This window comes from Plantibacter sp. lyk4-40-MEA-4 (assembly GCF_030209415.1).
Lineage (GTDB): Bacteria > Actinomycetota > Actinomycetes > Actinomycetales > Microbacteriaceae > Plantibacter > Plantibacter flavus_A.
In genome coordinates this window covers 1-54,169 of the sequence record NZ_JARVSA010000001.1, presented here as the reverse complement: position 1 = coordinate 54,169, position 54,169 = coordinate 1, and the positions used below count along the sequence as shown (strand labels likewise).

At 70.2% G+C, this 54,169-nt stretch carries 61 protein-coding genes and 1 riboswitch (1 of these 62 cut by a window edge); of the genes, 36 read left to right on the top strand and 25 right to left on the bottom strand.

The genetic code is table 11. From position 1 onward, the window contains the following. Both QRN44_RS00305 and QRN44_RS00300 read left to right on the top strand, forming a co-directional pair. Nucleotides 1-413, top strand: partial view of a CDP-alcohol phosphatidyltransferase family protein gene (locus tag QRN44_RS00305; protein ID WP_285037985.1) — the 3' end only. 865 nt of this gene lie to the left of the window's left edge; the window shows 413 of its 1,278 coding nt (coding positions 866-1,278); its start codon lies off the left edge, out of view; the stop codon is at nt 411-413. Between the two features lie 80 nt (nt 414-493). Further along, nucleotides 494-1,177 carry an HAD family hydrolase gene (locus tag QRN44_RS00300; protein ID WP_071258626.1) on the top strand — a complete coding sequence of 228 codons (684 nt, stop codon included), beginning with the start codon at nt 494-496 and terminating at the stop codon, nt 1,175-1,177. Between the two features lie 10 nt (nt 1,178-1,187). Here the strand turns inward: QRN44_RS00300 and QRN44_RS00295 are convergent, their stop codons facing one another. Further along, nucleotides 1,188-1,709 carry a DUF1622 domain-containing protein gene (locus QRN44_RS00295; RefSeq protein ID WP_121292583.1) on the bottom strand — a complete coding sequence of 174 codons (522 nt, stop codon included), beginning with the start codon at nt 1,707-1,709 and terminating at the stop codon, nt 1,188-1,190. Nucleotides 1,710-1,769: 60 nt separating this feature from the next. Further along, nucleotides 1,770-1,870: riboswitch (TPP riboswitch) on the top strand. On the opposite strand from QRN44_RS00295, the gene thiM reads away from it, so the two are divergent. The 4 genes from thiM (at nt 1,862) to ppnP (ending at nt 5,329) form a co-directional block, all read left to right on the top strand. Further along, nucleotides 1,862-2,713: a hydroxyethylthiazole kinase gene (gene thiM / locus QRN44_RS00290; RefSeq protein WP_285037984.1), complete on the top strand. Its 852-nt coding sequence runs from the start codon at nt 1,862-1,864 to the stop codon at nt 2,711-2,713. Its footprint overlaps the riboswitch before it by 9 nt. Further along, nucleotides 2,710-3,420 (top strand): thiamine phosphate synthase, encoded by a 711-nt coding sequence (gene thiE, locus QRN44_RS00285; RefSeq protein ID WP_285037983.1) that lies wholly within the window; start codon nt 2,710-2,712, stop codon nt 3,418-3,420. Before thiM ends, thiE begins: the two co-directional genes overlap by 4 nt. Then, nucleotides 3,417-4,985 carry a bifunctional hydroxymethylpyrimidine kinase/phosphomethylpyrimidine kinase gene (locus QRN44_RS00280; protein ID WP_285037982.1) on the top strand — a complete coding sequence of 523 codons (1,569 nt, stop codon included), beginning with the start codon at nt 3,417-3,419 and terminating at the stop codon, nt 4,983-4,985. The genes thiE and QRN44_RS00280 overlap by 4 nt, the downstream gene beginning before the upstream one ends. A gap of 47 nt (nt 4,986-5,032) precedes the next feature. Then, a complete protein-coding gene (gene ppnP / locus QRN44_RS00275) occupies nt 5,033-5,329 on the top strand; it encodes a pyrimidine/purine nucleoside phosphorylase (protein WP_064296149.1) in 297 nt (98 codons plus the stop codon). 108 nt (nt 5,330-5,437) lie between these two features. Here the strand turns inward: ppnP and QRN44_RS00270 are convergent, their stop codons facing one another. From QRN44_RS00270 to QRN44_RS00260, 3 genes are all read right to left on the bottom strand, one after another. Continuing rightward, nucleotides 5,438-5,839 (bottom strand): hypothetical protein, encoded by a 402-nt coding sequence (locus QRN44_RS00270; RefSeq protein WP_285037981.1) that lies wholly within the window; start codon nt 5,837-5,839, stop codon nt 5,438-5,440. Between the two features lie 51 nt (nt 5,840-5,890). Continuing rightward, the gene (locus QRN44_RS00265; RefSeq protein ID WP_175117258.1) at nt 5,891-6,595 is read right to left on the bottom strand and encodes an ABC transporter ATP-binding protein; all 705 of its coding nucleotides are present in this window, start codon (nt 6,593-6,595) and stop codon (nt 5,891-5,893) included. 61 nt (nt 6,596-6,656) lie between these two features. Further along, nucleotides 6,657-7,742: an ABC transporter permease gene (locus QRN44_RS00260; protein ID WP_285037980.1), complete on the bottom strand. Its 1,086-nt coding sequence runs from the start codon at nt 7,740-7,742 to the stop codon at nt 6,657-6,659. A gap of 176 nt (nt 7,743-7,918) precedes the next feature. Between QRN44_RS00260 and QRN44_RS00255 the strand changes: the two genes are divergently transcribed. Both QRN44_RS00255 and QRN44_RS00250 read left to right on the top strand, forming a co-directional pair. Then, the gene (locus QRN44_RS00255; RefSeq protein ID WP_285037979.1) at nt 7,919-9,184 is read left to right on the top strand and encodes a sensor histidine kinase; all 1,266 of its coding nucleotides are present in this window, start codon (nt 7,919-7,921) and stop codon (nt 9,182-9,184) included. Further along, nucleotides 9,177-9,833, top strand: coding sequence for a response regulator transcription factor (locus tag QRN44_RS00250; RefSeq protein WP_285037978.1), 657 nt, complete (start codon nt 9,177-9,179; stop codon nt 9,831-9,833). The genes QRN44_RS00255 and QRN44_RS00250 overlap by 8 nt, the downstream gene beginning before the upstream one ends. Nucleotides 9,834-9,948: 115 nt before the next feature. Here the strand turns inward: QRN44_RS00250 and QRN44_RS00245 are convergent, their stop codons facing one another. From QRN44_RS00245 to QRN44_RS00215, 7 genes are all read right to left on the bottom strand, one after another. Next, nucleotides 9,949-11,319, bottom strand: a complete 1,371-nt coding sequence (locus QRN44_RS00245) for a cryptochrome/photolyase family protein (protein ID WP_285037977.1) — start codon at nt 11,317-11,319, stop codon at nt 9,949-9,951. Nucleotides 11,320-11,614: 295 nt separating this feature from the next. After that, nucleotides 11,615-12,175 (bottom strand): methylated-DNA--[protein]-cysteine S-methyltransferase, encoded by a 561-nt coding sequence (locus QRN44_RS00240; RefSeq protein WP_121292599.1) that lies wholly within the window; start codon nt 12,173-12,175, stop codon nt 11,615-11,617. Continuing rightward, nucleotides 12,172-13,674 (bottom strand): DNA-3-methyladenine glycosylase 2, encoded by a 1,503-nt coding sequence (locus tag QRN44_RS00235; RefSeq protein WP_285037976.1) that lies wholly within the window; start codon nt 13,672-13,674, stop codon nt 12,172-12,174. Before QRN44_RS00235 ends, QRN44_RS00240 begins: the two co-directional genes overlap by 4 nt. Nucleotides 13,675-13,763: 89 nt before the next feature. Further along, nucleotides 13,764-14,195, bottom strand: a complete 432-nt coding sequence (locus QRN44_RS00230; RefSeq protein ID WP_285037975.1) for a MarR family winged helix-turn-helix transcriptional regulator — start codon at nt 14,193-14,195, stop codon at nt 13,764-13,766. A 380-nt stretch (nt 14,196-14,575) separates the two neighbouring features. Continuing rightward, nucleotides 14,576-14,944, bottom strand: a complete 369-nt coding sequence (locus QRN44_RS00225; RefSeq protein WP_175117267.1) for a hypothetical protein — start codon at nt 14,942-14,944, stop codon at nt 14,576-14,578. Next, nucleotides 14,937-15,554, bottom strand: coding sequence for an Asp23/Gls24 family envelope stress response protein (locus QRN44_RS00220; RefSeq protein WP_285037974.1), 618 nt, complete (start codon nt 15,552-15,554; stop codon nt 14,937-14,939). Before QRN44_RS00220 ends, QRN44_RS00225 begins: the two co-directional genes overlap by 8 nt. After that, entirely contained in the window at nt 15,551-16,111 is a 561-nt protein-coding gene (locus QRN44_RS00215; protein ID WP_079003304.1) for an RNA polymerase sigma factor, read from the bottom strand. Before QRN44_RS00215 ends, QRN44_RS00220 begins: the two co-directional genes overlap by 4 nt. Before the next feature lie 183 nt (nt 16,112-16,294). On the opposite strand from QRN44_RS00215, the gene QRN44_RS00210 reads away from it, so the two are divergent. Further along, entirely contained in the window at nt 16,295-17,569 is a 1,275-nt protein-coding gene (locus QRN44_RS00210; RefSeq protein ID WP_064294622.1) for an AI-2E family transporter, read from the top strand. After that, nucleotides 17,569-18,576, top strand: coding sequence for a DMT family transporter (locus QRN44_RS00205; protein ID WP_285037973.1), 1,008 nt, complete (start codon nt 17,569-17,571; stop codon nt 18,574-18,576). Before QRN44_RS00210 ends, QRN44_RS00205 begins: the two co-directional genes overlap by 1 nt. A gap of 81 nt (nt 18,577-18,657) precedes the next feature. Here the strand turns inward: QRN44_RS00205 and QRN44_RS00200 are convergent, their stop codons facing one another. Beyond that, entirely contained in the window at nt 18,658-19,365 is a 708-nt protein-coding gene (locus QRN44_RS00200) for a winged helix-turn-helix domain-containing protein (RefSeq protein ID WP_079003301.1), read from the bottom strand. Between the two features lie 502 nt (nt 19,366-19,867). Further along, nucleotides 19,868-20,500, bottom strand: coding sequence for a uracil phosphoribosyltransferase (gene upp / locus QRN44_RS00195; protein WP_064294620.1), 633 nt, complete (start codon nt 20,498-20,500; stop codon nt 19,868-19,870). A gap of 51 nt (nt 20,501-20,551) precedes the next feature. Between upp and tadA the strand changes: the two genes are divergently transcribed. From tadA to proC, 3 genes are all read left to right on the top strand, one after another. After that, the gene (gene tadA / locus QRN44_RS00190; protein ID WP_121292611.1) at nt 20,552-21,028 is read left to right on the top strand and encodes a tRNA adenosine(34) deaminase TadA; all 477 of its coding nucleotides are present in this window, start codon (nt 20,552-20,554) and stop codon (nt 21,026-21,028) included. A gap of 111 nt (nt 21,029-21,139) precedes the next feature. Beyond that, nucleotides 21,140-22,327: a MarP family serine protease gene (locus QRN44_RS00185; protein ID WP_285037972.1), complete on the top strand. Its 1,188-nt coding sequence runs from the start codon at nt 21,140-21,142 to the stop codon at nt 22,325-22,327. Nucleotides 22,328-22,375: 48 nt separating this feature from the next. After that, complete coding sequence (gene proC / locus QRN44_RS00180; protein ID WP_285037971.1) at nt 22,376-23,218, top strand: pyrroline-5-carboxylate reductase; 843 nt, start codon at nt 22,376-22,378, stop codon at nt 23,216-23,218. Nucleotides 23,219-23,232: 14 nt separating this feature from the next. Here proC and QRN44_RS00175 read toward each other — a convergent pair whose 3' ends face one another. Next, on the bottom strand, nt 23,233-23,736 hold the full coding sequence (locus tag QRN44_RS00175) for a GNAT family N-acetyltransferase (protein ID WP_285037970.1): 504 nt from the start codon (nt 23,734-23,736) through the stop codon (nt 23,233-23,235). Then, nucleotides 23,733-24,332: a TetR/AcrR family transcriptional regulator gene (locus QRN44_RS00170; RefSeq protein WP_285037969.1), complete on the bottom strand. Its 600-nt coding sequence runs from the start codon at nt 24,330-24,332 to the stop codon at nt 23,733-23,735. The genes QRN44_RS00175 and QRN44_RS00170 overlap by 4 nt, the downstream gene beginning before the upstream one ends. Before the next feature lie 63 nt (nt 24,333-24,395). Here QRN44_RS00170 and QRN44_RS00165 point away from each other — a divergent pair, with 63 nt between their 5' ends. Further along, complete coding sequence (locus QRN44_RS00165; RefSeq protein ID WP_285037968.1) at nt 24,396-24,854, top strand: GNAT family N-acetyltransferase; 459 nt, start codon at nt 24,396-24,398, stop codon at nt 24,852-24,854. Nucleotides 24,855-24,861: 7 nt separating this feature from the next. Here QRN44_RS00165 and QRN44_RS00160 read toward each other — a convergent pair whose 3' ends face one another. Next, nucleotides 24,862-25,533: a potassium channel family protein gene (locus QRN44_RS00160; RefSeq protein WP_056013885.1), complete on the bottom strand. Its 672-nt coding sequence runs from the start codon at nt 25,531-25,533 to the stop codon at nt 24,862-24,864. Next, nucleotides 25,526-26,968, bottom strand: a complete 1,443-nt coding sequence (locus QRN44_RS00155; protein WP_064294614.1) for a TrkH family potassium uptake protein — start codon at nt 26,966-26,968, stop codon at nt 25,526-25,528. Before QRN44_RS00155 ends, QRN44_RS00160 begins: the two co-directional genes overlap by 8 nt. A 72-nt stretch (nt 26,969-27,040) precedes the next feature. On the opposite strand from QRN44_RS00155, the gene QRN44_RS00150 reads away from it, so the two are divergent. From QRN44_RS00150 to QRN44_RS00135, 4 genes are all read left to right on the top strand, one after another. Next, the gene (locus tag QRN44_RS00150; RefSeq protein WP_064294613.1) at nt 27,041-27,445 is read left to right on the top strand and encodes an ArsR/SmtB family transcription factor; all 405 of its coding nucleotides are present in this window, start codon (nt 27,041-27,043) and stop codon (nt 27,443-27,445) included. 127 nt (nt 27,446-27,572) lie between these two features. Continuing rightward, nucleotides 27,573-27,767: a helix-turn-helix domain-containing protein gene (locus QRN44_RS00145; protein WP_064294612.1), complete on the top strand. Its 195-nt coding sequence runs from the start codon at nt 27,573-27,575 to the stop codon at nt 27,765-27,767. A gap of 139 nt (nt 27,768-27,906) precedes the next feature. Then, a complete protein-coding gene (locus tag QRN44_RS00140; RefSeq protein WP_003792170.1) occupies nt 27,907-28,005 on the top strand; it encodes a 30S ribosomal protein bS22 in 99 nt (32 codons plus the stop codon). 244 nt (nt 28,006-28,249) lie between these two features. Next, the gene (locus QRN44_RS00135; RefSeq protein ID WP_064294611.1) at nt 28,250-28,558 is read left to right on the top strand and encodes a hypothetical protein; all 309 of its coding nucleotides are present in this window, start codon (nt 28,250-28,252) and stop codon (nt 28,556-28,558) included. 42 nt (nt 28,559-28,600) lie between these two features. Here QRN44_RS00135 and QRN44_RS00130 read toward each other — a convergent pair whose 3' ends face one another. After that, nucleotides 28,601-28,900 (bottom strand): helix-turn-helix domain-containing protein, encoded by a 300-nt coding sequence (locus QRN44_RS00130; RefSeq protein ID WP_064294610.1) that lies wholly within the window; start codon nt 28,898-28,900, stop codon nt 28,601-28,603. 192 nt (nt 28,901-29,092) lie between these two features. Between QRN44_RS00130 and QRN44_RS00125 the strand changes: the two genes are divergently transcribed. Next, the gene (locus QRN44_RS00125; RefSeq protein ID WP_064294609.1) at nt 29,093-29,353 is read left to right on the top strand and encodes a glutaredoxin family protein; all 261 of its coding nucleotides are present in this window, start codon (nt 29,093-29,095) and stop codon (nt 29,351-29,353) included. 40 nt (nt 29,354-29,393) lie between these two features. After that, complete coding sequence (locus tag QRN44_RS00120; protein ID WP_064294608.1) at nt 29,394-29,702, top strand: Dabb family protein; 309 nt, start codon at nt 29,394-29,396, stop codon at nt 29,700-29,702. Between the two features lie 18 nt (nt 29,703-29,720). On the opposite strand, the gene QRN44_RS00115 is transcribed toward QRN44_RS00120, so the two are convergent. The 3 genes from QRN44_RS00115 to aspS all read right to left on the bottom strand — a co-directional run bounded on the left by QRN44_RS00115 (nt 29,721) and on the right by aspS (nt 32,401). Then, nucleotides 29,721-30,497: a putative protein N(5)-glutamine methyltransferase gene (locus QRN44_RS00115; protein WP_285037967.1), complete on the bottom strand. Its 777-nt coding sequence runs from the start codon at nt 30,495-30,497 to the stop codon at nt 29,721-29,723. A 92-nt stretch (nt 30,498-30,589) separates the two neighbouring features. After that, nucleotides 30,590-31,042, bottom strand: a complete 453-nt coding sequence (locus tag QRN44_RS00110) for a flavodoxin domain-containing protein (RefSeq protein WP_079003292.1) — start codon at nt 31,040-31,042, stop codon at nt 30,590-30,592. 18 nt (nt 31,043-31,060) lie between these two features. Further along, nucleotides 31,061-32,401, bottom strand: a complete 1,341-nt coding sequence (aspS, locus tag QRN44_RS00105; protein WP_064294605.1) for an aspartate--tRNA(Asn) ligase — start codon at nt 32,399-32,401, stop codon at nt 31,061-31,063. Nucleotides 32,402-32,486: 85 nt separating this feature from the next. Between aspS and QRN44_RS00100 the strand changes: the two genes are divergently transcribed. The 5 genes from QRN44_RS00100 to ccsB are packed head-to-tail and all read left to right on the top strand — an operon-like array spanning nt 32,487 to nt 37,173. Continuing rightward, nucleotides 32,487-33,122 carry a histidine phosphatase family protein gene (locus QRN44_RS00100; RefSeq protein WP_285037966.1) on the top strand — a complete coding sequence of 212 codons (636 nt, stop codon included), beginning with the start codon at nt 32,487-32,489 and terminating at the stop codon, nt 33,120-33,122. Continuing rightward, nucleotides 33,122-33,730, top strand: a complete 609-nt coding sequence (locus QRN44_RS00095) for a TlpA family protein disulfide reductase (protein WP_121292629.1) — start codon at nt 33,122-33,124, stop codon at nt 33,728-33,730. Before QRN44_RS00100 ends, QRN44_RS00095 begins: the two co-directional genes overlap by 1 nt. Further along, on the top strand, nt 33,727-34,473 hold the full coding sequence (locus tag QRN44_RS00090; RefSeq protein ID WP_064294602.1) for a cytochrome c biogenesis CcdA family protein: 747 nt from the start codon (nt 33,727-33,729) through the stop codon (nt 34,471-34,473). Before QRN44_RS00095 ends, QRN44_RS00090 begins: the two co-directional genes overlap by 4 nt. Continuing rightward, nucleotides 34,457-36,121: a cytochrome c biogenesis protein ResB gene (resB, locus tag QRN44_RS00085; protein ID WP_285037965.1), complete on the top strand. Its 1,665-nt coding sequence runs from the start codon at nt 34,457-34,459 to the stop codon at nt 36,119-36,121. Before QRN44_RS00090 ends, resB begins: the two co-directional genes overlap by 17 nt. Continuing rightward, complete coding sequence (gene ccsB / locus QRN44_RS00080) at nt 36,118-37,173, top strand: c-type cytochrome biogenesis protein CcsB (RefSeq protein ID WP_285037964.1); 1,056 nt, start codon at nt 36,118-36,120, stop codon at nt 37,171-37,173. The genes resB and ccsB overlap by 4 nt, the downstream gene beginning before the upstream one ends. A gap of 36 nt (nt 37,174-37,209) precedes the next feature. Here ccsB and QRN44_RS00075 read toward each other — a convergent pair whose 3' ends face one another. Further along, on the bottom strand, nt 37,210-38,187 hold the full coding sequence (locus QRN44_RS00075; protein WP_285037963.1) for an o-succinylbenzoate synthase: 978 nt from the start codon (nt 38,185-38,187) through the stop codon (nt 37,210-37,212). Nucleotides 38,188-38,249: 62 nt separating this feature from the next. On the opposite strand from QRN44_RS00075, the gene QRN44_RS00070 reads away from it, so the two are divergent. The 5 genes from QRN44_RS00070 to QRN44_RS00050 all read left to right on the top strand — a co-directional run bounded on the left by QRN44_RS00070 (nt 38,250) and on the right by QRN44_RS00050 (nt 45,220). Beyond that, on the top strand, nt 38,250-39,737 hold the full coding sequence (locus tag QRN44_RS00070; protein ID WP_285037962.1) for a hypothetical protein: 1,488 nt from the start codon (nt 38,250-38,252) through the stop codon (nt 39,735-39,737). 16 nt (nt 39,738-39,753) lie between these two features. Beyond that, entirely contained in the window at nt 39,754-40,680 is a 927-nt protein-coding gene (locus QRN44_RS00065) for a 1,4-dihydroxy-2-naphthoyl-CoA synthase (RefSeq protein ID WP_285037961.1), read from the top strand. Nucleotides 40,681-40,737: 57 nt separating this feature from the next. Continuing rightward, the gene (locus QRN44_RS00060) at nt 40,738-41,898 is read left to right on the top strand and encodes an AMP-binding protein (protein ID WP_285037960.1); all 1,161 of its coding nucleotides are present in this window, start codon (nt 40,738-40,740) and stop codon (nt 41,896-41,898) included. Nucleotides 41,899-42,004: 106 nt separating this feature from the next. Then, nucleotides 42,005-44,146 carry an acyltransferase family protein gene (locus QRN44_RS00055; protein WP_285037959.1) on the top strand — a complete coding sequence of 714 codons (2,142 nt, stop codon included), beginning with the start codon at nt 42,005-42,007 and terminating at the stop codon, nt 44,144-44,146. Between the two features lie 39 nt (nt 44,147-44,185). Continuing rightward, nucleotides 44,186-45,220 carry a 1,4-dihydroxy-2-naphthoate polyprenyltransferase gene (locus QRN44_RS00050; protein WP_502928480.1) on the top strand — a complete coding sequence of 345 codons (1,035 nt, stop codon included), beginning with the start codon at nt 44,186-44,188 and terminating at the stop codon, nt 45,218-45,220. On the opposite strand, the gene QRN44_RS00045 is transcribed toward QRN44_RS00050, so the two are convergent. Beyond that, complete coding sequence (locus tag QRN44_RS00045; protein ID WP_064294643.1) at nt 45,161-45,505, bottom strand: DUF4229 domain-containing protein; 345 nt, start codon at nt 45,503-45,505, stop codon at nt 45,161-45,163. The genes QRN44_RS00050 and QRN44_RS00045 overlap by 60 nt on opposite strands. A gap of 71 nt (nt 45,506-45,576) precedes the next feature. On the opposite strand from QRN44_RS00045, the gene QRN44_RS00040 reads away from it, so the two are divergent. Genes QRN44_RS00040 through QRN44_RS00030 form a run of 3 tightly spaced genes read left to right on the top strand, consistent with a single transcriptional unit; the run spans nt 45,577 to nt 48,651 of the window. Then, nucleotides 45,577-45,999: a PLD nuclease N-terminal domain-containing protein gene (locus tag QRN44_RS00040; RefSeq protein WP_064294595.1), complete on the top strand. Its 423-nt coding sequence runs from the start codon at nt 45,577-45,579 to the stop codon at nt 45,997-45,999. Continuing rightward, nucleotides 45,996-47,732, top strand: coding sequence for a 2-succinyl-5-enolpyruvyl-6-hydroxy-3-cyclohexene-1-carboxylic-acid synthase (gene menD / locus QRN44_RS00035; protein WP_285037958.1), 1,737 nt, complete (start codon nt 45,996-45,998; stop codon nt 47,730-47,732). Before QRN44_RS00040 ends, menD begins: the two co-directional genes overlap by 4 nt. Nucleotides 47,733-47,787: 55 nt before the next feature. Continuing rightward, entirely contained in the window at nt 47,788-48,651 is an 864-nt protein-coding gene (locus QRN44_RS00030) for a polyphosphate kinase 2 family protein (protein ID WP_121292646.1), read from the top strand. Between the two features lie 17 nt (nt 48,652-48,668). Here QRN44_RS00030 and QRN44_RS00025 read toward each other — a convergent pair whose 3' ends face one another. Further along, nucleotides 48,669-49,907 (bottom strand): isochorismate synthase, encoded by a 1,239-nt coding sequence (locus QRN44_RS00025; RefSeq protein ID WP_285037957.1) that lies wholly within the window; start codon nt 49,905-49,907, stop codon nt 48,669-48,671. A gap of 88 nt (nt 49,908-49,995) precedes the next feature. Then, nucleotides 49,996-50,838: a helix-turn-helix transcriptional regulator gene (locus QRN44_RS00020; protein ID WP_285037956.1), complete on the bottom strand. Its 843-nt coding sequence runs from the start codon at nt 50,836-50,838 to the stop codon at nt 49,996-49,998. 101 nt (nt 50,839-50,939) lie between these two features. On the opposite strand from QRN44_RS00020, the gene QRN44_RS00015 reads away from it, so the two are divergent. The 3 genes from QRN44_RS00015 (at nt 50,940) to QRN44_RS00005 (ending at nt 54,098) form a co-directional block, all read left to right on the top strand. Beyond that, complete coding sequence (locus QRN44_RS00015) at nt 50,940-51,620, top strand: SDR family NAD(P)-dependent oxidoreductase (protein WP_121292651.1); 681 nt, start codon at nt 50,940-50,942, stop codon at nt 51,618-51,620. A 63-nt stretch (nt 51,621-51,683) separates the two neighbouring features. Beyond that, nucleotides 51,684-52,388: a demethylmenaquinone methyltransferase gene (locus QRN44_RS00010; RefSeq protein ID WP_079003281.1), complete on the top strand. Its 705-nt coding sequence runs from the start codon at nt 51,684-51,686 to the stop codon at nt 52,386-52,388. Nucleotides 52,389-52,538: 150 nt separating this feature from the next. Beyond that, entirely contained in the window at nt 52,539-54,098 is a 1,560-nt protein-coding gene (locus QRN44_RS00005; protein WP_285037955.1) for an APC family permease, read from the top strand. Nucleotides 54,099-54,169: the final 71 nt, after the last annotated feature.

Genomic DNA, 54,169 nt, shown 5'->3' with positions numbered 1-54,169 from the left:
TCTCCGCGCTCGGCACCTGGCTCGACGGGGTCGCCGACCGCCTGACCGTGGTCGTGGTCGCCGCATCGTTCGCCATCGGGCAGATCATCCCATGGCAGGTGTTCGTGGTCATGATCGTCCCCGACCTCCTGCTCGCGTTCGTCGCCGTCGTCGCGTTCCGCGGGACGCCGGAGGTGCCGGTGAGCATCGCCGGCAAGATCCGGACGGTGTTCCTCTTCGTCGGCTTCTTCGCGCTGCTCACGGGCCTCGCGCTCGGCGGCGGGGATCCGGCGTCGGCGCTGTACCGGGTCTTCGGCGGGGTCGGGTTCGTGGCGATCCTGCTCGGACTCCTCGGCCACTTCGTCGCAGCGACCCAGTATGCGCGACGCATGGTCGTCACCTGGCAGCGACAGGGCGTCCGCGCGGCCCGCTGAGCGCCGCGCCGACCATCGTCGGAGGCCCCCACCGGATGGCACACGGCCACAGCGCAGGCGGCGTCGTTTAGGCTCGGAGCATGCCAGTCGACTATCCGGACCTCGTCATCTTCGACTGCGACGGCACGCTCGTCGACACGGAACGCATCTCCGTCCGGGTGAACCTGCAGCTCCTCAACGAGGTCGGCGGCGACTACACCGAGGCGGAGGTGCGGGAGCTCTTCGTCGGCGCCTCACTCGAGACGTACGCGACGCTGGTCGAGCAGCGCCTCGGGAAGCCGCTCGAGGCCGACTGGATCCAGCGCTGGAGCGACATGTTCCGCGGCATCTGCGAACGTGAGCTCGAGGCGGTCGACGGGGTCGTCGACGCCCTCGACGGTATCGCTGCGACCGGGGTGCCGCTGTGCGTCGCCTCGAACGGGATGCTGCACGACGTCGTCCGCAACCTCGGGCAGGTGGGCATCCACGATCGCTTCGACGGGCGCATCTTCAGCGCGACCGACGTCGCCGTCGGCAAGCCCGCACCCGACCTGTTCCTGCACGCCGCCGCCGACTTCGACACGGCCCCCGAGCGGTGCGCGGTCGTCGAAGACAGCGTCGTCGGCGTCCTGGCTGCCCGTGCGGCCGGCATGACGGTCTACGCCTACGCCGGCGGCATGACGCCCGCCGAGCGGCTCATCGGCGACGGCACCCACGTCTTCGACGACATGCGCCTGCTGCCCGACCTCATCCGCGACACCTGGGCGGCCTCCGCGGCACGCTAGCCGTGCCGCGCTAGCTGCGACTGCGGAGCTCCGGGAAGCCGTCCTCGTCGTCGGGGATCGGCTGCGCCGCGACCGTCGGTGCCGGCGTCGCATCGGACGGTTCGAGATCCTTGGCCGAGGCGTCCTGCTCCTCGGCGCGACGTCGGGTGCGTTCGCCACCGCGCTTGACCGCGCGGTCGAACAACTGCGGGCCGGTCGTCGCCAGGCGCCTCCAGGGGAGGGTGCCTTCGATCTCGATCTGCAGGGAGAAGCTCAGCAGGGTGCGGATGACGACGATGATCGCGAGGACGAGCGCGTCGGTCAGCGACGGCGTCGACGTGACCGTCTTCACGAGGTCTGCGGCCACGAGGATCTCCAGCCCGAGCAGGATGACCGAGCCGATCGTCTCCCGCAGCATCCGGAAGGCCCGAGCGCCGTCGCGCGTGCTCCACCACAGGCGGGCCGAGAGAGTGACGGCGATCACGAAGCCCACGACCATCGCCCCGACACCGGCGACCTCGAAGACGATGGTGACCAGCTCGAAGAAGTCCATCCCTCCATCATCCTCGCCCGCCCGCTGGACGGGAAGCCGGGCCGACCCGCTAGGGTGGTCGCGAGTGACACGGGGTGCCGATCCCACGACGATCGGCTGAGAACACACCCGTCGAACCTGATCTCGTTAGTCCGAGCGAAGGGATGTCGCGAATGAGCGTTCGCACACCGCAGCAGTCCGCCCACCCGTCCACCGACGACTCGTCCGTCGGCGAGTTCGCGAGCGCGTCCGGGGACCTCCTCGAGCGCCTGCGCGAGCGCACGCCGCTCGTCCAATCGATCACGAACGCCGTGGTGACGAACTTCACCGCGAACGTGCTGCTCGCCATCGGCGCCGCCCCGGCGATGACCGACATCCCCACCGAGGCCGGGCCGTTCGCCCGTATCGCCTCCGGGGTGCTCCTCAATCTCGGGACGCCGCAGGCGGAGCAGCGCGAGGCGATGGTCGAGGCCGCCTCCGCCGCGAACGACGCCGGCACACCGTGGGTGCTCGACCCCGTGGCCGTCGGCATCCTACCGGTGCGCACGGCGCTCGCCGCCGACCTCCTCGACCTCCGGCCGACGATCGTCCGCGGCAACGCCAGCGAGATCATCGCCCTCGCCGGACTGGGCGCCGGCGGTCGCGGGGTCGACAGCACCGATTCGGTCGACAGCGCGATCGAGGCGGCCACCGCGATCGCCCGCACCTCGGGCGCCGTCGTCGCGATCTCCGGCCCGACGGACGTCATCACCGACGGTGAGCGCATCGTCCGCTGCTCGAACGGGCACGCCTGGCTCACCCTCGTGACGGGCGGTGGCTGTGCCCTCGGTGCCGTACTCGCCGCCTTCGCCTCACTCGACGACGACCGGTTGCTGACGACGGTCGCGGCGACCACCGCATACACGGTCGCCGCGCAGCTTGCGGCTGCGGAGAGCCGCGGCCCAGGCTCCTTCGCTCCCGCGTTCCTCGACCACCTCCACCTCCTCGAGGCCGACACCGTCCGCAGCCTGGCGGTGATCGCGTGAGCGCCTCGACCACCGCGGACCGGGTCCTCGCGGCCCGTTCGCACGCCGAGCTCGTGCGCCGCGGCATCGCCACCTACCTCGTCACGGACGCCTCGGCCAGCGGGGATCGCGGTGTCCTCGACGTCGTGCGCCGAGCCGTCGACGGCGGGGTGACCGCGGTCCAGCTGCGGGAGAAGACCGCGTCGGCGCGAGCGCTGTTCGACCTGACCGTGCGTGCGGCGGAGGTCGTCGCCGGTCGGGCGCTGCTCCTCGTCGACGACCGGGTGGACGTCTTCCTCGCGGCCCGTTCCGCCGGTGCCGTCGTCCACGGCGTCCACGTGGGTCAGAGCGATCTCCCGGTCGACGCCGTGCGTCGTATCGTGGGGCAGGCCGCCGTCGTGGGACTGACGGCGAACACCCCGGCGCACCTCGACGCGGTCGCAGCGCTGTCACCCGGGACGGTCGACTACCTGGGCGTCGGCGTCATCCGCCCGACGACGACGAAGCCGGACCACCCGGCGCCGCTCGGCGTGGAGGGGTTCGCCGCGATCGCCACCGCGACCCCGCTCCCGTGCGTCGCCATCGGTGGGGTGTCACTGGACGACACGGTCGAGCTCCACGCCTCGGGCGCCGCTGGTCTCGCCGTCGTCTCCGCCATCTGCGCCGCCGACGATCCGGCGGCCGCCGCCCGGGCGTTCCGCAGCGCCTGGACCGAGGTCTCGGCATGAGCGCCGTTGAACCGTCCACGACGCCGGTGTCGTCGAACTCGAACCGGGTGCACGGTCGACGACCCGTCACGATCCGCGAGACACCCCGGGTGCTGAGCATCGCCGGGACCGACCCGACCGGTGGCGCCGGGATCCAGACCGATCTCAAGAGCATCGCCGCGAACGGCGGATACGGCATGGCGGTCGTCACCGCGCTCGTCGCGCAGAACACCCGGGGCGTCCGGTCCGTGCACACTCCGCCCGTCGGGTTCCTTCGCGAGCAGTTGGACGCGGTCGCGGACGACGTGGTGATCGACGCGGTCAAGATCGGGATGCTGGGCGATGTCGCGATCATCGACACCGTGTCGAGCTGGCTGCAGGAGACCGAGACCGGACCCGTCGTCCTCGACCCGGTGATGGTGGCGACGAGCGGCGACCGTCTCCTCCACCGCGACGCCGAAGCGGCAATGCGCGCGCTCCTGCCGCACGTCGACCTCGTGACCCCGAACCTGCCGGAGCTCGCCGTCCTCGCGGACGAACCGGTGGCGACGAGTTGGGCCGACGCACTCGCGCAGGCGGAACGGGTCTCGGTGCAGGCGGGCGTGATCGTGCTCGTGAAGGGCGGGCACCTGGCGTCGACGACCGCGTGCCCGGATGCGCTCGTCGACGCCATCGGTGGTCTGGGCGACGACGGATCACTCGTCGAGTTCGACGGTGCGCGGGTCGACACGATGAACACCCATGGGACCGGGTGCTCCCTGTCGAGCGCGATGGCCACCCTCGTCGCCCGGTCGGGGTCCTGGACCGTGGCGCTCGGCGAGGCGAAGGCGTGGCTCACGACGAGCCTCCGGCACGCGGACGCGCTCGAGGTCGGCTCGGGCAACGGTCCGATCAGCCACTTCGCCGAGCTGTGGGCAGCGGGCGGGACGACCTCACGGCGGCAGGGCGGTGCCGACATCGTCGCGGACTGGTGGGAGGAGATCGCCGAGGTGCGGACGCGGATCGATCACCTGCCGTTCGTGACCACGCTCGCGGACGGCACCCTCGATCCGGTCCGGTTCGCCTGGTACCTGCAGCAGGACGCGATCTACCTGCGGGCGTATTCCCGGGTCCTCGCACGAGCGAGTGCCTTGGCTCCGACGGCCGAGGAGCAGGTGTTCTGGGCGACGGGCGCGGCGGGCTCGATCGAGGCCGAGATGGAGCTGCACCGCACCTGGCTCAGCGCGTATGCCGTGAGCGGTATGGAGGTGGAACCGTCGGCGACGACCACGGCGTACCTCGACCACCTGCACGCGGCGACGGTCGACGGCGACTACGGGCGGGTGGTCGCCGCCGTGTTGCCCTGCTACTGGATCTACCAGGATCTCGGTGAACGGCTCGTCGACGCATCGCACGCGGAGCACCCGTTCGCCGCGTGGCTCGACACCTACGCCGACCCCTCCTTCGCGACCGCGAACGCCCGGGCGATCGAGATCGTCGCCGGGGCGGCAGCTCGCGCGGACGAGACCGGCCGCGACACGATGCGTCGGGCGTTCCTCGCCTCGGCCGCTCACGAGGAGGCCTTCTTCGCCGAGCCGATACGATGAAGGCCGGATCCGCCGCCGCGGTCCCGGACCACGACGAGAGGCCCCTGATGCTGACGAGCAACGAGTACTTCGACGGCAACGTGAAGTCGATCGGCTTCACCACGAACGAGCCCGGTGCGGAGTCGGCCAGTGTCGGAGTGATGGAGCCGGGGGAGTACACCTTCACCACGGGCAAGGCCGAGGAGATGTCCGTGATCTCCGGCAAGCTCCGCGTGCTGCTGCCGAACACGAGTGCGTGGCAGGACTTCGGGCCCGACGCGCAGTTCAGCGTCCCGGGGAGCAGCAGCTTCCAGGTCGAGGTCGAGGTCACCACGGCGTACCTCTGCCGTTACCTCAACATCTGAACGCCCTTCGACACTTCGACAGGCTCAGTGCGGCGCAGCGCAGGGACCGGTTGGGGTGCGCCCTCCGAACGGCTCAGGGGCCGGTTCGGTTCGTCCGAGTGTCCCGGCTCAGGACCGGTCGACGACCTCGAGCGTGAGGACGACGGTCGAATCGTCTGAGCTGTTCGTCAGTGTCACCGTCGTGCTCCCGACCTCGAGCGGCTGCAGACCGGGGTTGAAGGACGCGCCGCCGCGGGAGCCGCCCGGCACGTACTCCGCGATCGACGGATCCTCGATCTCCGCGGACCACACGGTCGGATCGACGGCGACGAGGTCCACCACGTTGTCGAGGCCGACGGTGACGGTGCGGCCGTCCTGATCGACGAGCTGCACGATGACGGGTGCGATCACGCCGGCCTGGCTCGCGGAGCTCTGACCGGAGGGTGAGTCCGCGCCACCGGTGCAGGCGCTCGCGCCGAGCACCGCTCCGACGATCGCGATCACGGTCAGCCCACGGGTGGCACGGCGCATGGCGATCCTCTCTCGACGTGACCTCACCCTACCGCCGGGCGACGGTGGACCTCAGGACCGCAGGGCCAGCGCGTCGGCGGCGGCGCTGAGTCGACCGTCCTCCATGACGAGCACCTGGTCCATGCGGTCGAGGTGGCTCCGATCGTGGGTGACCAGCAGCGTCGCGGCGCCCGAGGTCGCGGTGAGTTCGAGGATGAGCTCGATGATCTCGGATCCCCGCTCGTGGTCGAGCGCACTGGTCGGCTCATCCACGACGAGGGCGTCGGGCTCGTTCATCAGGGCGCGCGCGATGTTGACCCGCTGCCGCTGACCACCCGAGAGCTGATGCGGCCGCTTGCCGGCCTGGTCGCCGAGCCCGACGGCGGCGAGCAGCATCGCTGCCCGCTCGCGGGTGCGCGTCCGGTCGGCCCGCGACGTGCGGCCGCCGAGCGTCCCGAGGACGCACAGCTGCTCGAGGGCCGTGAGTGACGGCAGCAGATTGGCCTGCTGGAACACGATGCCGAGCCTCGTGCGACGGAAGTCCGTGGCCGCACGGCGGTGGAGGGAGGTGACGTCGACCCCCGCCACCTCCACCAGACCGCTGTCGGGCCGGATGAGGCCGGCTGCGACGGCGAGCACACTCGACTTCCCGGAGCCCGATGGCCCGGTGAGCGCGGAGACGGTCCCGGCCGGGACGGTGAGGGTCGCGTGGTCGACGGCGGTGACGCGGTGGTCGCCGTCGGGGAAGGTGAGGGTGACGTCGGTGAGCGAGATCATGCGGAGACTCCGGTGGTGACGAGGGCGGGTGCGAGGAAGGAGACAGGGAGGTCGGGCGCGTTCACCGGTTGCCGCCGAGCGCGGTCAGCGGGTCGGCCGAGAGGATGGACCGCAGGGCGAACGCCGCTCCGATCAGACCGAGGACGATCATGATCACCCCGGGCACGAGCGTCGTCAATGGGCTGAGCACGAAGGGCAGTGCCGTGCCCGCCGCGGAACCGAGTGCGGCGGTGATGCCGATGCCGAACCCGACACCGATGACGAGGAGGACGAGCGCCTGGCCGAGCGCATCGAGCGACAGCCGACGGGTTGTCGCGCCCAGCGCTTTGAGGATCGCCACGTCGCCCGCGCGCTGCATGGTCCACACCGTGAAGAAGGCTCCGATGACGAGCGCGGAGATCCCGAACAGCATGGCGACCATGAGGAGGAGCGATCCGATCTCGGAGCGGAACGAGCCGATCGCGAGCAAGGACGACAGGACGTCCTTCGACACCGTGCCGGTGGCCTGCTCCGCCTCCGTCACCGCTTCGGCGCTCGGGTTCCCGGTGATGGCGAGCGCGGTCGCTCCGTCGCCGGGGGACCCTTGCGCAGCCTGCAGCGACCGCCACTCGGCCAGGCTCGTCCAGACGACCGGCGTGTGGCTGTACCACTGGTCGTCGACGACCGCACCGACCTCGAGTTCGCTGCCGGCGATGGAGACGGTGTCGCCTCGGGAGACGTGGAGGGTCTCCGCGGCGGTCCGACTCAGGCTGGCGGTCCCGTCGGCGGGCACGTCGGCGGCGCGACCCGCGACGGCGTCACCACTGATCCCGAACAGCGCCACGGAGGTGCGCGCATCGTCCGTGGTCATCCGCGTCTGGCTGATGCCGAGCTCCTGGACACCGTCGACTCCGGGGACCGCAGCCCACGTCGTGGCCGCGTCCGCGCCAATCGCGGAGTCCGCGAACGTCGCCTGCTCGCCGTCGGACGGGGCCGCAAGGACGATGCTCGACGCACCCAGCCCGGTGATCGCCGAGATGTTCTGGTTCGCCAGTCCCGCGGTGAGGCCGCTGAGGAATCCGACGAGCAGGGTGATGAGGGCGACGACCGCCCCGATCAGCACGAAGCGACCGGTGGCGAAGCGCATGTCGCGCCAGGCGACGAACATGGGGACTCCTTGTCAGCCGCCCGACGGCGTCTCCGTGATGCGGCAGGATTCCAGCCTCGTCGCGTCGCCGACCCAGGGCATCGTCGGACGGGACGGTCCTCCGGCGCTGTCGGGTGGAGGCGCCGTTCCACCTTTCTGATGATTCGCGAGGACGATCCCCGCCGTACGCTGGGCGGATGAAGCACTCGGCACTCAGCCCCGTGTTCACCGGCCTGCAGCTCGGCCTCCACGGCCTCGTCACCGCACTCATCGTGTTCGTGATCGCGCGATCCGTCTCGGTCGGTGGCAAGGCGGCCCTCGCGGCGATCGTCCTCGCCGTCGTCATGCTGCTCAGCTACGCCGCGGGCGCGATCCTCGGCGGTCGGGTCCGCCGAGCGGTGGCCGTCAGCGGCACCACCGATCGCGACGCTGCTCCTGTCGGTGTGCGTCGAGGTCGGGTGTCCGTCCTCGCGTGGCTGGTGCTGCTCAGCGTCGAGTGGGTGGTCCTCGTCCTCCTCAGCCCGGATGCCGCCTACCTGGTCTTCCCGTTGTTCTTCCTCTATCTGCACCTCCTGCCCAGGGCCGTCGCGGTGCCCGCCGTCGTGATCGCCACCGTCGCCGCGGTCGTGGCGATCGGCCTGCACGCCGGCTTCAGCGTCGGAGGAGTCGTCGGCCCGCTCGTCGGTGCGGCCGTGGCCGTCGCGATCGGACTCGGCTACGAGGCGCTGGCCCGGGAGGCGTCCGAGCGGGAGCGACTCATCGTCGAGCTCGTCGCGGCACGCGAGGAGCTCGCCGAGCGGGGGCGGCAGGCGGGCAAGCTGGCGGAGCGCGAGCGCCTCGCCGCAGACCTCCACGACACGGTCGCCCAGGCCCTGTCGAGCATCCAACTGCTCCTGCACGCGGCCGAACGCTCCGCCGCCGAGCACCCGGGCACGGAGCAGCTGCGTTCGCACATCGGGCTGGCCCGGGACGCCGCGGCGACGGCCCTCGCCGAGACGCGCAGCCTCATCGACGAGCTGAGCCCGCCGGCGTTGGTGGGTGCGACGATCGCGGACGCGCTCGGTCGGCTCGCCGAGACGACGACCGCCCAGAGCGGCACGCCGGTCTCCACGACGGTCACCGGCGATGCGTTCGTCCTCGGCACGCCGGTGACGACCGCGCTCCTCCGGGCTGCGCAGAGCAGTCTCGCGAACGTCGTCCGGCATGCCGGAGCGAGCCGGGCGGACGTCACCCTCACCTACCTCGACGAGGAGGTCATCCTCGACATCGACGACGACGGGGTGGGGTTCGATCCGGCGAGGGTCGCCGAGCGCACTGCGGGCGGTCCGTTCGGCATGACGTCCATGCGCCGCCGCATCACCGAACTGGGTGGCGAGGTCGAGGTGCGCAGTGCGCCGGGCGCCGGCACGACCATCACCGTGCGGTTCGCGGCACCAGGAGCGGAAGGGGACACCCATGCGTGACGATGCGACCGTTGTCGGCGAGCCGCCGGTCATCCGGGTCGTGGTGGCGGACGACCACCCGATCGTCCGAGCCGGACTCCTCGCGGTGCTCGCGCCGATCGCCGACATCGAGGTGGTCGGGACCGCATCGATCTCAGCCGAGGCTGTGGCCGCCGCACCCGGCGCCGACCTCGTCCTCATGGATCTGAGCTTCGGCGACGGTCCGACGGGGATCGATGCGACGAGGGAGATCGCGTCGCTGCCGGGCGGCCCGTCGGTCCTCGTGCTGACGAACTACGACTCCGACGCCGACATCCTCGGCGCGATCGAAGCCGGAGCCGCGGGGTACCTGTTGAAGGACGCCGCCCCGGAGGACCTCATCGACGGCATCCGCTCGGCGGCCGGCGGGAACTCGGTGCTCGGGCCGGCGGTGGCGACCCGTCTGGTCGCCCGGGTGAGTGCACCGCAACAGGCGCTGAGCGCGCGGGAGATCGAGGTGCTCGCGCGGGCGGCCGAGGGGCTCACCAACCTCGAGATCGCCGGGCGACTGCATGTCGGGGAGACGACGGTGAAGTCGCACCTCGCGCACATCTACACGAAGCTCGACGTGTCGAACCGCTCGGCGGCGATCGCCGCGGCCCAGCGCGCCGGTCTCTTCCGCTCCCGCTGAGCGCCCTTCGACAGGCTCAGGGACCGGCGCATCCGGTCACTGAGCCCAACCCCGGTCACTGAGTCCCACCCCGGTCACTGAGCTTGTCGAAGTGTCGCAGGACGACGTCCCGGAGTTACGCCCCCTTGACCTGCTCGTACGCCGCGAGCGCAGCCTGCCTCGTCTCGCCGAGGTCGACGATCGGCTCGGGGTAGTCGTCCGTCCCGAACTCGGGCACCCACCGCTTGATGTACGCGTCGTCGGCGTCGAAGCGTTCGCGCTGCCGCTCGGGGTTGAAGATCCGGAAGTAGGGCGAGGCGTCGAAGCCGCTGCCGGCCACCCACTGCCAGTTGAAGGGGTTGGACGCCGGGTCGGCGTCGACGAGCGTGTCCCAGAACCAGTCCTCGCCGAGCTTCCAGTGGATGAGCAGGTTCTTGGTGAGGAACGACGCCGTCACCATCCGGATCCGGTTGTGCATGGTGCCCGTCGCCCACAACTCCCGCATGCCGGCGTCGACGAGCGGGATCCCGGTCTTGCCGGTCTTCCACGCGTCGAACGCCTCCTGGTCGACGTCCGGCCAGGGGAACCGGTCGAAGGCCTGACGCCAGTTGCGCGTCGCGAGGTCGGGGAAGGCGTAGAGGCAGTGGTAGGCGAACTCGCGCCAGCCGAGCTCCTTGAGGAAGGTGGCGCCGTCGTCGCCGAGGTGTCGGCGGCCGTCGCGGGCGGCGTGCCAGATCTGCGGCGAGCTGATCTCGCCGAAGCGGAGGTGCGGGGACAGCCCCGAGGTCGACGGTTGTGCCGGGTAGTCGCGATCCTCCGTGTACCCGGAGACACCGCCGCCGAGGAAGTCGGCGAGCCGTGCGTCGGCGCCTGCCTCGCCCGGCGTCCACTGCTCGCGCAGTCCCCCAGCCCAGTCGGGCTTCGTCGGGAGCAGGTCCCAGGACTCGAGCTCGTCGCCGGCGGGCGCCTTCGGCATCGACGTCAACGTGGTGGGCGCGGGGAGCGGGTGCCTCGGCGGGTTCGCCGCGTGTCGCTGGAGCGACGCCTTCCAGAACGGGGTGAACACGGAGTACGGCTGGCCCTGGCCGGTGACGATCTCCCACGGCTCGGCGAGGAGGTTCGCGGCGAAGCTGCGGGCGTCGAGGCCGGCATCCTTCAGCTCCGACTTGATCCCGGCGTCGATCTCCCGCTCGACCGCGCCGTAGCGACGGTTCCACAGGACGGCGCCGGCGCCGATCGAGTGGGCGAGTTCGGGCACGATGGTCGCCGCACGTCCGGATCGGAGGAGCAGCGTGCCGCCGAGACCACGGATGTCGTCTCCGAGGGCTTCGAGGCTGTGGTGGAGCCACCAGCGGGACGCCCCGCCGAGCGGTCGCAGCTCCTCGCTGTCGTCGAGCACGAACAGGCAGAGGATCGGGGAACCGAGCTCGACCGCCGCGTGCAGTGCGGGATTGTCCGCCAGGCGGAGGTCGTCACGGAACCATACGATCGTCGGTGCGGCAGCCATGCCGTCAGCCTACGCGGACGATCCGTCCGAGCCGTGGGGTTGACCGGACCCGCCCATTCCGGTCATCGGCCGCCTGGTCGCGGCGCCCTCCTCCGGTCGTGAGCCCTCCTCCGGTCGCTGTGCCATCCGCCGGTCACTGAGCCATCCTCCGGTCACTGAGCCATCCTCCGGTCACTGAGCTTGTCGAAGTGCCCACGGGCTGACGCCGCCCTTCGACAGGCTCAGGGACCGAGGACGAGTATCAAAGGACCGTGGACGGGTACTCAGGCACCGTGACCCCTCTTCCCCGGTGCGCTCAGCTGAGCGCGGCCTCGCGGTCGAGCAGCGACCGCTTGACGTCGAGTCCCCAGGCGAACCCGCCGAGCGTCCCGTCGGTCCGGAGGACCCGGTGGCACGGGACGAACAGGGCGGGCGCGTTCGTCGCGCACGCGCTCGCCGCAGCGCGGACCGCCGACGGCCGCCCGCTCGCCGCCGCGAACTCCGTGTAGGTCACCGGGTGTCCCGCGGCGATCGTCCGCAGCACCGTCCAGGCGTGCGTGCGGAACGGGCCGCCGAACTGGGCGACCGGCACCACGTCGATCGCCGTCAGGTCGCCGTCGTAGTACGCGCGGACGGCGTCCATCGCCCCGATCGTCCCCGCCACCGTCTCGCCGGGGCGGTCGGCGGGTCGGATCCGTTCGAGCATGACGCCGATGTCGTCGGACCACCCTGAGGAGAGCACCGCCCCGTCCTCGCGCGCGAGGATCGTGAAGGGGCCGTCGGGGGTGTCGACGGTCTGGGTGGTCGCGGTGAGCCGTGCGCCGGACGCGTGGCCGTCACCGCCGCGGATCCTCGTGCTGGAGATGATGGTGGTCATGCTGCTGGACCTTTCTCGAGGGCTGATGGTGCGGAGGACGGTGCCGGTGTGGAGGCCGCCTTCCACAGATGGAGGCAGAGGTAGGAACGCCACGGGGCGAAAGCGTCCGCTTCCGCGGTGAGCGTGCGCGCGTCGGAGGGCAGACCGAGCCGGCCCGCACCCGTGCGGACGGCGACGTCGCCGGGCAGGAAGGCGTCGGGGTTGCCGAGCACCCGCATGCTGACGTAGTCGGCCGTCCACGGACCGATCCCCTTCATCGCGAGCAGGCGGGCTCGGAGCTCGTCACGGTCGTCACCGAAGCCGATCGCGAGTTCACCGGACACGAGTGCCCGCGCGACGCCGAGCAGGCTGTCGATCCGCGCTCGGGGCCCGACGAGTGCGGCCTCCCCGCCGTTCGCGATCTGCGTCGCCGTCGGGAAGAGCCGGTGCAGTCCGTGTCGTTCGGGGACCGTCGTGCTCACCTCGTCAGCGAGACGACGGAGCTGGGTGCGCGCCGCGGCCACGGTGATCTGCTGCCCGACCATCGCCCGGACCAGCATCTCCTCCGGGTCGACCGCCCCGGGGAGTCGGATGCCCGGTGTGGCCGCGACCGAGGCGGCGAGACGCGGGTCCGTCGCGAGGACGGCGTCGGCGGACGTGGGATCGGCGTCGAGGTCGAAGAGCCGACGGACCCGCGAGACGAGCACCGGCAGATCGGCGAGGTCCGTCACCTCGGCCGTGAGTCGGAGGTCGTCGCCGACCTGCCGGACTTCGAACCACGCCGTGCCACCGGGGAGGGCGAGGAGCCGGGCGTAGTGGTCGGGGCCCGCGAGCTCGACGCCGTCCACCGCCCGTGGGGCGAGCCACGCGAAGACGCCCGCGGCGTCGAACGGGCGGCGGAACGGCAGGGTCAGGGTGATCGAGCCGGGGGCGTGTTCGCCGACCGTCCGGTGTTTCGCGCGCAGCTCACCGGGGGTGAGCTCGAACACCTCCCGCATCGTGTCGTTGAACTGCCGGATGCTCGAGAATCCGGCGGCGAAGGCGATGTCGCCGAAGGGGAGGTCGGTGCCGGTCAGCAGCTGTCGAGCACCCTGCGCACGGTGGGCACGTGCCAGCGCGAGTGGACCCGCGCCCAGCTCGGCGCTGAGGATCCGCGTCAGATGGCGGCTCGAGTACCCGAGACGCGAGGCGAGCCCGGGGACACCCTCGCGTTCGACGACGCCGTCGGCGATGAGGCGCATGCTGCGCGCGGCGACGTCGTTACCGAGGTTCCAGGCGGGCGTGCCCGGGACGGCCTCGGGCAGGCACCGTTTGCACGCGCGGAAACCGGCCTCGTGCGCTGCAGCGCTCGTCGCGTAGAAGGTGACGTTCTCCGGCTTCGGGGTCCGAGCCGGGCAGGACGGCCGGCAGTAGATCCCCGTGGAGCTCACGGCCGTGATGAACTGCCCGTCGAAGCGCTGGTCGCGGGCTTGGATCGCGCGGTAGCGTTCGGCGAAGTCCATGCTCCGGGTGTCGTCCATGATCCGAGTCTGACACGCGCCACCGGGTCGGACGAGCGGAAATCGGACACGACAGTGGGGGCCGTCCGCGCCGGGTCAGTCGGCGCGGCTCACGCTCCGCGGAGCTTGTCGCTGAGCGCCGCGAGGGTCGCCATCTCCTGCGGGCTGAGCGAGGTGGTCACGCGTTCGGCGATCGTCGCACCGTGGGCGATGGCGACCGCACGGTAGACCTCGTATCCCGCGTCGGTCATGCGGACGAGGGTGCCGCGGCCGTCGTCCGGGTCGGGGCATTTGCCGACCAGCCCGCGCGCGACGAGCCGGTCGACCAGACGGCTGATGCTCGGCTGCGAGAGCAGCACACTCGAGTTGAGGTCACGCAGACGGATGCGACGATCGGGCTCCCGCGACATCGTGTGCAGGACGTCGTACTCGTTGAGTGAGATGCCGTGGCTCGGGAAGTCGTGCGAGATGTGGCGCATCACCTCGACCTGCGCGCGGAAGAGTGACTCCCACGCGGCGATCGCGAGTCGCCTCTCGTCCATACCTGCTCCCGCTGCCGTCCGACGATCCACCACCTGAATCTATCCTGGACGGACGTCGAGCCGCGCGTCGGGACGAGGTGGTTGCGATCCGTATCGTCTCCGGACATGACGAGAGCCGGTCGCAGAGGCTACGACCGGCTCTCTTTCCCTTGCACCAAGAGTGTCCTGCAATCACATTCCGTCAGCTGCCACAGCAAAACAACTAACGTTCCAAAACCATATAACGGATCGGTAACGAGCGGTAGTTATCAGAACGTTATTTTTACTGGGAGTTGTCCGAGTGCGCTACCAGCGCGGAGCGCGAACGCAGGACGAACCCCAGGAAGCCGGACGCAAGCCGATCCGCGTTCCTGTCGCAGCGCGGACCTCCTGCCGTCGGGTCAGTCCTGGGAGCCGCTCGGGACGACGTCGATCACGCGGACGGTGATGGACGGGGCGCCCTCGCCGGGGGACGAGGGGAGCCGGTCCGCGATGGCGCGGTGGACCGCCTGCGCGACGGCGGGGGAGGCCGCCTCAGCTGCCACGGAGATGTTGGTGTGGACGGTCAGGACGCCTCTGACGCGCCTGACGCTCACCCGTGTCTGCTGGTCGGTCGAGCCGAGCAGTGCTCCGACGCCCTCCTTGGCGGCCCGGAGCAGCGTGGGCTCGACGGCGGTCAACCCCTCGACGCCCGGTACCGCCAGCACCACGTCGTCGAGTGAGCTCGCGAGCGCTCCGAGATCGTCGTCCGTCTCCGTCAGGTCATGCATCGTCCCCCACCTCTCCGATCTCGTCGGCCTCGAAGTGCAGGTCGTCGACGACGATGTCGAGTCCTGCCACGACGAGGTCCGTGTGCTGCTGGAGGCTGGCTGCGACCTCCTCGCGGAACAGCGAGACCGTCTCGGCGACCGACTTGCCCCAACCGATGCTCACGGTGACATGGAGCATGATCGGTTCGCCGACCACGGTGACGTCGCCCTCGAGCACGCAGCGACCCACGAGCACGCCGGGGGTGCGGTCGCCGGCACCGCGGACCAGCCCGCGGACCGTGCCCTCCGTGATGACGAGCGCCGCGTCGTCGTCGGATGCGGCGAACGGGATGTCGCGCCCGGCCTTCGCCTCGCGGCCGATGTTCTCCATGATCCCGCGGATCCAGTCCTGGTCGAGCGCGGTGACCGCCGCCTCGTCCGCCTCCCGCAAGGGCGTGGCCAGCGCGCGGACACGTCGAAGCGACCGGAGGATCCGCTGGCATTCCGGTGAGTCGTCGATCGACGGGTCGGCCGGCAGCATGTCGCGTTCGAGGTAATCCGTGAGGGCGTCGATGCCGTGCGCGCAGCCGCTCGGCTCACCCGGTCCGGGGCCCGGAATATCGGTGTTCATCGCCACCCCTCCATCTCCTTGACCAGTGTCGCCCGAGCCCGTGCGAGACTCCCTCGGACGCTGGCGACGCTCTGCCCCAGTTGTTCGGCGATCTCCTCGTACGAGTATCCGCCGATCTCTCGGAGCACCCAAGCCTGGTGCTGTCCGTGCGGCAGTCTGTCGAGTGCTGCTGACAGTGCTCCCAGCTGCGACGATGCCTCGGCCTTCCGTTCGGGTCCGTCGCGCTCCGGGGCCTCGATGATGGCGTCGTCGGTCGACTCGGTGTCCTTGCGCTGCCGCATGAGGTCGATCGCCCGACGGCTGACGATGCGCATCAGCCAGCTCTTGACCATCGCGCCGTCCTCGAGCGTGTCGATCCGCTTCCAGGCCGAGATGAGCGCCTCCTGGACGACGTCGTCGCCGTCCGCCGAGGAACGCGTGAGTCGCACGGCGTACGCCTTCATCATCCGGCCGTAGCGCGTGATGAGCACCTGGAACGCGCGGGTGTCGCCGTCGACGCACCGTTCGACGAGGGTGCGGTCGGTCGCCTGCTCGAGGAGGCCGGCCGATGTGCGCACTGGATCAGCTCCCACCGTCGCACCACCTCTCTGTTCCGGCCCGAGACGACTTCCGCCGATTTCGTCGTACCGGACCGTGACATCAGCGGGTCGGGCTCCGTCTCACTACTGTAGGCACAGAGCGGCGGTCCATGTGAACGCCCCCCAGCACCACGACGGCATCATCACCGAGGAGACCGCACCATGAAGACCCCCAAACTCCGGTTGCCCGGGTTCTCCTCCACCCCGGAGGAACGCGAAGCCAGGCGCGCCAAGCACCAGGAAGCCAAGCAGGAGCGCGCGGCGAAGGCCGCCGCATCCTCCCCGCCGTCGGCCGCCGTGGTCGCCGCCCTCCAGCCGTCGGCTCCGAGCGTCCGTATCAACGCGTTCCGGATCGGTCTCGTGGGTGGCATCGGCGTCCTCGTCGCGCTCGTGATCGGGAGCATCGTGTCGCAGCTCAGCACCACGCTGATCTACGTCGGCGTCGCGCTCTTCATCGCGCTCGGCCTCGACCCGCTCGTGTCATGGCTCGAGCAGAAGCTGCCGCGTGGCCTCGCCATCGCCGTCGTCTTCCTCGCCGTGATCGGCGCGTTCGTCGGGATCATCTTCGCCATCGTGCCGTTGCTCGTGACGCAGATCTCGAACTTCGTGAGCGACTACCCCCGGATCTCCCAGCAGTTCCTCAACAGTGACTTCGTCGCGTGGGTGCAGAACACGATCGGGAACACGCTCGACATCGACTCGGCGCTCAACGACGCGTTCTCCTTCCTCAAGGACCCCAACAACCTGCTGAACATCGGTGGCGGCATCGTCGCGGTCGGAGCGGGGGTCGCGTCGGGCATCACCGGCTCGATCATCGTCCTCATCCTGACCCTCTACTTCCTCGCCTCCCTGCGGTCGATGAAGGCCGTCACGTACCGATTCCTCCCCGCCTACCGCCGCGAGGGCTTCGCGCAGGTGCTCGAGGAGATCACCCAGGCCGTCGGGCGCTACGTGGTCGGACAGGTCGGACTCGCCTTGGTCAACGGCGTGCTGAGCTTCATCTTCCTCAGCATCATCGGAGCGCCGTTCCCGCCGCTGCTCGCCCTGCTGGCGTTCATCGGATCGATGATCCCGCTCGTCGGCACGCTCAGCGCCTCGATCGTGAACAGTGCGCTCTGCCTCTTCGTCTCGCCGGTGACCGCACTCATCGCGATCATCTACTACCTGATCTACATGCAGATCGAGGCGTACTTCCTCAGCCCGCGCATCATGAACAAGGCGGTCGCCGTCCCCGGAGCCCTCGTCGTGATCGCGGCGTTCGGTGGCGGCGCCCTCGGTGGCATCCTCGGCGCCCTCGTCGCGATCCCGGTCGCCGCGTCGATCATCATCATCGTGCAGAAGGTCGTCTTCCCGAGCCAGGACTCCAAAGTGGTACCGGAGAACAAACTCGGTGACGCCGAGACGGCGGCCGTCGGCACGAGTGCGGCGGCGAAGTGATGGCGGCCACGTCGTTCCCGGCCCTTGCGGCCGGCGCCCTGCTGCTGTCGGGTACAGCCGGTGTCGTCGCGCAGTCCGCCCGCACTGCGGTCGACATCGACATCCCCACGATCAGTGTCACGCCGTACCAGGCGATCGGCATCCCGATCGCGCTTGTCGGAGCGTTCTTCCTCGCGGTCGGGACGCAGTTGCAGTCCCGCGGTGTCGGCAAGGTGGAGGCGGCGTCGTCGGCCTTCGGTCTGAAGCAGCTGCCGCAGCTCCTCGGGCGTCCGTCCTGGCTCATCGGGACGCTGCTCCTCGGCCTGGCGATCGTGTTCCAGCTCGTCGCGCTCGGTTTCGCTCCGCTCATCGTCGTGCAGCCCCTCGGGGCGATCGCCCTGGTGATCACGGCGCTCCTGAACGCCAGGGTCACCCGGGTGAAGATCACGAAGGAGCAGACCCGCGCGATGGTGCTGTGCGTCGCCGGTATCGGTCTCTTCGTCATCGTCGCGGCGCTGTACGCGGTGGAGGAGCCGATCCGTCAGCCGCAGCTCATCATCATCCTCATCATGCTCGCGGTCGTGACCGCTGCACTCGCGGCGGCGTACGCCCTGTGGCGACGGAAGCTGCACACCGTCTTCTACGTGGTCGCAGCCGGTGTGCTGTACGGCTTCGTCGTCACGCTCGCGAAGGTGGTCATCAACCGGGTGATCACGCAGAACTTCGAGGGACTCACCGTCGTCGGCATCATCGGCCTGCTCGTGGCCGCCGGGCTCGGTGGCTTCTTCGTCCAGAAGGCGCACCAGAGCGGGCAGCCGGACCTCGTGGTCGCCGGACTCACCGTCGTCGACCCGCTCGTCGCGGTCGGCATCGGCGTCGTGGTGCTGGGCGAGGCTTCGAACGCCCCCTGGTACGCCCTCGTGCTGTTCGTCGTCGCCGGAGCGGTGGCCGTGTTCGGCGTCTGGAAGCTCGCGATGCGACCGGTCCCGGCTCCCGGCGACAAGCCGAAGAAGCCCCGCGTCATCTGACGGAGAACGTTCGACGGGCCCGGTGAGTGGTACACCCACGCACCGGGCCCGTCGTCTCGTCGGTGGGGCCGCCGAACCGGCTCAGAACAGGTCGGGCGACGGGGTGCTGGCGTAGCGGATGGAGACGTCCGCGTGGCGGTCGAAGCGGTAGCCGACACCGCGCACGGTGCGGACGATGTCCTCGTAGCGGCCGAGCTTGGCGCGGAGGCGACGAACGTGGACGTCGATGGTCCGCTCGTTCGGAACCTCTTCGTCGTCGCCGGCGCGCCACAGTGAGGAGATGAGCTCCGCGCGCTCGATCGTGCGTCCCTCGCGGAGGACGAGGTACTGGAGGAGCTCGAACTCCTTGTACGTGAGCGGCGCGGCCTCGTTGTCGAGGACGAGGCGCTTCCGGGAGATGTCGACGACGACACCCGCGTGGGCACGGTCCTGCTCCTCCTCGTCGACCTCGTCGCGGTGGGCCGCGAGTGCCGAGGGGTCCTGCAGGGCGAGCCGGACGACGTCGAGGTCGCGTCCGCCGGCACCGCGCGGGGCCAGTGCGACGGCTGCGTGCGTCTCGGCCTCCGGGGCGAACTGGGCGGTCAGGGCCTTGATGGCCTCGACGATCTCACCGAGGCTCGTGCCGGCGGCCGCCGCCTTCGCCTCGTCGAGGCCGACGTAGAGGACGAAGCCTCGGGCTTCGGGGCCGGCCGGAACGGCACGGACGTGCGGGGTCGCGGCCCGAGGTGCGTCCTCGACGGCGGCGAGCTGGCGGGTGGGGCGGGTGGTCTGAACGGCTGCAAGAGACATGGGTGCGAGGTCCTCGGGAGTGATGATGCTGCGACGGATCGTGCGCGGTGCGCTCGGGGTGATCCCGCTTGCCGGTGGGCAGTTGCGGTCCCGCGATCCGGGAAGTGGCGCGTCGGCCGGGTGCGGACGGGGTGCGTCCGGGAGTCGGCTCACCTGGTGGGGGAGCGGCGGACTCGGAGGTGCTGGGAGCAGTGGAGCGGATCCGTGTGGATCGCTACCGGTGCTGGAGGAGTCGGATCAGCGACACATTCGACAGCACATGACAGCGCGGCCGGGCATCATCATGCCGGCGTTCCCAGGGGCCTCGAAGGAGGTCGGGGTGGGCGCGTTGGTCGTCATAGTCCGCAATACAACAGGAATCCCCCGGATCCTGTCAAGTGCGAGCGGAAGATGACGTTCTGTTACTCGGGGATTGCCAGCTGGCGGCACAACTGAGATGAGGCGGATCGCCGTCCATCGCGGGGATGGACGGCGATCCGCCTCATGTCGGCGGGAGCAGGGGTCAGACGACGCCGTAGAGGCGGTCGCCGGCGTCGCCGAGGCCGGGGACGATGTACCCGTTCTCGTCGAGCTTCTCATCGAGGGCGCCGAGGACGATGGTGACGTCCTTGCCTGCCGTCTCGGCCTCGAGGCGCTCGAGACCCTCGGGGGCGGCGAGCAGGCAGATGGCGGTGACGTGCATCGCACCGCGCTGGAAGAGGAAGTCGATCGCCGCCGCGAGCGAGCCACCGGTCGCGAGCATCGGGTCGAGCACGAAGCACTGGCGGTCGGACAGATCGTCGGGGAGGCGTTCCGCGTAGGTGGTGGGTTCGAGGGTCTCCTCGTTCCGCACCATGCCGAGGAAGCCGACCTCGGCGGTGGGGAGCAGCTTCACCATGCCCTCCAGCATGCCGAGGCCGGCCCGCAGGATCGGGACCACGAGCGGACGCGGCTCGCTGATCTTGACGCCGACCGTCTCGGTGACGGGCGTCTGGATCGTGATCTCCTCGACCGTGACGCCGCGCGTCGCCTCGTAGGCGAGCAACGTGACGAGCTCCTCGGTGAGGGCACGGAACACCGGTGAGGGTGTCGTCTTGTCGCGCAGCACCGTGAGCTTGTGGGTGATGAGTGGGTGGTCGGCTACGTGCACTCGCATACGATCAATCTAGTCGCTCGCGCGGCGACCAGGATTTCGGGGAGATGACGGATGCACGCACCGGCCGAGTTCGCCGTGTGGATGGGCCTCGCCGTCGCCGAGGCCGAGGCGGCCCTCGCCAGCGACGACGTCCCGGTGGGCGCGGTCCTCGTCGCCCCGGACGGCACGGTCGTCTCCGTCGGGCGCAACGAGCGCGAGCTGCACACCGACCCGACCGCCCACGCCGAGGTGGTCGCCATCCGGGCTGCCGCGGCCGCGCTCGACGACTGGCACCTCACGGAGCTGACGCTCGTCGTCACGCTCGAGCCCTGCGTGATGTGCGCCGGCGCCATCCTCGCCGCCCGGATCCCAAGGGTCGTCTTCGGGGCCTGGGACGAGAAGGCCGGTGCGGTCGGATCCGTCTACGACGTCCTGCGAGACCGGCGACTGCAGCACCGCGTCGAGGTCTACGCGGGCGTGGAGGCCGAACGCTGCTCGACGCTCCTCACCGACTTCTTCCGGGGCGCGGACGGCGTCGGAGCCTCCTGAGGGCGCAGGCGGCCCCGGAGATCTCCATGCGTCGACAGGATCGCTGACCGGATGCGGCTGCTCCCAGCACTTCCGGAGCCCGTTGTCGGCGGGTGATGGCAGGATCGCAGGATGCAACCCGGCGTGATCCTCGACATCATCCTCGTCGTCGTCCTGATCGGCTTCCTGATCCGCGGGTGGCGTGCGGGGCTCCTCGGGAGCCTCGGCGGGCTCGTCGGGCTGGCGGCCGGTGGCGTCGGCGCGTTCTTCGCGATCCCGCTCGTCGCCTCGTGGGTGCCGGACGCGGCCTGGCGTGGCTGGGCGGCCGTGGCGGCGGCGGTGGTCGTCCTCGCCGTCGGCTACACGATCGGTGCGTTCATCGGCGGGGCCATCGGCTCCGTCGTCCGCAAGACCCCGCTGCGCGGCCTGGAACGGCTGCTCGGCGCCGCCCTCAATCTCGTCGTCACCGCGCTCGTCCTCGTGACGGCGGCCCTCGGTGTCGGCTCCCTCGGCATCCCGCTACTCGCCCAGGCGGTCGGGTCGTCCGCGGTGATCGGCACGATCGACCGCGTCACGCCCGTGGAGGTGAAGAGCACGCTCGCGCAGCTCCGCTCCACGGTGGTCGACGGTGGGGCCCAACGCGTCATCGAGGCGTTCGGCGGAACCGCGGACGTCCCCGCCGCCCCGCAGCTCGACACCTCGACGCCGGCGCTGCAGACGGCCTCCGCGTCCGTGGTGCGCATCAGCGGCACGGCCGAGTCCTGCTCGCGGAGCCTCACCGGGAGCGGCTTCGTGTTCGCCGACGACCTGGTCATGACGAACGCGCACGTCCTCGCCGGCGTGACGAATCCGGTCGTCGAAGTCCCGGGGGCCATGCCCAGGGAAGGACGGATCGTCTACTTCGATCCGGTCGACGACCTCGCCGTCATCCGCGTCGACGATCTCGGCGCCCGATCGCTGCCGCTCGCACCGAATCCGGCTCCCGGCTCGAACGCCGTCGTCGCCGGGTATCCGTTCGGCGGGCCGTACACGGCCGGCGGCGCCCAGGTCATCCTGGTGGGGCCGAGCCTCGTCGCCGACATCAGTGGGAACAACCCGACGAGTCGTCAGGTCGTGACGCTGTCGGGCACGGTGCAGCCGGGCAACTCCGGTGGCCCGCTCCTCACCGAGTCCGGTGAAGTGGCCGGCGTGATCTTCGCCCGCGACGCGAACTCCGCGCCGGTCGGGTACGCGCTCGCGATGGACGAGGTCCTGCCCGTCGTCGCGCTCGCCGGGTCGCTCCAGTCCGCGGTCCCGTCAGGCGCCTGCCTCGCCGACTGACGCGGCCGGGCACGTGCCGACGAGCATGCAGGTGCCTAGACTCGCAGGGTGAGTGAAACGATCAGCCTGCCCAGCATCGCCATCCTCGGAGCCGGTTCGATGGGAGGGGCCGTCCTCCGCGGTCTCGTCCAGCCGGGTGTCGAGGTCGACGGTGGCATCACGGTGACGAACCGGACGATCGCCAAGGCGGAGGCTCTGGCCGAGCTGCCGGGCGTGACCTCGATCGCCCTCGAGCAGGACGCCGACGGCAACCGGCGGGCGGCAGCCGCGGCGAAGATCGTCCTGATCGGCGTGAAGCCCTACATGGTGGCCGACCTCCTCGCCGAGATCGCCGACACCTTGCAGCCGGGCACGATCGTCGTGAGCCTTGCGGCCGGCATCCGCGGTGCGGCCTTCGAGGCCGCCCTGCCGGAGTCGGTCTCGGTGTTGCGTTCCATGCCGAACACCCCGTCCTACGTGGGGCTCGGCGTCACCGGGCTCGCGCCGGGCACCCGGTCGAGCGAGGACGACCTCGCCGTCGTCACCGCGCTCTTCGAGACCGTCGGCCAGGTGGTCGTCATCCCCGAATCGAAGATCGACGCCCTCAGCGCCATCTCCGGTTCCGGTCCGGCGTACGTCTACTACCTCATCGAGGAACTCACCCGGACGGCGATCGGCCTCGGGTTCACGCCGGAGCAGGCGTCCGTGATGGTCGACGGCACCTTCCGTGGTGCGACGGAACTCCTCGCGACGACGGGGGAGAGCGCCGAGCAGCTGCGGATCAATGTCACGAGCCCCAAGGGGACGACGGAACGGGCGCTCGCCGTGCTCGCCGAGGCGGGTTTCAGCGAGACGTTCGATCGCGCCGCTGCGGCCGCCATCGCCCGCGCCGAGGAGCTGTCGGCGTCCTGACGGCGGCGACCCGATCAGTCGAAGGACCGCACGAAGCAGTCGAGGCCGGGTCTGCCGTCCCAGGACGCGACCGCGACGAAGCCGGACCGCCGGTAGAGCGCGATCGCGGCGGAGCGCCAGTGCCACACGGAGAGACGGACGGCGTCGTCGCCCCGCTGCCGGGAAACGGTCGTCGCAGCCTCGAGCAGGGTTGCGGCCACGCCCCGGCGACGGGCGCGCGGGTCGACCCAGAGTCGCTTGAGCTCCGGCGACGGGCCCTCCGTCAGGACGACGCAGCCGAGCACCCGGTCGTCCTCGACGGCCAGGAGGACCTCGTCGGAGGCGAAGGCCGTGCCCGGGTCGGTGATCTCGGCGCGGTAGCTGTCGGGGAGGGTGGTCGTCGGAGCGGGCTCGTCCGGACGCGGCTCTCGCCCGAGGAGTTTCTCGTGCTCGGTCCGACGGTGGTACTCCTCGAGCAGCTCGGCGAATCGCTCGCGCCGATGGGCCGGAGCATCGGCCCGGCGTTCCACGACGATCATTCGCCGCCCGTCTCGTCGAGCCCGAGGACGAGCAGCAGCCGGTCGAGCGCGGCGAGCTGGGCAGCGGCGTCGTAGTGGTCGTCGTCGGCTGTGCTCAGGGTGCTGACGCCCTCGATGAATCCGACGACGGCGGTGGCCGTCGCGGCGACCTCGGCCTCGGTGAGCTCGGGGCGGATCTCGGCCACGAGGCGGCGGGTGCGCGCGACGAACACGCCGTGACCCGCACGGTGCCGTTCGGCGAGCACCGCGTCGTCGAGTGCCGCCGCGAGGTAACCGAGCCAGACCCGTGCCTCCTGGCGCGTCTCGTCCGTGAGGGACAGGGCCTGCCGGAGGACAGCGCGCAGGGCGTCACGCGGGGTCGCGGCCGCGGCTTCGAGCGCCTCGGTCCGCGCCGCCGTCCGCTCGTGGAGCAGGTCGCGAGCGTGCAGCAGGAGCGCGCGCTTGTCGGGGAAGCGATGCAGGACGAGACCGGTCGTGCACCCGGCCCGCTCCGCGACCGCGCGGAGGGTCAACCCGTGCGGCCCGCGTTCGCCCAGCACCTCCCAGACCGCGCGCGAGATCCGCGCCTGGGCATCGGGGTCCTTCGTCCTGGCCATGTCGTCACCACCTCGGAACCGATGTTACCGTAATGCTTGTTACGGAATGACTGGAGAACACGAATGACGATCAGGATCAGCCGGGTGGCTTGGGACGACGAGGCGGGCACCGCGCTGCGGGCCGCCCAGCGCCGCGAACTCGACGCCCGCTACGGGAGCGACGATCACGAACCCGGCACACCGCCGACCGCAGCCGACATCACGCTCTTCCTGCTCGCCAGCGACGTCGACGACACCCCGCTGGGCTGCGGCGGCCTGCGGATGCTCGGTGAGGACCGGGCGGAGATCAAACGCATGTTCGTCGTGCAGCAGGCCAGGGGGACCGGCGTCGCCACCGCGCTCCTGCGGGCTCTGGAGGACGAAGCGCGGTCGCTGGGTCTCGGTGAGCTCCTCCTCGAGACCGGCACGGAACAGCCGGACGCGATGCGGTTCTACGAGCGCGAGGGATACCACCCGATCGAGGCGTTCGGGCCGTACGTCGACGAGCCGCAGTCACGCTGTTACGCGCGCAGCCTCACCTGAGGAGGCTTCAGCCCTCGAGCGAGGCGAAGCGCTCGATGTCGGCCGACGTGCCGGAGACGATGATGAGGTCGTGGTTCGACACGACGGTGTCGGCGGTCGCGTAGGTGAAGGGCTTCCCCGGTGACTTCACCCCGACGACGGTGATCCGGTACTTCGTCCGGACACCCGACTCCGTCAGGTTCAGCCCGCGGATGGGCTTCGGCGGGTACATCTTGACGAGCGCGAAGTCGTCGTCGAACTGGATGAAGTCGAGCATGCGGCCCGAAACGAGGTGGGCGACGCGTTCGCCGGCCTCGCGCTCGGGGTAGATGACGTGGCTCGCCCCCACGCGGGCGAGGATCTTGCCGTGCGACTGCGAGACGGCCTTGGCCCAGATCTGCGGGATCTTGAGGTCGACGAGGTTGGCGGTGATGAGCACGCTCGCCTCGATCGAGGAACCGACCGCGACGACCGCGACCGAGAAGTCCTGCGCGCCGATCTGGCGGAGCGCCTCGATGTTCTTCGCGTCGGCCTGCACGGTGTGCGTGACCCGGTCGGACCACTTCTGCACGAGGTCGGAGTTGTCGTCGATCGCGAGCACCTCGCGGTCGAGCCGGTCGAGTTCGCCGGCGCAGGCCGCACCGAACCGACCGAGTCCGATGACGAGGACCGGGGCGTCGTGCTTGATGCGGTCAACCAACGATGGGCCTCTCTTCGGGACGTTTGAACAGCTGCCCGCTCTGACTCGCGGCCACGGCTGCAGCGAGTGTCACTGTACCAACGCGGCCCAGGAACATGGTGACGGCGAGGACGTACACCCCGGCGTCGGGCAGGTCCGCGACGAGGCCGGTGCTCAGCCCGACGGTCGCGAAGGCGGAGATGACGTCGAACAGCACGTGGTCGAGCGGAGCCTTGGTGATCTGCAGGATGACGATCGTCGACAGGGCCACGATCGTCGCGCCCCAGAGGACGACGCTCACGGCGACGCGGAGCACGTCCTGCGGGATGCGCCGGCGGAAGACCTCCACACCCTCGCGGCCGCGGGCCTCGGCGAACGCCGCCAGGAACAGGACGGCGAGCGTCGTGACCTTGATCCCGCCGGCGGTCGAGGCGGAGCCGCCGCCGATGAACATGAGCATGTCGGCGACGAGCAGGGTCGAGCCGTTGAGGTCGCCGATGTCCACGGTGGAGAAGCCGCCCGACCGCGTCATGGCCGACAGGAAGAACCCCTGGAAGATCGTGTCCCAGAGGTTCCACTTGTTCCAGGTCTCGGGGTTGTTGAATTCGAGCAGGATGAAGGCGAGCGCCCCGGCGAAGAACAGGATGATCGTCGTGACGAGCGTGAGCTTGACGTGCAGCGACCAGCGGCTCGGCCGACGGAAGTTGCGGCTCAGCGCGTAGATGACCGGGAAGCCGATGCTGCCGAGGAAGACCCCGAGCATGAGGATGCTGAGGAACCAGTAGTCGTTCTCGAACGCCGCGAGGCCCTCGGCGTTCGGTGTGAAGCCGGTGTTGGTGAAGGCCATGGCCGCGTAGTAGACGCTGTTCCAGGCGGCGTCCCAGGGGTTGATGCCGTCGAGCAGCATGCGCGGGAAGAGCAGGACCGCCAGTGCCGCCTCGATCACGAGCGCACTGACGGCGACGGTGACGAGCAGGTTGCCGATCTCCCCGAGGCGGACCGCCTGACCCTCGGCGACGGGACCGTGGTGCGACCGCAGCGGGTTCGTGTCGCTCGCCGCCATGAGCTTCTGGCGGAGTCCGAGTCGTCGGGCGATCACGAACCCGAGGATCGAGGCCAGGGTCAGGACGCCGAGCGCGCCGATCTGGACGCCGATGAACACGAGCACGTGACCGAAGAGCGACCAGTGGGTCGCCATGTCGACGGTCGAGAGCCCGGTGACGCAGATGACGGAGACCGCGGTGAAGAGCGCGTCGGCGATCGGGGTCACCTGGCGGTCGGCGCTCGCGATGGGGAGTGAGAACAACATCGTGAAGACGAAGATCAGGAAGCTGAACACGAGGATGGCGAACCGGGAGGTCGACTTCGCCGCGAAGTCGCTGACGGCCTCCCGGACCCTCGCGAGGCCGTGGCGCACGATGATCTCGGGACGACGCCCCATGGCATTGCCGCTCATCTGACCCCTCAACACCTCAGGACTGCGCCGGAGGCAATGGTACTCCGTGCGCTCCATCACTATCGTTGGACCATGGCCGACATTTTCGACGTGATCGCTGACACCACCAGGCGGGACATCCTCGCGCTGCTGCTCGAACGGCACGGTGGCACCGGGACGAGCGTCTCCGAGATCGTCGCGCAGCTCGGCCTCAGCCAACCGACGGTGTCGAAACACCTCAAGGTCCTGCGCGAAGCAGAGCTCGTGGAGGTGCGCGAGGAGGGGCAGCACCGCTACTACAGCCTGGACTCGGCGCCGCTCGAGGACGTGGAGGACTGGCTCATCCCGTTCCTCAGCGTCGACTACCAGGACGACGGCGTCGATTTCGCGGCGTTGTCGCTGCCGGACCAGGCCAAGGCGGTCGCCGGGTCGGTCGGCAAGGTCGCGGCGGACGTGACCCACGCGGTGCAGTCGGTCACGAAGAAGCTCCGCCCCTAGCCCGGCCTCGCATACCGTTCACACAGGGGATGTACAGGGCGGGCGTCGGACCTCTAGAGTTGCCATGCGGCGTTCCGGTCCTCGGGGCGCCGTTCAAGCAGGTTTCCAGAGGCGTAGGAGGGGTTCGATGACGCAGGACACTGCCGACGTCCGCTTCCTCACCGTGGCCGAAGTCGCCGAGATGATGCGGGTGTCCAAGATGACCGTGTATCGCCTGGTGCATTCGGGGGAACTCCCGGCCATCCGGTTCGGGAAGTCGTTCCGAGTGCCGGAGACCGCCGTCGACGCCGTCCGGCAGCGCCCGGTCGCCGACGCCGGCTGAGGCGTTCCCCGCTCCTAGCAGCCTGCAGGCGTACGGCGTGTGAACGACGCGCGCTGCAATCGGCTAGACTGGCAACAAGACTTGTTCTCTTCGGTCGCGATCCCTGCGGCCAAGCCCCCCAATTCTGTGAGGTAAATCCGTGGGTTCTGTTATCAAGAAGCGCCGCAAGCGTATGGCGAAGAAGAAGCACCGCAAGCTGCTTCGCAAGACCCGTCACCAGCGCCGCAACAAGAAGTAGCCGGCTGCTCCGTTCGGAGCACCTGACGACTCTTCGTCCACCGGAAGCGCCTGCCCAATGGGGTACGGCGCTTTCTGGCGTTGTCGAGGTGATCGTCTCGTCGCCGGCCGTGGCGTGGGATCCCGCGGGTCGAGCGGCGTCGAGGTTCCTCCACAGGCGAGGCCGGAGGGGACTGATCCACAGCGCGTCGCGGCACGCGATCCGTCGGCCCGAGATCGTCGGCGGTCCTTCGTACCGTGTTCGCATGACCCGCGATCTTCCTCCAACCGCCCGCCGCAACCGACGCGAGCTCGCGTACCGGGTGCCGTTCGTCGTCGAACGAGACGACGCGCCTCGCTATCGACTCCGGAACGTCGGTGACGAAGCCGTGCACTGGGTCGTGCTGCGCCTGAACGGGCCCGGACTCCTCGCCCCATTGGAACCGTGCCGCCTGACGCCTGGCAGCGCCCTGGAGTTCGAGGTGTTGGGAACCGAGTTGGCCCGCGCGACCAGTGTGCAGGTGTCCTGGTTCCGTCCCGGCGGTCACCAGTACCTCTGGCGGGTCACCTTCTGACGGACGCCATCCGGTGGAGGGGAATGGTCTCCGATGCGCGGGTCAGCGTTCCTGATCGCGTCGAGCGGCCAGCAGGTCGCGGGCCGTCAGCTTGTGCGCCCGGCCCGGGTACATGTCCGCGTTGAGGCCCGTGATGAACGGGGCCGGGTCGAGGTCGAGCGCGGTACTCAGTCGGACGAGCGTCTCCACGCTCGGGTGCACCTGCCCTCGCTCGATCTTGCCGATGTTCGTCCAGTGCATCCCCGCCAACACGCCCAGGTCCTCGAGGGTCAGCTGTCGCTCGTTGCGGGCGGCCCGCAACCGCTCGCCGAGGATGGTCGCGGCTTCCGAATGTGTAGGCATCACTCAATGACAACGGACCTCGACCGGTGCATGCCAGAGCGTCTGAGTCGGGTGGATCCGCAACCTATGGTTCTCGATCCTGGGTTCAACGGCATCATCATTCCGGCATCGTCCCAGATGTCGTCGAGAAACACCACACGTGTCGGGTCCCTGGACGTGCTCCGACCTCGGGCACCCCGTACAGTTGAGGAGGTGTCCACTCTGCACGTCACGCTCATCGGCAAGCCCGGCTGTCACCTCTGCGACGACGCGCGAGCCGTGATCGACGAGGTGGTCGCAGGCCTCCCGTCCGACGGCCCCACGATCGAACGCGAGGAGCTCTCGATCCTCGACGATCCGGCGCTCCACGACCGCCACTGGGAGGAGATCCCCGTCGTCCTCATCGACGGCAGGGTCCACAACTACTGGCGCATCGACCCCGACCGCCTGCGGTCCGCGCTGCTCGCCGACTGATCCGCACGACCATCCATCAACATCGACCCTTGGGGGCCCAGTGACCATCCGCCACATCGTCAGCTGGAAGCTGGCAGCAACGGACGAGGCCGAGCGCGACGCGGCCTTCGCCACGATGCAGTCCGAACTCGAGGCACTCGCCGGGTTCATGCCGGACGACATTGAGCGCCTCCAGGTCGGGCGCAACATCGCCTACCCGGAGAGCAACTGGGACGTCGTGCTGGTCGGCGACTACCCGAGCCTCGAAGCCTTGGAGCGCTACCAGGTCCACCCGGAGCATGTCCGCGTGGTGCAGATCGTCCGCCAGCTCGTGGTCGAGCGCTCCGCGGTCGACTTCCAGCTCGACTGAGCCCGGCGCCCGCAGGACTCAGGCCATGACGCCGACGGCCACGGTGCCGTCGAGCTCGTCGTCGCGGACGATCGACGCCGTGAGGCCCGCCGCCCGCATGAGCGTTGCGGTCTCGGGAGCCTGACGTTCGCTCGTCTCGATCAGGATGGCGCCGGTCGGAGCGAGCCAGTCCGGGGCCTGCGCGATGATCCGACGCTGCACGTCGAGCCCGTCGGCACCGCCGTCGAGCGCGATCACGGCCTCGTGCTCCCGAGCCTCCGGGGGCATCGTCACCATCGACGCCGTCGGGACGTAGGGGGCGTTCGCGAGCAGGACATCGACGCGCCCCGCGAGCACCCCGGGCAGCCCGTCGAACAGGTCTCCGCGCAGGGCGTGCCCACCGAGCGGCTCGAGGTTGCGCTGTGCGCAGTCCACCGCGGCGAGGTCGATGTCCGACGCCCAGACGTCGATGGGGCCGGGCGCCTCGGTGAGGAGCGCACTCCCGACGGCCGCGGCACCGCAGCAGAGCTCGACGACCACCGAACCGTTCCGGAGGCGCGGGAGGGCGACGTCGACCAGGAGCTCGGTGCGTCGCCTCGGCACGAAGACCCCGTCCTCGACGACAACCCGGCGGCCCCGGAACGCGACCCAGCCGAGGACATGCTCGAGCGGCCGGCCGGCGACCCGTGCCGCGACCATCCGTTCGAGTCGATCCGGATCATCCGATTCGGCGAGGAGGAGAGCCGCCTCGTCCTCGGCGAAGACGCACCCCGCCGCACGAAGGCGCAGAACCACGGATTCGGCGGTCGCGTTCATCTGGCCTACACCCCTCGCCCACCTGCGACGGACACCGCACGGTCGGTGCGAGTCACGCTACCGTCGCGTCCGGGCTCGCACCAGACCGGTGGTCAGAGCTGTTCTGCTGCGGCGAGCACGCCGGGCAGCCAGGCGAGCGCGACGTCCTTCTTGCGCTCGAACCCGCCGTCGTCGTGCAGACCGAACTCACCGAACCGGGTCGCGCCGTGCTCGGTGAGCAGGGCGTCGAGCAGCGAGCTGCCCTGGTTGTACGTGTCCTCGTAGCTGCTGTCGCCCAGCCCGAAGATGGCGTACCGGAGCCCGTCGAGTTCCACGTCGGACTCCTCGAGCGCCTCGTAGAAGATCTGGCCGGTCTCACCGAGGAGGCCGTCGCCGTACGTCGACGTGATGAAGATGTGGATCTCGTCGGTCGACAGCTCCGCGGGGTCGACGTCGCCGAGGTCGACGACGCGCCACTGGTGCTGCGAGCCGATGGCTTTGCCGAGGTCGCCGGCGAGGCGTTCGGCGTTGCCGGATTCGGTCCCGTACAGGATGACGATCTGCATGGCGTCCTTCTTGCGGGGTTACGGGGCGAGGCGGGTCGGGCCGCGGAACAGGTAGGTGACCTCGCGGATGGAGGTCTCGTGCAGCATGAGCATGAGCACGCGGGCGAGGCCCATGCCGAAGCCGCCGTGCGCCGGGACGCCGTAGCGGAAGAAGTCGAGGTAGAACTCGAGCTCCTCGGGCTCCAGACCCTTCTCCTTGGCCTGCTCGACGAGGACGTCGACGCGATGCTCGCGCTGCGCGCCCGTGGAGATCTCGACGCCGTTGTAGATGAGGTCGTAGCTGTTCGTGAGCGACCCGTCCTCGGCGTTGCGCATGTGGTAGAACGGCCGGATGCTCGACGCGTAGTCGGTCAGGAAGACGAAGTCGTGACCGAACGTCTCCTTGACGTAGGCCGCGATCTGACGCTCGCCCTCGGGGTCCATGTCGTCGTCGGCGCGGGGGATCTCGTAGCCGCGTTCGGCGACGATGCGCTTGGCCTCGGCCAGCGGGATGCGCGGGAACGGACGCGACGGGACCTCGAGCTCGATGCCGAAGAGCTCGGAGATCTGCTCGCCGTGCTTGTCCTTGACCGCCGTGAAGCCGGCGACGAGGAGCTCCTCGTGAAGCTGCATGACGTCCTCGTGGGACTCGATCCAGCTGATCTCGGCGTCGACGCTCGTGAACTCGGTCGCGTGTCGGCTGGTGAACGACGGGTCGGCGCGGAATGCGGGTCCGACCTCGAACACCTTGCCGAAGCCGGCGGACTGCGCCATCTGCTTGAAGAACTGCGGGGACTGCGCGAGGTACGCCTTGCCCTCGAAGTAGTCGACCTCGAAGAGCTCGGCGCGCGACTCGCTCGCGCTCGCCATGAGCTTCGGGGTGTGGATCTCGATGAAGTCGTTGTCGATCCAGTACTGACGCAGTGCGTGCTCGAACGTCGTCTGGATGCGGAAGATCAGTGCCTGCTTCGGCTGGCGCAGGTCGAGGAAGCGCCAGTCGAGCCGCTTGTCGAGCGAGGAGTCCGCAGCGATCGGCGTCTCGGGGTTGGCGGCGGTGACGACCTCGAGCGTGGCGACCTTGACCTCGATGCCGCCGAGCTTGACACGCTCGTCGTGCTTGAGCTCACCGGTGACGGTGATGAAGGAGCCGTGCGCGAGGGCGGAGATCGCCTCGGTGGTGGCGAGGCGGTCGGCGGAGCCCTCGACCTCCGGGTCGACCTCGCGGACGGCCGGGTTCACCAGCTGGACGGCGCCGCTCTCGTCGCGGAGGACGACGAACTGCACCTTCTTCTGGTCGCGGACGGTCTCGACCCATCCGGAGACGGTGACGGGACCGTCGGACAGGGCGGCCAGGTTCTTCACAACGACGCGTTCACTCACCCCGACAGCTTAGCCGTCGCTCGTGGCTCCGACCTGGACGGAGGTCACGGTGAATCCGCAGCTTGGGGAAACGTACACTTGGAGGGTGGTAGCCGACCAGATCCATCTCGTGCGTCACGGCGAGGTGCACAATCCTTCTCGTGTGCTCTACGGTCGACTCCCCGCATTCCGACTGTCCGAGCTCGGCGAGCGCATGGCGCAGGCGGCCGCAGACGACCTCGTGAGCCGCGATCGCACGGTGGGTGCGCTCTACGCGTCCCCCTTGCAGCGCACGCAGGAGTCCGCCGCGCCGGTCGCCGCCGCGTTCGGGCTCGCCGTCGTCTCCGAGCCGCGCGTGATCGAACCGTTCAACGAGTTCGAGGGGAAGCGCATGAGCCGCGCCCTGAAGAACCCGCTCAACTGGCCCAAGCTCCGCAACCCGTCCCGTCCGAGCTGGGGTGAGCCGTACGCGTCGATCGTCAACCGCATGACCGCGGCCGTCGAGGACGCCTGGCGCGCGACGCCGTCCGGCGACGTGGTCATCGTCAGCCACCAGCTGCCCATCTGGATGCTGCACAGCTCTGTGGTCGGGGCGCCCTATCGTCACGACCCGCGGAAGCGACGGTGCGCCCTGTCGAGCATCACCAGCTTCGAGCGGACCGAGCAGGGCTTCGTCGAGGTCGGCTACGTCGATCCGGCGGCTCGTCTCGCGTCCGGTGCGACCGATGTCGGGGCCGTCTGATGGCCCGCAGATCCAGGACGTTCGCCGTCGCCGCCGTGCTGGCCGTCGGGGCGCTCCTGCTCACGGCGTGCGGGAGCGATCCGCTCGCCGAGCAGTATCGCGAGGGCAGCAGCAAGGGGTACGTCGCGGGCGACGGCAGCGTGACCGAGGTCGCGCTCGACGACCGTGGCGAGTCGATCAGCTTCTCGGGCGTCGGCGAGGACGGCGAGCAGATCTCCTCCGCGGACCACGCGGGCCAGGTCATGGTCGTGAACTTCTGGTACGCCGCCTGCGCACCCTGCCGCGCGGAGGCGAAGGATCTGCAGGCGCTCAACGAGGCGTACACCGACCAGGGCGCCACCTTCATCGGGGTCAACGTCCGCGACACCGCCGACACCGCGAAGGCGTTCAACGGCACCTTCGGCATCACCTACCCCTCCATCCTCGACGTCGACAGCGGGGAGGCGAAGCTCGCCTTCACGGGCAGCGTCCCGCCGAACGCGGTGCCGACCACCATCGTCCTCGACGCCCAAGGTCGGGTCGCCGCACGCATCCTCGGGCAGCTGCAGGACCGCACCATCCTCGACACCCTCATCCGCGACACGATCGCCGAGAGCGCCCCAGAGTGACCCCCGGCGAGCTCGTCTACGGCGGCCAGCTCCTCGTGGCGATCCCGATCGCCATCGCGGCCGGTCTGCTGTCCTTCCTCTCGCCGTGCGTCCTGCCGCTCGTCCCCGGCTATCTCGGATACGTCGGCGGCATGACGACGGTGGAGGAAGGGCGCTCCGGTGCGGGTCGCCGGCGCGTGTTGCTCGGCGTCAGTCTCTTCATCCTCGGCTTCACCGTCGTGTTCGTGGCGATCGCGGCGTTCGTCGGGACGATCGGCGCCTGGTTCGTCGAGTGGGAGGGCGTCATCACCCGCGTCCTCGGTGCGGTCGTCATCCTCATGGGGCTCATCTTCATCGGCCAGTTCTCCCGGCTGCAGCGCACGGTGCGCACCAGCTGGGCACCCGCCACCGGCCTCGCCGGCGCACCGCTGCTCGGCTTCGTCTTCGCCATCGGCTGGACGCCCTGCCTCGGCCCGACGCTCACCGCGATCAGCGCGCTCTCCCTCTCGGGCGGCTCCGCGTGGCGCGGAGCACTCCTCGGGCTGTTCTACTGCCTCGGTCTCGGCATCCCCTTCCTGCTCGTCGCGCTCGGACTCGGTTGGGTCACGGGGTCGTTGGCGTTCCTCAAACGGCACATCCGCACGATCAACATCATCGGCGGCGTGCTCCTCATCGTGATCGGTGTGTTGATGGTGTCTGGTCTCTGGTCCGCTTGGATGTACTCGTTGCAGGGGGTGATGAGCGGCCTTGTCACGCCCCTCTGATCACATCGACTCCGCCGCACCGGCTCCGGCCGACGGCATCAATCAGCCGAAGCTCGGGTTCGTCGGTTGGCTCCGCTTCTTCTGGCGTCAGCTCACGAGCATGCGCACGGCGCTCTTCCTGCTGCTGCTGCTCGCCATCGCCGCGGTGCCCGGATCGCTCGTCCCGCAACGGTCGAGCGACCCGAACGGCGTCACCCAGTACTTCACCGACAACCCGGACCTCGCGCCCATCCTCGACAAGGTGCAGGCGTTCGACGTCTACAGTTCGGCCTGGTTCTCCGCGATCTACCTGCTGCTGTTCATCTCGCTCATCGGCTGTGTGATCCCGCGGACGAAGCACCACTGGCTCGCCCTGCGCTCCCGCCCGCCGCGGACGCCCGCGCGCCTGTCTCGGCTCTCCGCGTTCGAGCGTCGCAGCGACGACAGCGGCGCGACCGCCGCCGAGCTCATCGACGACGCGACGAAGCAGTTGAAGCGCCAGGGCTACCGTGTCGAGCGTTACGACGCCGAGGGGTCCGCATCGGTGTCCGCCGAGCGCGGCTTCCTCCGCGAGACCGGCAACCTCGTGTTCCACTCGGCCCTCGTCGGCATCCTCGTGACGGTCGGCTTCGGCGGCGGCTTCGGCTTCTCCGGTCAGCGCGTGCTCGTCGAGGGACAGACCTTCGTCAACACCCTGCTCGACTACGACTCCTTCAACCCCGGCCGCTTCTTCAACGAGTCGGAGCTGGCCCCCTACAAGTTGACGCTCGACGAGTTCGGCGTCACCTACGAGACCGAGAACCTCGACGCGTACGGTCAGGCGATCGACTACCGCGCGAAGGTCACGACGACCTCGCCCGGCGGGAAGCCGCAGGACGCGACGATCAAGGTCAACGATCCGCTGCGGTTCGAGGGCACCGACGTCTACCTGCTCGGCAACGGCTACGCGCCGACGATCACCGTCCGTGATCCCGAGGGCAAGGTCGTGTTCAGCGACTCCATCCCGTTCCTGCCGCAGGACGCCCAGCTCACCTCGCTCGGCATCGTCAAGGTCCCGGACGGTCTGGCTGAGCAGCTCGGCATGATCGGGTTCTTCTATCCGACGCAGGCCGCGTCCAAGCCGCCGTTCTTCTCGTCCTATCCCGACCTCGCCTACCCGGTGCTGACGCTCAACGTCTACTCCGGCGACCTCGGTATCAACGCCGGTGCTCCGAAGTCGGTCTACGCGCTCGACGTCGACGACATGAAGCAGCTCACGGGCGGCGACACCGGCGTCGAGTCGATCGAACTCACGCCTGGCCAGATCACGGACCTCCCCGACGGCCTCGGCACGGTGTCCTTCGACAACGTCGCCGCCAACCCGTCGACCGAGAACTACGCCGGCTCCGTCAAGCGGTTCGCCTCGTTCGACGTGCACCACGACCCGACCCAGCTCTGGGTGCTCGCGTTCGCCATCCTCGCCCTGTCCGGCCTCATCACCTCGCTCTTCGTCGCCAGACGCCGCGTCTGGGTGAAGGCCGTGACCGGGAGCGACGGCACCGTCTCCCTCGAATACGCCGGGCTCGCCCGCGGCGAGGACCCCGGCCTCGAAGCGGCCGTCGCGGCGATCGCCGAAGCGCACAGTCCAACGCCTGTCCCGTCCGAACCCGAAGGTAGAATCACCCCGTGACCCTCGTCGAAATCTCGAACCTCTGCCTCTGGTCGGCCGTCGCCGTCTACGCGCTGGCGTTCATCGCCTTCACGTTCGACCTCGCGCGCCGCAGCGCCGAGGTCACCGCGGCGATCGACGCGGCCGAGCGGGCCGAGCTGGAACGGTCGGCAGCCGCCGAGGAACGCGTCGGCGCACTCGCCTCCGCGGCGTCGCGGACCGCCGCACCGATCGTCACGAGCGACGGCGTCCCGCGCAAGACCCGCCGTCCCGCGGACGAGCCCGAGCAGCAGGCGTCGCGCAAGTCGCCGAGCCTCCGGGTCGGGGTCTCGCTCACGGTCATCGCCTTCCTGCTCCACCTCGTCGCGGACGTGACGCGCGGTATCGCCGCCGGTCGTGTCCCGTGGGCGAACATGTACGAGTTCGCGATGACGGGCACGCTGCTCATCGTCGCGGTGTTCCTCGTGGTCATCGCGCGCGTGGACCTCCGGTTCCTCGGCAGCTTCGTGATCGGCCTCGTGACCGTGCTCCTCGGCCTTGCGACCGCGAACTTCTACGTCGAGGTCGTGCCGCTGCCGCCGGCGCTGCAGTCGGCGTGGCTCGTCATCCACGTGTTCGTCGCGAGCCTCGGTACGGCGTTCTTCGCCATCGGCTTCGCGTTGAGCGTCGTGCAGCTCCTGCAGGGGCGTCGTGAGCGTCGGCTCGGGCTCGTGCAGCCCACCCAGGGCTCCGGGCGTCTCCGCTTCCTGCTCACCCTTCCGAACGCGGAGCGTCTCGAGAACCTCGCCTACCGCGTCAACATCATCGGCTTCATCTTCTGGACGTTCACGCTCATGGCCGGCGCCATCTGGGCGGAGCGCGCCTGGGGTCGATACTGGGGCTGGGACACCAAGGAGGTGTGGACCTTCATCATCTGGGTGATCTTCGCCGGGTACATCCACGCCCGGGCGACGCGCGGCTGGCGCGGATCACGGGCGGCCACGCTCGCGATCATCGGCTTCAGCGCCGTGATGTTCAACTTCGTCGTCGTGAACGTGTTCTTCAAGGGTCTGCACGCCTACAGCGGTCTGTAGGTCTCCGACGCACCGGTCCCTGAGCCTGTCGAAGGGCTAGCCGAGCAACGCGTGGGTGCGGCGGAGTCGGTCGAGCCACCACGCCGTGCGCTCCGGTGACGCCGTGAAACGCTCGAGGAGATCGGCGTCCACCTCGACGCGCCGGACGGCGATGCCGCCGTCCACGGGATCGAGCGGGGCGGTCGTCACGTCGCCGCCGAGGAGCGCGGTGGTGGCGAGCCCGCAGTCGTAGTCGAGTTCCGGCAGGGCCGCCGCGAGGTGGGCACCCATGGAGATGCCGACGGAGGTGTCCAGCGCGCTCGAGACGACGATCGGCAGGCCGGCCTCGCCCGCGATGCGGAGCGCGGCGTGCACGCCGCCGAGGGGCTGCGCCTTGACGACGAGCAGGTCTGCGGCGCCGGCGCGAGCCACGGCCAGGGGGTCCTCGGCTTTGCGGACGCTCTCGTCCGCCGCGATGGCGACGTCCAGGGAGGAGACCCGTTCCCGGACCTCGGCGAGTTCCGCGACGGTCGCGCAGGGCTGCTCGACGTACTCGAGGTCGAAGGGTTCGAGGGCGCGGATGGCGTGTTCGGCCTCGTCGACGTTCCAGTTGGTGTTGGCGTCCACACGGAGTCGACCCTCGGGTCCGATGGCCCGCCGGACGGCGGCGACGCGCGCGACGTCGTCAGCGAGCACCTGCCCGCGCTCGGCGACCTTCACCTTCGCAGTGCGGCAGCCCGGGAAGCGGGAGAGGATCGACGGGACGTCCGCCGCATCCACGGCCGGAACCGTGGCGTTCACGAGGATGCGATCCCGGTGGAGGGGCGGGAGGTCCGACCAGCCGAAGTCGATGGCGGCCCGGAGCCACGCGGCCGACTCCTGGTCGTCGTACTCGACGAAGGGGGAGAACTCCGTCCACCCGGCTGGCCCGCGGAAGAGCACGGCCTCGCGGGTGTCGATGCCCCGGAACCGGACGCGGAGGGGGATGGAGACCACGCGGGCGGTGGCGAGGACGTCGTCGAGGTTCGCTTGCATGTCCCCATCCTGCACCCGGACGTCGGGAGCCGTCGCGGGACGCCCGTGACACAATCGATCCCGTGCCGCTGTTCTCCCGACGCAAGCCGATGCCCGGCGAGCGGCGAAGCGTGCCCGCGGACGAACCCACCGCCTTCTCGGTGCCCGAGCCGATCTTCGAGCCGAGCCCCGAGGCCGGGGTGCCCCCGGTGATCGAGGAAGCGCCTGGCGGATCCTCAGGCGAGCCGCGCGATCCGAACGCCCCGCCGATCCCCGGGGCACCGCCGGTGGCCGCGTCCTCGACCGCGCGAGTGCCAGCCGCCCCGGAGCGCACGCCCGAGGAGCTGGAGGCGGAGACCGCCAGGTTCCGGCGTCCGGGGTCCCGAGGACGACGGACACCGCGGGAGCCTGTATCGCGGAAGCCGTCGTCGCGTCGGCGACGGAAGGCGGCGGAACGCGCGGCCACCTCGCAACCGAAGGTCGCGGCGATCCCCGCCGACGACGGCGAGCGGACTCCGGCGGCGCACCCGCCTGCCGCCGGTGCATCCCCGACGGGGTGGGACGAGCTCGGCGCGCGGAGTCGGGGTGTCGTCGCCTCCTTCTCGCCGCTCGCCCTGCTCGGCGCGGTGGTGGCGGTGACGCTCTTCACCGTCCTGCTGGCCGTCAGCTACCGGCCCGGCGAGGGGGCCTGGGCCATCCTCGCGGCGTTCGCCCTCGTCGTCGTCGTGCAGATCGTGCTGCTCGTCGGGAGTGTCATCGTCATCCGCCGGAAGGTGCGGCGCCGCTGGGGCGTGCTGGCGCTGGTACTCCTCCTGGTCGTCAATCCGGCCACGGCGATGGCGGTCGGAGGTCTCTCCACGGACCGGGCGGGGGACGGCTCCTCCGCCGGCGGCAGCGGCGACGAGGAGCACGACCCGATCTGGGACACCTACCCTGGGTCCGCCTACGTCGACGCGAAGGAGACCCTCGACGGGCCGAGCTACGAGGACTTCGTCGGGACGTCCGACGAGATGCTCGCGGAGATCCGGACGGCGTTGACCGCGGAGTTCGGATTCGACTGGGTGGAGCGACAGCCCGCCGAGACGGAAGTCGATCAGAACGGGTACGGCGGGGACTCCATGCTCTTCGAGTACACGGCGCCGGTGTGGCAGACGACGACGACCGTGCGCACCTTCGAGGAGAAGTCGCGGGTGGTCGAGCTCATCCGACAGGTCCTGCTCCGCTACGGCATCGCGAACCTCGACATGCAGAACGCGCCGTCCTCCTGGCGTGAGCCGGGCGAGCTCACCGAACGGTACGGTGGCGAGACCCTCGACACCCAGGCGCTGTGGGATCTGCACACCTACAACGCCATCACGGGGGCCGGCGACTTCCGGACGAGCATCGTCGATCTCACGCTCGACTCGGCCGGCACGGTCGCGAAGGACCGCGAGTTCGACGTCGACTACTCCGACATGGCGGCGGAGGGCATCGAGCTGCACCTCGACTCCTACGCGCTCCTGAAGGAGGCGGACCGCGCCGACTACCTGGAGGCGCTCAAGCCCTACGCGGACCTCGACAAGCCGAAGTAGTGCCTAGGCTGGACGCATGAGCGATCGAGTGTCCGAACTGTTCGACCCGGAGATCTGGGACGTCGTACCGGGGTTCGAGGACCTCACCGATCTGACGTACCACGTCGCGCGCGAGGGCGGCTTCGTGCGTATCGCGTTCGACCGCCCCGAGGTGCGCAACGCCTTCCGCCCACACACCGTCGACGAGCTGTACCGCACGCTCGACCACGCGCGCCAGAGCCCGACCGTCGGTGTGGTGCTGCTCACCGGGAACGGTCCGAGCGCGAAGGACGGCGGCTGGGCGTTCTGCTCGGGCGGCGACCAGCGCATCCGCGGTCGCGACGGCTACCGGTACGCGAGCGACGACGCCGCGGACGACGAGACGGCGAGCGGCATCGACGCCGCGCGCAACGGCCGCCTGCACATCCTCGAGGTCCAGCGGCTCATCCGCTTCATGCCGAAGGTCGTCATCAACCTCGTGCCCGGATGGTCCGCGGGTGGCGGGCACTCCCTCGGCGTCGTGTGCGACCTGTCGATCGCGAGTCGGGAACACGCGCGGTTCAAGCAGACCGACGCCGACGTCGGTTCCTTCGACGCCGGGTACGGGAGCGCGTACTTCGCCAAGCAGGTGGGCCAGAAGTTCGCCCGTGAGGTGTTCTTCCTCGCCCAGGAGTACGACGCGGAGCGCGCGCTGCAGGCGGGCGCGATCAACGCGGTCGTCCCGCACGCCGAGCTCGAGCAGACCGGGGTCGCCTGGGCCCGCATCATCCTCGGCAAGTCGCCGACCGCCATCCGCATGCTCAAGTTCGCCTTCAACGCCGTCGACGACGGTCTCGTCGGCCAGCAGGTCTTCGCAGGCGAGGCCACCCGCCTCGCGTACGGCACCGACGAGGCGGTGGAGGGACGCGACGCCTTCCTAGAGAAGCGCAAGCCGGACTGGGCTCCGTTCCCCTGGCAGTTCTGAGCTCCGAGACGCCGAGGGGGCGGCGGAGCACCGACGTACCCGGCGTACGCTGAATCCATGACCCGTCAGCTGCTCCCCGTCGACGCGTCCGCCTCGGCGATGCTCGCGGCCCTGGAGACGGCGCTCGACGGTTCCGGACCCGCGGTCCTCCCGATGCAACACGGATCGTCCGCGGCACCGGCCGTGGTCGACGACCGGGTGGCCCTCGTGATCGAGACCTCCGGTTCGACGGGTGTGCCGAAGCGGGTCGCCCTCGCGGCCGACGCCCTCCTGGCCAGCGCGGCGGGTTCCGCGATGGCTCTGGGTGGCCCGGGGGCCCACCGCAGATCGTCGCAGTGGATCCTGGCGCTCCCGACGCACTACATCGCCGGCGTCAATGTGCTGCTCCGGTCGATCGTCGCCGGGACCAGGCCGATCGAGGCCCCGGCTGGATCGTTCGACGCCCGGGCGTTCGGCGGACTCGTCGAGCGGCTCGACGCCGATGACGGCTTCGTCGCCCTCGTGCCGGCGCAGCTGCGCCTGCTCGTCGACGCCGCCGAGACGAGCACCTCTGTGCGCGACGCGCTCGCCGGACTCGCCGGGCTGCTCGTCGGGGGACAGGCCACCCCCGCTCCGCTGCTCGAGCGGTCCGCAGCGCTCGGCATCCGCGTCGTGCGGAGCTACGGTTCCAGCGAGACGTCCGGCGGCTGTCTCTACGACGGCGTGCCGTTCCCCGGTGTCGAACCCCGGCTGGCGGACGGGGAGCTCCTCCTCGCCGGGCCGGTGCTCGCCGAGGGCTACCTCGGCGAACCGGACCGCACGGCGACCGCCTTCCCGGACGACGGCGGCCGACGGTGGTACCGCACCGGCGACACCGCCGAGCTCGTCGACGGCGTCGTCCGGGTGACCGGGCGGGCCGACAACGTGATCATCAGCGGCGGGGTGAACATCTCCCTCGACCGTGTGCAGGCGGTCGTCCGGTCGGTGCCGGGGCTGGCCGAGGCCGTCGTCGTCGCCATCCCCGATGAGCGGTTCGGTCAGGCGTCCGTCATCGTGACGGGGGTCGGGACCCCCGCCGGTCATCGGGCGGACGACGCACTGCTCCAGGCCGCGCGGGACACCGTCGCGGAGGCGCTCGGCCGCCCGGCCCGCCCCGCCCGACTGGTCCGTCTGGCAGAGCTGCCGCTGCTCGCGAGCGGCAAACCCGACCTCGTCGCACTCCGCTCGCGACTGGGTTGAGTCCGTCCTCCGCGTGACCGCGAGGGCCGGTTTGCAGGCGGTTGTCGCATAGGGCATGCTCTCTCATGCGTGTCGACGAGCGACCGTAGCCGGGGGACGACGACAGGTGACAACGGGGACCGACACGGGCGCTGCGCCCACGAGGCCGACGACGGCGTTCCGCGCCGACATCCAGGGGATGCGGGCGGTCGCGGTCACCGCCGTGATCCTCGCCCACGCGACCGGCCGACCGGCCGGCGGCTTCGTGGGTGTGGACGTGTTCTTCGTGATCTCCGGCTTCCTCATCACCGGGTTGCTCCTGCGCGAGCACGAGCGTTCCGGACGCATCTCCCTGCCGGCCTTCTTCGGTCGGCGGATCAAGCGGATCCTGCCCGCGTCGCTCGTCGTCCTGGCCGCGACCGTCGCGCTGGCGTCGTGGCTCTTCAACGCGCCGCGGGCGCTCGCGACCTGGTGGGACGCGGTGTCGGCCGCGCTGCTCGTCTCGAACTGGCGCTTCGAGGCGTCGGGCACCGACTACTTCCACGCGACGGACGCCGCGTCACCGCTGCAGCACTTCTGGTCCCTTTCGATCGAGGAGCAGTTCTACCTCGTGTGGCCGGTGCTGCTCCTCGTCCTCCTCGCCGTCGCGGCCCGCGGAGCCCGACCCGTGCTGCGCTCGCGCGTCGTCGTCGGTGGCGTCCTCGTCGTCCTCATCGCGGCCTCGTTCGCCGTCGCCGTGTGGCAGTCCGGGGCGGCTCCGCAGGCCGCCTACTTCGCGACCGGCGCGCGAGTGTGGGAACTGGGGGCCGGCGCACTCCTGGCCGTGTTCGCTCCGCTCCTCGCCCGGGTGCCGCAGGCGCTCCGGGTGGTCGCCGGATGGGCGGGGCTCGTCGGCATCGTCGCATCCGCACTGCTCATCACCGGGTCGATCGGGTTCCCCGGTCCCTGGGCGCTCGCCCCCGTCGCCGCCGCGATGCTGGTCATCGCCGCCGGGACCGGAGCCGGTCCCGCGTACCCGCGCTGGATGTTCCCGCTCACGAACCCGCTGAGCCGTGGCGTCGGAGCGATCTCCTACTCGCTCTACCTCTGGCACCTCCCGATCCTCGTGTTCGTGCCGATGCTCGTCCCCGACACCGCCCTCAGCACGGTCCCGGGGATGCTCGGGCTCATCCTCGGGGTCTCGGTGCTCTCCTTCCTGCTCATCGAACAGCCGTTGCACCGCACGCCGCTCGTGGGTTCCTTCCACGGCGACCGTGACGCCAGGGACGCCGCCTGGGCCGCCTGGCGCGAGCGGTTCGCCTCCCAGTTCCTCTACTCGGCGGTCGGGCTCGTGATCGTCGCCGGGCTCGCGGTGATCGCCATCGGCCCCGCGCTCCGCATGCCGGTGGCCACCGGGGGACCGGCGGCAGTCGCGGCACCGGCGGGAGACCCGCTCCAGGGCATCGCCGCCGAGCTGCAACTCGCGAGCCAGGCCTCCGCATGGCCCGACAACCTCTCGCCGAGCCTCGACGACGCGATCCGCGCGACCTCGAGCACCAACCCCGCCCGGGCCTGTTTCGACCTGGGTTCGACGCCCGACGACGGCTCGTGCACCTGGGGCGATGCGTCCGCGCCGAAGCACGTCTACCTCGTCGGCGACTCGACCGCGCTCGCCTACGCGCCGGCGTTCCGGGCCATCGCCGATCAGAGCGGCGGGGCCGTACGGATCACCACCATCGGCCTCTACGGGTGCCGCTTCACGCAGGACCTCATCCAGAACAGCGGCGCCGGGGTGATGGACGACTGCCCGACGCGGAAGCACGACATCGCCGAACGCATCGCCGCGGACCAGCCCGACCTCGTGATCGTCTCGAACGCGTTCGCCGCAGGTCGCACCACCGACGGCCGATCGCTCGACACGACGTCGATGGTCGCGTCGGCGCTCGCCGAGACGGCGGGGTATCAGGTCCCCGGTCGCGTCGTGTTCCTCGCGCCGCCGCCGCTCGGCGCGGATCTCGGGTCCTGCTACTCGCGGGTGTCCAGTCCGCAGGACTGCGCCGTCGGCGTCGACGCGGCCTGGAACGACTTCGCCGCGGCGACCGGGTCCGCGGCGGCCGCGGCCGGCGAGCGCTTCGTCTCGTCGCTCCCGTTCAGCTGTGCGGATGGCGTCTGCCCGGCGTTCGCCGGGACGACGCCGACGAAGTACGACAGCGTGCACCTCACCCCGGCGTTCGCCGAGCACATCGCTCCAGCGATCCTCCAGACGCTCCAGGCCGCCGGGGCCCTGTGACGCCGTCCGCCCCGAGGCTCCGCGGGTAGACTCGCCGTCGTGGCACATGGAGCACGGCCGGCAGCGCCGAAACAGCAGAAGACGTCCGTACAGCGCCCCACGGCGGGTCGTGGCGCGAACGGTGGACGATCGGGCAACCCCGCACGCAGCGGTGGTCGCAAGACCCCCCTCGCGAAGCCGGCGACCTTCGGCGACTGGGTCGGTGCTGCGCGGATCCGCACGCTGCCGATGGCCGTCGCCCCCGTGCTCATCGGCACCGGCGCCGCGACGATCATCGCGGGCCCCGGGGTCTACCACCCGGTCCGCGCGCTGCTCTGCCTCGTCGTCGCGCTCGCGCTGCAGATCGGCGTCAACTACGCCAACGACTACTCCGACGGCATCCGCGGAACGGACGACCTGCGGGTCGGCCCGAGCCGATTGACCGGTTCCGGCGCGGCGAAGCCCAAGACGGTCCTCACCGTCGCGCTGGTGTTCTTCGGGATCGCGGCCGTGGCCGGCATCGTCCTCACGATCCTCACCCAGTTCTGGTGGCTGCTCCTCGTCGGGGCGGTCGCCATCGTCGCCGCCTGGTTCTACACGGGCGGGAAGCGTCCCTACGGGTACTTCGCGCTGGGCGAGGTCTTCGTCTTCGTGTTCTTCGGCCTCGTCGCCACACTCGGCACCACCTTCGTCCAGGTCGGGACCGTGAACCAGGAGGCATGGTTCGGCGCGATCGGCGCGGGCCTCATCGCCTGTGCCGCGCTCGTCGTCAACAACCTCCGCGACCTCGAACAGGACAAGGCGGTCGGGAAGCGCACCCTGTCGACCTTCATCGGCCGGATCGCGTCGAAGGTGCTCTACTGCGTCCTGCTGCTCGTGCCGTTCGGCATCGCCGCGTTCCTCGCGCTGTTCTACCCGATCGCCTGGTTCACGATGTTCGCGTTGCTCGCCGCCATCCCGGCGTGCGTGATCGTGCTGTTCTCCACGACGGCCAAAGAGCAGATCCTGGCGCTCAAGCTGACGGGGCTCGTGCAGCTAGCGTTCGGGGTGATCCTCGGTCTGGCGTTCTTCTACACGCCCGGCATCGCCGGCTGACGACGCTTCCGGCGTCGCCGCGCTCGCATCAAGCGCCGCGTCCTCGGAGTCCTCGTCGTCGTGCGGCGTCGGCTTGTCGCCGTGTCGACGGGCGTACAGCTCCTGCGCGACGGTCTCCCGCGGGGTGCGCAGGAAGATGTAGGACACGCAGAGCCCGATGATCGCGGCGATGATCGCGGCGACCCAGGGCTGCAGACCCGTGAGGAAGACGAGGAGCAGGAGCGGCACCACGAACGCCAGGAGGCGGAGGATGGTGTACCGGACGGCGGCGGGAACGCGTTTCACCACATAAGTCTAGGCGTCCCGCCTGAAGGCAACCCCAGGTAATCACGTCACCTGGCGTTTACGATGGAGACATGGTTCGTCTCTGGATCGGCCTCGCCGTCGCGGCGGTCGTCTTCATCGTGTACTCGGTGGTCGACTGTGCCACGATGCCGCGCGACCGTGTCCGAGGGATCAGCAAGACCTCGTGGATCATCGCCATCCTCCTCCTGCCGGTCATCGGCGGAGTCCTCTGGTGGATCATCGGCCGGGTCCGTGCTCCGAAGGCCGTGCCCCGCGGCTCAGCCCCGGACGACGACCCGGACTTCCTCAAGAAGCTCGACGCCGACCGCGCGCAGACGAAGCGCATCCGCGACCTCGAGGACGAGCTCAACCGCTTCGACGACGAGTCGGGTGAGAGCCCGGATGCGACGACGCACGACGACCCCGCGCCAGGATCAGACACGCCCGACGACGGCTCCGGCCGCAGACCGCCTGGCGCCCCGAGCGCCTCGTGAACCCGTCCGCCGCTCCCGAGCCCGTCGGCTCGGCTCCCTCGTCGAGCCCGGCCAGCGCGTCGGCATGGTCGCTCCTCGACGCGCTCGTCGCCGCGGGTGTCTCCGACGTCGTCGTCTGTCCCGGCTCCCGGTCCCAGGCGCTCGCGCTCGCCGCCGCCGAGCTCGCGGCCTCCGGACGGATCACCCTGCACGTGCGCATCGACGAGCGGGTCGCCGGCTTCCTCGCCTTGGGCCTCGGCGTCGAGACCGACCGTCCGGCCGTCGTGATCACGACCTCGGGGACGGCGACCGCGAACCTGCATCCGGCGGTCCTCGAGGCGCATCACTCTCGCGTGCCGATCATCGTCCTCACGGCCGACCGGCCGGCCGAGGCGCACGGCATCCGGGCGAACCAGACGACGAAGCAGGACGACCTCTACGGATTCGCCGCTCGCCTCGCCGTGGTCGTCGAGACCCCGACCGGTGAATCGGGTGAGCAGGACGCCGCCCGCGATCTCGCCCGGCGGGCGTACCGAGCCGCGACGGACGTCCTCGACCCGGGCCCGGTGCACCTGAACCTCGCGTTCCGGGAGCCGCTCTCGGGCAGCTTCGAACCCGAGGTGACCGAGCCGGCCCCCGATGTCCCGGTCGCGACGGACGCCGTCACGGAGGCACCGCTCTACCCGGGTCGACCGCATCTCGTGCTCGAGCGTGGACCCAGGACCCTCGTCGTCGCCGGGCACGACTCCGGCCCGGCCGCCGAGCAGCTCGCGGCGGACGGCGGGTGGCCGCTCATCGCGGAGGTGTCGAGCGGATCGCGGTTCGGGCGGAACGTCATCGCCGCCTACCGGGAGCTGCTGCGCGAGGACGACTACCGCGAGGCCGTCGAGCGCGTCGTCGTGTTCGGCCACCCGACACTCAGCCGCGAGGTCCCGCTCCTGCTCCAGCAGCCGCAGGTCGAGACGATCGTCGTCGCCCCGGCCGGAGCCGAGGTCTACAACCCCGGACGACGGGCCGACCGCATCGTGTCCTCGGTAGCCGTCGAGGCGGGTCCCGCGGATCGCGCTTGGCTCGGAGCGTGGGTCGTCGGATCCCGCGAACGGGTGATCGACCCCTCGCCCGCAGCACCCGATCTCGACGGGCTGCACTCGACGACACCCGCCGAGCGACTGGCCTCCGTCCGGGCCGAGCTCGAGGCCGTCCGCCTCCCGGTCAGCCGCGAGGTCCTCGTCGACGCGGTCTGGCGTGCCACCTGGCCGCACGACCGTCTCGTCGTCGGTGCGTCGAGGCTCATCCGCGTGGCCGACGGTCTCGTCCCCGGCCGCAAGATCAGCGTGCACGCCAACCGCGGACTCGCGGGCATCGACGGCACCATCGCCACCGCCACGGGGATCGCGCTCGCGAGCCAGGCCGACGGCGGTCCCGGTGTGACGCGGGTGCTCCTCGGCGACCTCGCCTTCCTCCACGACGTCGGAGCGCTCCTCCTGGACGACGGCGTCGCGCCGCGTCTCCAGGTGATCGTCGGCAACGACGGCGGTGGCACCATCTTCGACGCGCTCGAGGTCGCCCAGAGTGCACCCGGAGCGCTCTTCGACCGCGTCCAGTACACGCCGCAGCACGTCCGGCTCGAGTCGCTCGCGACGGCCTACGGCTGGGAGTACCGCTCGGCCCGCACCCGCACGGAACTCGACCAGGCGTTCACCGCGCCGGTGACCGGTCCCGTCCTCATCGAGGTCCCGCTGCCGCGCGCCTGATCCGTGGGTCCTCCCGGGGTCGACTTCCGACGCGACCTGCGGCCACAATGGGCGGATGACGGCATCGAAGCACGCATCGACCTGGACCGCGCCTCCTCGAGACACCCTGCGCGTGGGTGAGGGGTTCAGCCTCGCCGACGTCGATCCCCGGTCGACGCCGGGCTTCGACGGCGACAAGCAGCAAGGCAGGCTCGAGCTGGACGCGGGGGTGCCCGCCCTGTCCGAACTGCAGGAGCGACTCTTCGCGGCGAGCACGCAGGGAGCCCCGGAAGCGGTGCTCCTCGTCCTGCAGGCGATGGACACGGCGGGCAAGGGTGGCATCGTCAAGCACGTCGTCGGCTCCGTCGACCCGCAGGGCGTGCACCACTACGCCTTCAAGAAGCCCTCGGAGGAGGAACGCTCCCACGACTTCCTCTGGCGGGTGGAGCCGCACCTGCCGAAGCCCGGTCAGATCGGCGTCTTCGACCGCTCGCACTACGAGGACGTCCTCATCGGCCGGGTGCGTCGGCTCGCGGAGCCGGACGAGATCGAGCGCCGGTACGGAGCGATCAACGACTTCGAGGCGGGCATCGTCGCGAGCGGGACCCGCATCGTCAAGGTGATGCTGCAGATCAGCGCCGACGAGCAGAAGGAACGGCTCGCCGATCGGCTCGCGCGTCCGGACAAGCATTGGAAGTACAACCCCGGCGATGTGGACGAACGGGAGCTGTGGCCGGCGTATCAGGACGCGTACCAGGTGGCGTTCGAGCGCACGAGCACCGAGGCAGCCCCGTGGTTCGTCGTGCCGGCGGACCGCAAGTGGTACGCGCGCATCGCGGTCCAACGTCTGCTGCTCGACGCCCTCGAGGACATCGATCCGCAGTGGCCGCCGGCCGACTACGACATCGCCGTCGAGCAGGCGCGACTCGCGGCGAGCTGAACCGGTGGGGCCTCGGCTCAGCCGAAGGCCTCCACGATCGGACGGAACTTCATCTTCGTCTCGACGAGTTCGGTCGCGGCGTCCGAGTCGGCGACGATGCCGCAGCCGGCGTAGGCCGTGATGTCGCCGTCGGGTGCGATCTGCGCACAGCGGAGGGCCACCGCCCACTCGCCGTCGCCCGAGGCGTCCACCCACCCGACCGGACCGGCGTAGCGACCACGGTCGAACGGTTCCAGCTCGCGGATGAGGGTGACGGCGTCGCGGGTCGGGGTTCCGGCGACGGCGGCCGTCGGGTGCAGGCCGTCCATGAGGTCGAGCGAGGACGAGCCGTCCGAGAGTCGTCCGTCGATGTCGGTCGCGAGGTGCCAGAGGTTCGGCAGCTTGAGGGTGAACGGGACCTCGCTGCGGCGCAACTGCGGACTGTGAGATTGCAGCGCCGTCAGCACGGACTGCACGGCGAACTGGTGTTCACCCTGGTCCTTCGCGCTCGTCATGAGTGCGACGGCCTGGTCGTGGTCGCTCTCGGCGTCGGGACCACGCGAGATCGTGCCAGCGAGGACGCGCGCCGAGACGGCACCCCGATCCACTCGGACGAGCGTCTCCGGGCTCGAGCCGATGAAGCCGTCGACCGCGTAGGTCCAGCAGTCGGGGTAGGCGAGGGCGAGGTCGTGGAGCACCCGGCGGCGATCCGCTTCCTCGGGGAGGTGCCCGGTCAGGTCGCGAGCGAGCACGACCTTGCTGAGGCCGCCGGCCTTGATGCGGGCGATGGCGCGCTCGGCCGAGTCGAGATAGCCCTCGCGGCTCTGCACACCGGGGGTCAGCTGGATGCGGTACTCCGGCCCGTACGCCGTGGTCACGGGATCGACGTCCTCGGTGCCGTCGCCGAGGGAGACCCGCGTGATGAAGCTCGCGTCGGGGTACCGGCCGATGATCGTGCGCGGCACGATGAGGACGCTCGTCGCGGAGGACTCGTCGTCGAAGGCGAACGTGCCGAACGCGACCAGGCCGGTCCCGGGCCGCCGCACCTCGTCCGTCACCACTGCTGCGGCGCAGACGTCCCGCCAGGCCGCCGCGGCACGCGTGAACCGGTCGGGGCCAGAGAACTCCAGGCGGAGCGCCTCACCCAGTCCGACCAGCCCGTGACCCTTCCGCACCCAGAGGAGCGGCGAGGTCTGGTCGGCGAACGGGAGGAGCTGGCGCGGGTCGTCGATGGCGACGGTCTGGGCGACCAGTGACGAGGTCAGGGGAATGGTCACCGTTCAACCCTACGCCCGCGCAGGAGGGGTCACTCCCCGCCGCAGCCCGACCGGTGGCGGGGTGCTCACGGCCTGGTCGGCGGGGCGTTCACCGGCCGGGCGTGCCGATCGTCTGCAACCCGGTGACCCCGAGCAGCGCGAGTTTCGCCGCGTCCTCGGTGCCCGGTGCGGCCGTGTAGACGACGATGCGCAGGTCGCCGCCCGGCGTGGACAGGACGTCGCAGTCGACGGTGATCGGTCCGACCGGCGTCCGCGTGACCGTCTTGCGGCTCGCCCGGTGCTCCGCGACCCTGGCCTCCGCCCAGCGCCGCTCGAACTCGGGCGACACCGATCGCAGCCGGGCCACGAGTCGAGCCAGCTCGTCGTCCCGCGGGTAGCGCCCGACCGCGGCCCGGAGGTCTGCGGCGAGGTCGCTCGCGAACTCCTCCTCATGCTGCTCGTCGAAGTCGGTGCCCTCGTGCCCCGCGGTGAAGTGCCGCCACACCAGGTTGCGATCGTCGCCGACGAGGGCGGAGGGATCGCCGTTCACCGCGGCCCACAGCGGGTTCCAGAGCAGGATGTCGTGGGCGGCGGAGAAGACCGCCAGTGGCACGTCGCCGAGCCGGTCGACGATGCGCTGAACGCCCGGACCGATGTGCCGGGGGACGACCCCGGGCGGTGGTGGAGCGGCTCCGGCGACCCGGTAGAGGTGGTCGCGCTCCTGATCCGTCAGTCGGAGGGCGACCGCGAGCGCCCGGAGGAGTTGCGGCGAAGGATTCTTGGCGCGACCCTGCTCGAGCCTGACGATGTAGTCCACGCTGATGCCGGCGAGGGCGGAGAGCTCCTCGCGGCGCAGGCCGGCAGTCCGTCGTCCTGGGCCGGCGGGGAGACCGACTTCGGCAGGGGAGACCCGTTCGCGCCAGGCCCGGAGCACACCGGCGAATTCGTCCATCCGGCCATTGTGCCCCCGGCGGCGGTCCGCATCCTGGTACTGCCGGTCCTCCTGTCGACCGGGGCCTGGCGGGCCGACCCTGCCGGGCGGAGCATGGACCCATGACCACCACACTCATCACCGGGGCCAACAAGAGCCTCGGACTCGAAACCGCACGCCGACTGATCGACGCCGGCCACACCGTCTACGCCGGCATGCGCGACCTGGGCCGTGGCGATGCCGTCGCCGCACTCGGCGCCCACCCCGTCCAGCTCGACGTCACCGACCAGGCGAGCGTCGACGCGGCCCTCGCGGCGCTCCCGGAGCTCGACGTGCTCGTCAACAACGCCGGCGTGCTCGGCACGTCCTTCGGCGTCGACGACCTCGCGCCGGAGTCGATGCAGGACGTCCTCGACACGAACGTCGTGGGTGTCGTCCGCGTCACCCAGGCGGCGTTGCCCCTCCTGCGCCGTTCGTCCCGTCCCGTCATCGTGAACGTCGCCTCGGGGGTCGGGTGGCCGCGCTTCCTCACCACCGAGGGGGCCGACGAGTTCGCGGTGCCGACGATCCCGTACGCCGCGTCGAAGGCGGCCGTCATCACGCTCACCGTGCAGTACGCGAAGAACCTGCCCGGGTTCCGGGTGAACGTGAGCGACCCGGGCTACACGGCGACCGACTTCAACGGGCACGGCGGCCACCAGACGGTGACCGAGGGGACGGACGCGACCGTCGCGCTCGCCCTGCTCGGTCCGGACGGTCCCACCGGCGAGTTCCACAACCGGCACGGACGCATCGACTACTGAGCGTGAGCCTGGGAGCCGTGCTCGGACGGCCGGCTCCCAGCGGCACGGACGTAGGATGGAGGGGTGAACCGCGCCGACCTCTCCAAGCAGCCCGAGCAGGTCTCGGCCATGTTCGACGACGTCTCGACGAAGTACGACCGCATGAACGCGGTCCTCTCCGTCGGGAACGACGCCCTGTGGCGCATCGCGACCACTCGTGCGGTCGGTCCGGCCGCCGGTGAGCGCATCCTCGACCTCGCCGCCGGCACGGGCACGTCCTCCGCGGCGCTGGCCCGCAACGGGGCGCAGGTCGTGGCCGCCGACTTCTCGCCCGGGATGATCGCCGTGGGTCGCGACAAGTACGCCGACCGCTCCGACATCCAGTTCGTCGAGGCCGACGCGACCGACCTCCCCTTCGCCGACGAGGAGTTCGACGCAACGACAATCTCCTTCGGCCTCCGCAACGTCGTCCGCCCGAAGGACGCCCTCGCCGAGATGCTCCGGGTCACGAAGCCCGGCGGCCGGATCGTCATCTGCGAGTTCTCCACGCCGACGTTCGGGCCCATGCGCGCCGCCTACAACCTCTACCTCGAGCGGGTCATGCCGCTCGTGGCGGGCGTCGCATCGTCGAACGCCGAGGCGTACACCTACCTGAACGACTCGATCCGCGCCTGGCCGAGCCAGCCGGAGCTGGCCGCCTGGCTGCGCGAAGCGGGCTACGAGCACGTCGCGTACCGCAACCTCACCGGCGGGATCGTCGCCCTGCACCGGGGACTCAAGCCGGCCTGAGTCGCGTCACCATCGGGGTTCGTCTCGGCATTATCGAGGGGTGGAACCGGTTGATCCCGTCACTTCCCATGATGCGGCGCGACTGATTCCGTAGCCCGGTCCCGAACGGGAGCATTGACACACGGGTGCACCCGGCCCTACCGTTCCGTCATGACAGCACAGGACACGGCCCGCGGGTCGCAGCCGGCATCACCCACCGGCGGCAAGGGTCTCGCCACCGGCACCCTCGGCCTCTTCGGCTCCGTGATCATCGGCCTGGCGTCGACCGCGCCGGTGTACTCGCTCGTCGCGACGCTCGGGTTCGTCGTGCTCGCCGTGGGCGCCCAGGCGCCGATCGCCTTCATCGTCGCCTTCATCCCGATGCTGTTCATCGCGTTCGCCTACCGCGAGCTGAACCGTGACGTACCGGACTGCGGCACCACCTTCACCTGGGCGACGAAGGCCTTCGGCCCGGTCACCGGCTGGATCGGCGGGTGGGGCGTCGCGCTCGCCGGCATCGTGGTGCTCGCGAACCTCGCACAGATCGCGGGGCAGTACCTGTGGCTGCTCATCGGCGACGGTTCCCTCGCCTCGAACGTCCCTCTCGTCACCGCCACCGGTGTCGTGTTCATCGCCCTCATGACGTGGGTCTCGTACCGCGGCATCGAGCTGGGGGAGCGGATCCAGAACATCCTCCTGGCGATCCAGTACCTCGCGCTCGTGCTGTTCGCCGTGTTCGCCTTCATCGGCGTCGCGAACGGCACGGCTCCGAACGCCACGCCGGTCTCGCTCGACTGGTTCAATCCGTTCGCCTTCGGCGACTATCACGGGTTCATCGAGGCCGTGCTGCTCGCGTTGTTCATCTACTGGGGGTGGGACACCTGCCTGGCCCTGAACGAGGAGACGAAGGACCCGCAGAAGATCCCGGGTCGCGCAGCGCTCATCTCGACCGTCGTCCTCCTCGTCACCTACGTCACGGTGACGGTCGCCGCCATGGCCTACGCCGGGCTCGGCGACACGGGCACCGGGCTCGGCAACGAGGACAACGCGAACGACATCTTCCTCGCGCTCAAGGACCTCGTGCTCGGCCCCTGGGCCTGGATCCTCGTCGTGGCCGTCCTGATCTCGGCCGTGTCCTCGACGCAGACGACGATCCTGCCGACAGCTCGTGGAACGCTCTCGATGGCCGCCTACAAGGCGCTCCCGAAACGGTTCGCGACCGTCCACCCGACGTTCAAGACCCCGTCGTTCTCCACACTCGTCATGGGCATCGTGGCGATCGTCTACTACGTCGGCATGACGCTCGTGAGCGAGAACATCCTCGCCGACTCGATCCTGTCGCTCGGACTCGCGATCGCCTTCTACTACGGCATCACCGGGTACGCGTGCGTCTGGTACTTCCGCAAGGTGCTCTTCCGCTCCGCACAGGACTTCTTCTTCAAGGGGCTGTTCCCGCTGCTCGGTGCGCTGATGCTCACCTACGCCTTCGTGCAGAGCTGCATCGACATGTTCGACGTGGACTACGGCTACACGGTCCTGTTCGGTGTCGGCGGCACGTTCGTCATCGGGGTCGGTTCGCTGGCCTTCGGGTTCGTGCTCATGCTGCTCTGGTACGGCCGCAAGGCCTCGCGGCCCTTCTTCCACGGGGAGAGCCTCAACCGCGACACCGAGGTCCTCGTGCCGGACGAGCCGATCGAGTACGGCCGCTCCGTCGACGGTGGTCTCACCTGACCTCGGGTCCCTCCTCCCTCCGGTCCCTGAGCCTTCCTCCGGTCCCTGAGCCTTCCTCCGGTCCCTGAGCC

Bases quoted from the DNA above. Each gene is read 5' to 3' on its own strand.
- QRN44_RS00300 (WP_071258626.1), top strand. From the start codon at position 494: ATGCCAGTCGACTATCCGGACCTCGTCATCTTCGACTGCGACGGCACG.
- QRN44_RS00295 (WP_121292583.1), bottom strand. From the start codon at position 1,709: ATGGACTTCTTCGAGCTGGTCACCATCGTCTTCGAGGTCGCCGGTGTC.
- thiM (WP_285037984.1), top strand. From the start codon at position 1,862: ATGAGCGTTCGCACACCGCAGCAGTCCGCCCACCCGTCCACCGACGAC.
- QRN44_RS00280 (WP_285037982.1), top strand. From the start codon at position 3,417: ATGAGCGCCGTTGAACCGTCCACGACGCCGGTGTCGTCGAACTCGAAC.
- ppnP (WP_064296149.1), top strand. From the start codon at position 5,033: ATGCTGACGAGCAACGAGTACTTCGACGGCAACGTGAAGTCGATCGGC.
- QRN44_RS00270 (WP_285037981.1), bottom strand. From the start codon at position 5,839: ATGCGCCGTGCCACCCGTGGGCTGACCGTGATCGCGATCGTCGGAGCG.
- QRN44_RS00265 (WP_175117258.1), bottom strand. From the start codon at position 6,595: ATGATCTCGCTCACCGACGTCACCCTCACCTTCCCCGACGGCGACCAC.
- QRN44_RS00260 (WP_285037980.1), bottom strand. From the start codon at position 7,742: ATGTTCGTCGCCTGGCGCGACATGCGCTTCGCCACCGGTCGCTTCGTG.
- QRN44_RS00255 (WP_285037979.1), top strand. From the start codon at position 7,919: ATGAAGCACTCGGCACTCAGCCCCGTGTTCACCGGCCTGCAGCTCGGC.
- QRN44_RS00250 (WP_285037978.1), top strand. From the start codon at position 9,177: ATGCGTGACGATGCGACCGTTGTCGGCGAGCCGCCGGTCATCCGGGTC.
- QRN44_RS00245 (WP_285037977.1), bottom strand. From the start codon at position 11,319: ATGGCTGCCGCACCGACGATCGTATGGTTCCGTGACGACCTCCGCCTG.
- QRN44_RS00240 (WP_121292599.1), bottom strand. From the start codon at position 12,175: ATGACCACCATCATCTCCAGCACGAGGATCCGCGGCGGTGACGGCCAC.
- QRN44_RS00235 (WP_285037976.1), bottom strand. From the start codon at position 13,674: ATGGACGACACCCGGAGCATGGACTTCGCCGAACGCTACCGCGCGATC.
- QRN44_RS00230 (WP_285037975.1), bottom strand. From the start codon at position 14,195: ATGGACGAGAGGCGACTCGCGATCGCCGCGTGGGAGTCACTCTTCCGC.
- QRN44_RS00225 (WP_175117267.1), bottom strand. From the start codon at position 14,944: ATGCATGACCTGACGGAGACGGACGACGATCTCGGAGCGCTCGCGAGC.
- QRN44_RS00220 (WP_285037974.1), bottom strand. From the start codon at position 15,554: ATGAACACCGATATTCCGGGCCCCGGACCGGGTGAGCCGAGCGGCTGC.
- QRN44_RS00210 (WP_064294622.1), top strand. From the start codon at position 16,295: ATGAAGACCCCCAAACTCCGGTTGCCCGGGTTCTCCTCCACCCCGGAG.
- QRN44_RS00205 (WP_285037973.1), top strand. From the start codon at position 17,569: ATGGCGGCCACGTCGTTCCCGGCCCTTGCGGCCGGCGCCCTGCTGCTG.
- QRN44_RS00200 (WP_079003301.1), bottom strand. From the start codon at position 19,365: ATGTCTCTTGCAGCCGTTCAGACCACCCGCCCCACCCGCCAGCTCGCC.
- upp (WP_064294620.1), bottom strand. From the start codon at position 20,500: ATGCGAGTGCACGTAGCCGACCACCCACTCATCACCCACAAGCTCACG.
- tadA (WP_121292611.1), top strand. From the start codon at position 20,552: ATGCACGCACCGGCCGAGTTCGCCGTGTGGATGGGCCTCGCCGTCGCC.
- QRN44_RS00185 (WP_285037972.1), top strand. From the start codon at position 21,140: ATGCAACCCGGCGTGATCCTCGACATCATCCTCGTCGTCGTCCTGATC.
- QRN44_RS00175 (WP_285037970.1), bottom strand. From the start codon at position 23,736: ATGATCGTCGTGGAACGCCGGGCCGATGCTCCGGCCCATCGGCGCGAG.
- QRN44_RS00170 (WP_285037969.1), bottom strand. From the start codon at position 24,332: ATGGCCAGGACGAAGGACCCCGATGCCCAGGCGCGGATCTCGCGCGCG.
- QRN44_RS00165 (WP_285037968.1), top strand. From the start codon at position 24,396: ATGACGATCAGGATCAGCCGGGTGGCTTGGGACGACGAGGCGGGCACC.
- QRN44_RS00155 (WP_064294614.1), bottom strand. From the start codon at position 26,968: ATGAGCGGCAATGCCATGGGGCGTCGTCCCGAGATCATCGTGCGCCAC.
- QRN44_RS00150 (WP_064294613.1), top strand. From the start codon at position 27,041: ATGGCCGACATTTTCGACGTGATCGCTGACACCACCAGGCGGGACATC.
- QRN44_RS00145 (WP_064294612.1), top strand. From the start codon at position 27,573: ATGACGCAGGACACTGCCGACGTCCGCTTCCTCACCGTGGCCGAAGTC.
- QRN44_RS00135 (WP_064294611.1), top strand. From the start codon at position 28,250: ATGACCCGCGATCTTCCTCCAACCGCCCGCCGCAACCGACGCGAGCTC.
- QRN44_RS00130 (WP_064294610.1), bottom strand. From the start codon at position 28,900: ATGCCTACACATTCGGAAGCCGCGACCATCCTCGGCGAGCGGTTGCGG.
- QRN44_RS00115 (WP_285037967.1), bottom strand. From the start codon at position 30,497: ATGAACGCGACCGCCGAATCCGTGGTTCTGCGCCTTCGTGCGGCGGGG.
- QRN44_RS00110 (WP_079003292.1), bottom strand. From the start codon at position 31,042: ATGCAGATCGTCATCCTGTACGGGACCGAATCCGGCAACGCCGAACGC.
- QRN44_RS00095 (WP_121292629.1), top strand. From the start codon at position 33,122: ATGGCCCGCAGATCCAGGACGTTCGCCGTCGCCGCCGTGCTGGCCGTC.
- QRN44_RS00075 (WP_285037963.1), bottom strand. From the start codon at position 38,187: ATGCAAGCGAACCTCGACGACGTCCTCGCCACCGCCCGCGTGGTCTCC.
- QRN44_RS00065 (WP_285037961.1), top strand. From the start codon at position 39,754: ATGAGCGATCGAGTGTCCGAACTGTTCGACCCGGAGATCTGGGACGTC.
- QRN44_RS00060 (WP_285037960.1), top strand. From the start codon at position 40,738: ATGACCCGTCAGCTGCTCCCCGTCGACGCGTCCGCCTCGGCGATGCTC.
- QRN44_RS00040 (WP_064294595.1), top strand. From the start codon at position 45,577: ATGGTTCGTCTCTGGATCGGCCTCGCCGTCGCGGCGGTCGTCTTCATC.
- QRN44_RS00030 (WP_121292646.1), top strand. From the start codon at position 47,788: ATGACGGCATCGAAGCACGCATCGACCTGGACCGCGCCTCCTCGAGAC.
- QRN44_RS00020 (WP_285037956.1), bottom strand. From the start codon at position 50,838: ATGGACGAATTCGCCGGTGTGCTCCGGGCCTGGCGCGAACGGGTCTCC.
- QRN44_RS00015 (WP_121292651.1), top strand. From the start codon at position 50,940: ATGACCACCACACTCATCACCGGGGCCAACAAGAGCCTCGGACTCGAA.
- QRN44_RS00005 (WP_285037955.1), top strand. From the start codon at position 52,539: ATGACAGCACAGGACACGGCCCGCGGGTCGCAGCCGGCATCACCCACC.